The following is a 50957-nucleotide window of genomic DNA, read 5'->3' as shown; positions in this document are numbered from 1 at the left end:
AGTGTGGGAGAGTAGCACACCGCCGCATACACACGTAACGAGGCCCGGTAGAGCACACGCTCCCGGGCCTCAACCATATCTAGACACATATTCGTCCACGTGGTTCACGAACCACAAATGCACAAATACTCTTTTATATGTCAATGCGTTCTTTACACTAAGAGATTGCTATGCATTACTTCACACCTAAGCGCTGCGCGACTTCGAATAAAATCATGTACCACGACAAGGTACAGGCGCAGCGTGCCGCCGATCAAAGCTTTATTGAGCGTGGGGCAGAACTTTGGGTGTATCGCTGCGAATACTGCAATTGCTGGCATCTGACCCATCGCGATCCACAACTCAGTTATCGGCATGTGGCGCTCAATCAAGAATTAAAGCCTCACAGCCGCAAACGCGGCTATAAGCCTCGCCGTCGCTAGCCGCGCACTGATCACGGGTTTCTCGCCAAACCTGGTGCGTCACGCGCCAACCAAGCCTTACATCACCTTCGTGCTTTCCAGATTGCGAATAATCCAATCATTAAGTCGTATCACCGGCTTGCGGAGCATCAGGCCAAGAAGCAGCGAAGGAATCAGGAACAGCGCAAGCTTACCCATATCAATCCAGTATTCCCAACCATATGAGCCGGCCATAGCCGAATGCATAGCGTCCACGCCATAGGGGAAGAGCAGCCAACGCGACACCACTTGGAAGAATGGAGGCAACGTCTCAATGGGGAACGTGCCGCCGGAACCGGCCACCTGCATCACCAGCAGCACCACGGCGATGGCCTTGCCGATATCGCCGAATGAAACGGTCAGCGTATACACGATATTCGAGAACACGAGTGCTGCCAGCCATCCGACCATCAGGAACTGGATGGGATGCTCACATTGCACACCGAGATAGAACAGGTCGCCCAAGCACACCAGAGTGCCCTGCAGCAGTGCGAGGAAGCAGAAGATCATATAGCGGCCGAAATACTCATGATGCAGGTGCATGCCGAATTGCCGTGCATTACCAGGAGACTCAGCGCGAGGCTTTTTCAGCACATCCAGTGCGGCTCCCGGGCCAGCTTCACGGCCGGCGATAACCGCCTCGCGAATGCCTACAGCCGTGCCCAGCGGAAGTTCATTGCCGAGGCCGAGAATCTTGGCCTTCTCATGATCGGAAATGGAGACCTTCAGCATGGCCACCAAAATAATCGCTCCCACCCAAATGGACAGGATCGTGTAGAACGGTGCCATTGCCGAGCCGTAATTAGCCATCGGATACAACGGAATACGATCGACCGACACCGGAGCAGACAGCATCGAAGCAATAGCGTTCGGATCTGCCGAAACCAGGCTGGAGAGATCAGCGGTACCATCTTTGGCCAAGGAATTGAGCTTGTCTGTAAGCGTATCCAGCTTTGTTGCCGAATGCCTGAGTGCTGTCGAAGCGGTGCCCAAGGACGTGCGAATATCCGTGATGCTGCTGGAAATGCCGCCGGATAGACCGGAAACGCTATGCACTGTGGTGGTGAGCCCATCGATAACCGTACTGGTTTGCGAGGCTACGTCATCGATGGAAGCGGTCAGCGCGTTGAGCTGAGGCTGCAACGTGTGCTGGTAGGTTTCGGAAGCCTGGGCAATGGATTGGCGAGCCTGATTGATTTCGCTGTTCAGCTTATTCTTGGTATCTGCGACTGAAGCAGTGCCATCCGTAATGTTTTTCGCGGCGGTACCAAGGTCATTTGCCGCGGTCTGCAACTTGTCTTGTGTCTGCCGGGCTTGTGCCGCCGCCTTGGTCAGCGCATCCTTGACCGCTTGGAGATTGCTGGAATCGGCCAAAGATTGCAGTGCATCCGCGTATTTGCCGAAAGCGTCAGTTTGCTTCTGCACTTGCGATTGCATGTCGGTCAAGGTCGCCGCCACTTGCGAGGACTGCGCATTGGCATCCTGGAACGCGGCGTCGATACGTTTGCTGATGGAGCCATATGCCGCATCGGCTTGCTGCAATGCCGTGCCCACGCCGGTTGCGGCACCGGATAGGGCGTTGCCGAGATTGCTGACGCCGGACTTGGCCTGTTTCATCGCTTTCTTGGCGTCAGCGGCAGCCGAACCTGTGGAACCTAACAGTTGGTCGTTCGACGCGATGATACTGTCCGCAGCGCCCAGCAGGCCGGAATACGAGTCGATTTGCGAGGCCGCGCCATTGAGCTTGGACGACATGGCCGTCAGATGCGTGGTGGCATTGCTGACATACTGCGCCATTTCAGGACTTTGCGCATATTTGGCCATATTGGAGGCCATGTTCAACGCCACGCTCGACAGTGTCTTCACGAAGGTGCGATCGATGGTAGCTGCCACGGTGTTGGCACCCTCATCCGTGATATGTGGGGCGATTGGGTTGATTTTCTCGTTGAGATAGTATTCCAGTTTCGCGTGGGTGATCTTCGGCGAGAACAGCGTCATCATATCCGCGCTGAAGCTTTTCGGGATCACCAGTGCGGCATAATATTCGCCGGAATTCACTCCATCGATGGCTTTGCTGCGATCCACGAACTGCCAATCCAAATCATGGTTGGCACGAAGAGCATTGGTCACGGTTTCGCCCACATTGATCGGCAACGGAACAAGATCGGACTTGTATCCCTTATCCGTGTTGGCCACCGCCACCTTCAATGCTTTGGTATTGCCGTATGGATTCCAGCTGGCGGCGATGTTGTACCACGCGTAGAGCGCCGGCACAATCACCAGGCCCACGGTCACCACGACTGCGATCACATTGCGTGTGGCTTGGCGCAGGTCGCGGGTGAAAAGCTTCCAAATCAGTTTCATCGTGCGCTCCTTCCGCCATCATGGTTGGGGAACGATAGGGGCATGAGTTGTTGTGTGGTTTCAGCGATGTCCGGATCGGAATCGGTTTGCGCGTGCTTGCCGTGTTCGCCGTGTTCGCGGAAGCGCCGCCAGACATACCCGTTCAGCATGACGTCGCGGAATTCGTCGGCGTTCATCGCACTGACGCCGATCTGCATCGCATAGCTTTCGCGCGTGTATTCCACTACGATTAGATATGCGTCGATAAGAATGATCGACAGAATCCAACAGGTCAGCATCGCGATTTTCGCGCGCGTGACGAACAGCAGGATCAGGAATACGAACGGCAGCACGGTGAGCAAAACCAGACCGGCCATAATCATCAGCGGGTATCGGGCGAAGAAGCGATGCGCTCGCCGAGTGATGAACGTGCGCAGTTCCTTGCTGTCTGATGCCGTACGGAACACGGCGGTCAGGCTTACATGCTCATTGACCATGCTGTTGTGCTCGGTGATCATCAGATCCGTGTCACCCAGGCGCCGATCGAACAATGCGTTGAGATTGATGGCATACCGGCGTACGACGATGCCGATAAACAGTGCGGCCGGCACATACCAGGACAGATGCATCATATCGAGCCAGTAATGATTTGCATACGTGCCGGCAATCGGCCCGCGCATGGCATTGATGCCATAGGTAAACGGCAGCCAGGGATGCAGATCACGGAAGAATTCAGGCATCATTTCAATCGGATACAGGCCTGAAGCGCCAGGAATCTGCACGATGACCAGAATCACGGCGACTGCTTTGCCGATATGGCGGAACGCCACAGCCAGCGCATAGATGATGTTGATGTAGACGAACGAGCAGAAGACGCCTGCCAACACGAACAGCAGCGGATGCTCACACTGGATGCCCAGTACCAGATCGCCGATGGTGGCGATGATCGCCTGCAGAAAACCGACGGTGATCAGGAGCATCCAACGCCCTAGATACGCCTTCGTGGAGGTCAGATGTTTGATGGATTCCCGGTCCACCTCCAGCTTGTAGATGGCGATGAGCACGAATCCACCCACCCACAACGCCAGGTTCGTGTAGAACGGAGTCACGGCCGAACCATAATTATCTGTTGGATACACCACTTTGGTCACCAGATTGACCGGCTGTCCCATGAATTTGCCGAATTCCTTGTCGTCCAAGTGCAAGGTGTCCGCGATTTTGCGGTAGGCGGCGGAACTATCCAACGCTCCGATATCCGTGCGCACGGTGCGCACATCGTCGGCAAGCTGCGTCAACGATTGCTTGGTGCCGTCAATGGTGGTTTTGGTCTGGTCAATGGTGCTGGACAGTTGCTGGAACAATCCGTCGGCCTGATTGAGGGTGCCGGTGAGCGATACCAGCGTGCCGTCCAAAGTGCCGTTCAGTGCGGCGAAACTGTTGAGCGACGCGCTGAGATTCGGCATGATGGTCCCGGTAAGGGATTGTCTTGCTTGGCTCAATGCGGCAAGGCCTCCGGTGGCTGCGGTGCCCATTGCGCCGGAAAGCTGCCCGGCCGCATCTTTGCCGGAGCCGATGAACTTCGAAGCGTTTGTATGGAAATCCTTGATTTGCGCCTGCTGATGGCTGATGACGCCGTCCAACGTGTTGATTTGCTGCCAAATGCGCTGGCCGAGCGGATCGGTGGTGTGTTCGTCGAGGCCGGCTTGGCGCAGTGCGTCTTTGACGTTGTCCAATGAGGTCTGCGTGCGGTCGAGCGGTGCGTTCAGCGCATTGGTGATGGAATCCACGGAATTCTGCGCGGAATTGAACGACCCGATGATGGTGCCGGATGCCGTGTTCACATCGACGGCCAGACCGGATAGTTGTGCTGAACTGGTGTCCAATGCGCCCACCAGCGTGGTGGAAAAGGCCTGGGAGCCGTTTTGCGCTTCGCTCAGTAATGTGCCCGACTGCTGTGAGGCTTTGCGCGCACTGGCGATGGCGCTTTTCAGAGAGGTTGCGGTCTGCGTGGCGCTGGCGATGGTGCCATCCGCCTGGTCAAGCGTGGACGCGAGATCGGTAAGCGCCTTATTGACGCCATCGATCGTGCTGAGCACGGTGTTCAAATCACCGACGGCATCCTGTTGCGTGGATTCGGTGGCGTTGCCCAGCTCACCGCCCGCTTTGGAGATGGCGGACGCCACGGTGTTGCCTACCGTGGTTACGAATGTGGCGTTGATTTGCTCGTCGATGGTGGTGGCACCGGTATCGGTGATTTTCGGGGCGATCGCGTTCTTTTTCTCATTGACGTAATACCGGAGCTGGGGATGCTTCGCGGTTCCGGTGACGGAATCGACCAGGTTTTCGCTGAAATCCTTCGGCAATACGATGGCCGCGTAATACTGCCCGGTCTCCACGCCGTGAATGGCTTCGTCTTCGGTGCCGACGAAACGCCAGCCAAGCTGATGATTGGTTTTCAGTTTGGCCACTACCTGTTTGCCGGCGTTGAGCTTGCCGACGAGTTCGTTGGAGGTGCCGCGATCCTCATTGGCCACCGCCACCTGCAGATTGCCGGTGGCGGAATATGGATCCCAATTGGCCAGAATGTTGAACCACGCGTACAGCGAGGGGATGATGGCGACGCCCAGTGTGACCACGACAGCCACGGGATTGCGCAGAATGCGCAGTACATCGCGCTGGAATATGCGCCAAACCGTCCTCATATGCGTTGGCTTGCTTACTTATCCAGCTCGAAGCCTTGTGCCGCCGCCTTGTCGAGCAGCGTCTTGCCGCTGACATCCTGGCCGCTCACCGTGGCGATCTGGTCGCTGAACGCATCCACAGGGCGGTCGGCCTGACGCAGGTCGTAGTACTGGTGCACTTCCGCATCGAAATCGTCGAGCGCGGTGAGCGTATCGGTATCAGCGCCATCGGCGGGATACGCATTCTCGAAGAACTGCATCTCGCGCGGCATACGCGGCTTCAACGCCGGCTCCTGGTCGGGCTTGCCGATAGCCAAGCCCAGCACCGGATACGTGTACTTCGGCAGCTTCAGTGTGTCGATTACACCCGGAATATCGTTCAAAATCGAACCCAGGATCACGCAGCCGAGCCCCAGCGAATATGCGGCGGTTTCCATGGCATGCAGCGCCAGCACGGCGTCGTTCTGCGCCTGGGTGAAGCGATAGCTGTACTTCAGATGGAATGCGTCGGAGTCGGGGTCGATGCCCTTGCGCTCGGCGATGCGCGCGTTGCGATGCTCATCGATGACGAACACATACAGCAGTGGAGCGGTGGCGATATACGCCTGATGGCCGAATTCAGCCATCTTGGCCTTCACGGCCGGATCGGTGATGCGGATGGCGGACCAGTCGTTCAGGAACTGGCTGGAAGCGGCATGCTGGGCGACGGTTTCAAGAGTGGCGACGGTATCGGCGTCGATGGCCTCATCCTTGAACTTGCGGATGGAGCGGCGGTTTAACAGCGTTTCAATAGTGGAGTTTGTAGCCATACCTGTATTCTTGCATGCCATCGCCATGGGCAGAATGCCGGTGTTCTCAGGGCGAACTGGTCTACTTGCCCTTGGCTTTGCGGTGTCTGCGCTCGACGAACGCCTGGGAACCGCGGTCGGAAAGCTGGGAGACCACAGCGCCGAATGCGGCGGAAACGGCTGCGAATGCCAAGCTCAGGAGCAGCCCCTGTGGAGCATCCGCGGCCAATCCTTTACGCAGATTGCGATGTGCGACGCCGTGATTCCATACGGTTTGGAATGCCTTGCCCGCAATCAGACCGGTGAGCGCCGGTACTGCGGACTTGATAAACTTATCGCCCAAGGAATCCGGGTCGTTCAGCCTGTGCTCGCGTGCGGCGTTGACCGCATCATCAATATGATGCAGACCCTCAATCATCTGATCGGCCTCGCCGGACAATGCGGAGTTCGTTTCATCGCTCATGACTATCAGTCTAAATCACAGAATCATAAAAGGTGTGTGGCGTGGGTGGAGTCTGAGCCTTTCGCAGACTACAGTGGAGGCATGAGCGAACACAATGGAAATAGCACAGTCGCTGTTGATTCGTCTCGTGGTGGAGCAGGTTTTTTGGTGTTGCTTCGCCATGGGCAGACCGTTTGGAGTGAGTCCGGGCAGCATACCGGTCGCACGGACATCCCTTTGACCGAGACCGGCCGTCAACAGGCGGTGGATGCCGGTCGTCGTTTGCGTGAAATCTTCCCGGCTGGATTCGCGCCGGATTGTGTGTTTTCAAGCCCTCTGAAGCGTGCGCGTCAGACGGCTGAGTTGGCTGGCTTCGAGCATTGCGGTGTGCTTGATGGCATCGCCGAATGGGATTATGGCCGTGCTGAGGGCCGCACCCGACAGCAGGTGAGCAAGGCCAGTGGATTCGACTGGGACATCTGGCGTGACGGGCCGCGCTCGCTGAGCGCCGATTTGGAGGGCGACTGGGTGGAGACGCTGCCGTCCGGCGAGAAGGTCCATGTGCATAACGGCGAGGGGGAGACCTTGGAAGAGGCGGCCGCCCGCGCGAAGAGTGCCATCGATGAGGTGCTGCCGCTGTTGCGTTCGGGCAATAATGTGCTGTTGGTGGCGCACGCTCATATCCTGCGTATTCTGACGTCGCAATGGCTGGGCGTGGACCCGCACTTCGCGCGTCTGCTGCGCCTCGATACCGCGCATTATTCGATTTTGAGCGTCTACAAGGGCGATTATGTGATTGAGCGGTGGAACGCCTGAGACGTGTTGTCTGAGCCATTGGCCGTTTGGCGGCGCTCATAATGGTGTTTGGGGAAGCCCGCTGCAATGGCGGGCTTTTTTATGTTTGAGATGTTTTATATGTGATTGTTCCGCTGTGATTGCAAACGATAGCGGTAAATGCGTGGATTGGCGGTTTCGATAGTCAGTTTTTGATGATTTGTCTAAGCGCTGCCATTGTTTGCGCTCTCATTGATTGCGAACGCTTGCATTCCAAGCTGCTGTAATAAACCCTTGAAAAATTAGTATTTCTCCAGTAGTTGCATATCGGCTGAAGTTTACCGACGCGATTAAGGCGCGCCGGTAATGCCATCGTTTGCAAAAAGAAGCAAACCGTTGCACAATAGTGCATGTCGATAGTTGTGAAGGTGCTGCTAACGGCATTGCTTCTAACCGGAACCCGATTGGAAGCCTCGATGAAAGAGAAAGGTTCGAAGATGAATCGCACTATTAAGTCTGCGGTTGCAGTAGCGGCTATTGCTGCAATGTCTCTGGGTACTTTGGCCGCCTGCGGAAGCTCCACTTCCGGTGATGACGCCAAGGGTAAGGTCTACTACCTGAACTTCAAGCCGGAGGCTGCTGACCAGTGGGTCGCTCTGGCCAAGGAATACACCAAGGAAAAGGGCGTCGAAGTCAAGGTGCAGACCGCTGCATCCGGTACTTACGAGCAGACCCTGAAGTCCGAAATCGCCAAGACCGAAGCCCCCACCCTGTTCCAGGTCAACGGCCCGGTCGGCTACCAGAACTGGAAGCGCTACACCGCTGATCTTTCGAACACCGATATTTACAAGGAGCTTACCAACCAGGATGTGGCGCTGAAGGATGGCGACAAGGTCGTCGGCGTGCCGTACGTGATGGAAACCTACGGCCTGATCTACAACAAGGACATCCTCAACAAGTACTTCGCTCTGGACGGTGCCAAGGCCAAGTCCATCGACGAGATCGACAACTTCGATACGTTGAAGGCCGTGGCCGACGACATGCAGGCCCGCAAGGACGAGCTCGGCATCCAGGGTGCATTCACCTCCGCAGGCTTCGACTCCAGCTCCGACTGGCGCTTCAAGACCCACCTGGCCAACCTCCCGCTCTACTACGAGTTCCAGAAGGACAAGGTCACCGAGCAGCCGGCCACCATCAAGGGCACCTACCTGCCGAACTACAAGAAGATCTTCGACCTGTACATCACCGACTCCACCACCGACCGCACGCAGCTGAGCGCCAAGACCGGTGATGACGCCAACTCCGAGTTCGCACTCGGCGAGGCTGCCTTCTACCAGAACGGTACCTGGGCTTGGACCGACCTGCAGAAGGCCGGTATGAAGGCCGAATCCGTGGGCATGATGCCGATCTACATCGGCGTCAAGGGCGAGGAGAAGCAAGGCTTGGACACCGGTTCCGAGAACTACTGGTGCATCAACGACAAGGCGTCCGACGCCGACAAGAAGGCCACTGAGGACTTCCTCTCCTGGGTGATCACCTCCGACGCCGGCAAGAAGGCCCTCTCTCAGGACATGGGCTTCACCACCCCGTTCAAGACTTTCGATGATGTCAAGTCCGACAACCCGCTGACCGAAGCCGCTGTTGAGGATCAGAAGTCCGGCAAGACCCAGGTCTCCTGGAACTTCACCATGATGCCGTCTGAAGAGTGGAAGAACAAGGTTGGCCAGGCCCTGCTCGAGTACGCTCAGGGCACCGGCAGCTGGGACGCCGTGAAGACCGCCTTCGTGGACGGTTGGGCTTCCGAGTACGCAGCCTCTCACTGAGTCGCTGAGTGATTCCCCTCGAATCGCTCACAATCGCTCAATCCATAACTGAACAGGCGCGGCACCTTGTGCTTTTCCCTCCTTCGCATAGGGCGCCGCGCCATTCTTGTCGCTCTTACTCCACTTCATGTGTCTCCTTCTCCTTAACGTGTGGGCCCGCCGCTCTCTATGAACGGCGGGCCCACACGTATTCGTATTGTCGGGCAGAAGAGCCCGGCAGAAGACTGTAGGATTTCTAACGTTGACTGTAGGTTTTTGAACGAAAAACGTTGAAAATCCTACAGTCTTTGTTCAAAAACCTACAGTTAATGTTTGAACCCCTACAGTCAGTGTTCAAAAACCGTCAGTCGTGGAGATGATGACTCTCTTTTGTGCGTCTACTTAACGCGCGACGTTGACGCTCGGACTATAAGATGCGCCGGGCAGGTGACGAACGGCTGCTCGATGGGCTTTTCCTCGATAAGATCAAGCGTCATGTGGGCAGCCTTGCGGGCCATCGCCACCGGATCCTGGCGGATCGTGGTCAAGCCGATATCGTCGGTGTAGAAGCTGTCGTCATAGCCGATCAATGACACATCTCCAGGCACTGAGAAACCGTTGCGCTCCAGCTGGAACAGCAGCGGCAATGCAATGCCGTCCTCCTGGCAGGCGATGGCGGTGGGCATTTCGTCCAAGCTCATCAGCTGGGTGACCACATCGCTGATTTCGTAGCGGCCGTCGGCGTTGACCTTGCAGACGATGACCTGCGGCTCCACGCCTTCCTTGCGGCAGTGTTCGGTGAAGGCGTCGAATCGACTCTGCACCGAGAAACTCAGTGAGATCTCGCGATCGGTGCTGATGTACGCGATACGGCGATGTCCAAGATTGATCAGGTGACGGGCTGCCAACGTGGAGCCTTGTGCATCATCGATGTTGATGGCGGCGGTGAATCCGCGGGCCTGTGCGTCGACCGAATTGATGCCGACGATCGGCACATCCACCGAAGCAAGCTGCGCGATCTCATTGTTGTCGATGTCGAACGACACCACAATCACGGCGTCGGCATTGCGGCGCACGGGCAACATATCGAAGAATTCCTTACGCTCCTCGATACTGGAGACCTGGAAAATCGAAATATCGTAGCCCTCGGCGTGCAGCACTTCGTTGAGCCCCTCGATCACCGAAGCGGTGAACCATAGGCGGATATGCCCGCTCATCAGCACGGCGATGCGCAGCGATCGGCCGGACTTCAGCGCAGCCGCAGATCGGGACAGGGAGAAGTTGAGTTCGTCGGCGATGGCAAGCACGCGCTCGCGGGTCTTGGCCGAGACCAGATCGGGCCTGGTGAACGAGCGGGAGACGGTGGAGATGGAAACTCCGGCTTTGCGCGCGACGTCTTGAATGCTCGTGGACATATGGGCCCCTTTGCGTAATACAGCTCAATGCGAATCGATGTTTCCCAGTGTACATGCGATCCCGATGCGGAGCGGAGATGACAACGATTGTATTACAAACGTTTGCAATACTGTGTAATAGCATACAGAATGGCGGAAATAAGCCAATTTAAAGATTGAAAAGCAGGTTATTGATGATGCTTGGCAATGCAAAGAAACGCTGTAAATGACAACGTTTGACATGTAAGCGAATGGCCCTTACTATGTTCATAGGCTTGGACAAGGCGAAGGTGCGGAAGCGTCCCTCGCTTCGGTCAACGAGCTGGTATTGAGAAAGTGCCGCATCGACGCACGACGTAGTGCAGCGGGCTCAAGGAGGAGGAAAGTCATGATCAGCATGGCTGGTAAGGCGATACGCAGATGGTGGGCGCTGTTCGCGCTGCCGACGTTCGCCGCATTCATCATCGGATTTTTGGTTCCGTTTATCATGGGCGTGTACCTGAGCTTCTGCGAGTTCACCACGGTGACCGATGGAGAATTCGTGGGGCTGAAGAACTACACCAAGGCGTTGAAGGATCCGGAATTCCTGCATGCGCTCGGGTTCTCCACCGCGTTCACCATCGTGACCACCATCGTGATCAATGTGGTCGCATTCGCAATCGCCTACATGCTGACCAAAGCCATCAAAGGCTCCACGCTCTTCCGTTCAGTGTTCTTCATGCCGAACCTCATCGGTGGCATCATCCTGGGCTACATCTGGCTGCTGCTCCTGAACGGTGTGCTCGCCCACTGGGGCCGCGCCCTGACCTACAAGGCTACCTATGGCTTCTGGGGCTTGGTCATTCTGGTGTGCTGGCAGCAAATCGGCTACATGATGATCATCTACATCGCCGGTTTGCAGGCGCTGCCGACCGACGTGCTTGAGGCGGCTGCCGTGGACGGCGCGAACGGCACCCAGACCATGTTCCGCATCATCATCCCGTTGATGATGCCGTCCATTACCGTGTGCTCCTTCCTGACCGTGACCAACGGTTTCAAGCTCTACGATCAGAACCTCGCATTGACCAATGGTGCACCGAGCAACATGTCTGAAGGCCTGGCATTGAACATCACCCGTACCTTCTACGGCCGCATGGGTTGGGAAGGCGTCGGCCAGGCGAAGGCCGTGCTGTTCTTCATCCTGGTGGCGATCATCGCACTTATTCAGAACAAGCTCACCACGAGCAAGGAGGTGGCAGCCTGATGAACGAGAACAAGCCTGTGAAGCATGGTCCGGTATGGACTGCGCTATTCGCCGTTGTCTCCCTCTTCTGGATCTTCCCGATTGTTCTGGTGCTGATCAACTCCTTCAAGCAGAAGGCGTACATCTCCAAGAACGCATTCTCGCTGCCGACCGGCAAGGCGTTCGTTGGATTCGAGAACTACACACGTGGCGTTGAAACCACGCAGTTCTTCGCATCCTTCGGTTGGACCTTGCTCATCACCGTGGGCTCTGTGGTGCTGATTCTGGTGTGCACCTCGATGTGCGCGTGGTGGATCGTGCGCGTGAACAATTGGGCCGCCAAGCTGCTCTACACACTGTTCCTGTTCAACATGATCGTGCCGTTCCAGATGGTGATGTTCACCCTCTCCAAGATCGCCGACATGCTGAAGCTCAACACCCCGTGGGGCCTGTGCATCATCTACCTCGGTTTCGGTGCCGGCTTGGCCGTGTTCATCTTCACCGGTGTGATTAAGGGCATCCCGCAGGAGCTTGAGGAATCCGCCATGATCGATGGCGCATCCGTGCCGCGCATCTTCTTCCAGATCGTGGTGCCGATTATGAAGCCGTCGATTGTGTCCGTGGCTATCCTCGAAGCCATGTGGATCTGGAACGACTACCTGCTGCCGTACCTGACCCTCGACCTCGGCAAGTACAAGACCATCTCCGTGGCCGTGCAGTACCTGAAGGGCGGCTATGGTTCCGTGGATATGGGCGCCATGATGGCCTGCCTCGTCCTCGCCATCATCCCGATTATCGTCTTCTACCTCGTCTGCCAAAAGTACATCGTGAGCGGTGTTATGGCTGGAGCCGTAAAGGGTTAACGGCTGGTGCCGTTAACCCTTGGCTGGAAGCCCGGTGGGCTTCCAGCAGGCTCCAGCCTGATCTCGGCGGTAGTCGAGCGAAGGTAATATTGAGTCTCGCCGTAGGCGAGTCCGTAATTGCAGGGCCGAAGGCGGAGCTGTCAAGGGCTGAGCTAGGTCGCTAGCCGAGCGCAAGAAATTCGGGATGACAGAGACATCTTCCCGAATTTCTTGTAATGAGCGGCAGTCAGTGCAAAGAATTCGGGCGATAACCAGTAATTTCCGGAATTTCTTGCGCGTTGATGGTGTGGCGCAGGCGCATAGCGTCATAATGCAAAAGATGCATATTCCATAACGGTTACAAGGAGATCCAATGAACTGGCTTGCACCCGACTCCAAATTCATGCGGGCATGGGGCAATCTGGTCGATGGCGTGCTCATCAATCTCCTAATGCTGATTACCTCCATTCCCGTAATCACCATGGGGGCAGCGCTCGCAGCAGGGCAGGATGCAAGTCGCAAAGCCTTGGAGGGCGAAGGCAAAGGCGTAGCCGCTAATTACTTCAAGGCGTTCAAATCGAACTTCGCCAAAGCCACACTGTTGTGGCTGCCATTCTTGCTAGTGCTCATTGGTCTTGTTTATTCGTGGATTGTGCTGCAGATCACGCCGTTGCTGATTCCGAAGTTCGCGTTGAGCATCCTGTGGGTTATCGGCTTTGAATGGGTGTTCGCGTTGCAGGCTCGATTCGAGAATACTGTGATCGGCACATTGAAGAACGCCTTTATCTTCGGAATCTCCCACATTGTCGCCACGCTGATTCTGGTGGCTATCGATGCGGTATTCGTAGCGCTGCTAGCAGCCAGCTGGTTCTATATGCCCGGTGGCCTGTTTCTATTGGCAGTGCTCGGCTATGGTTCCATGCTGATGATTCATGTGCCCATCACCGAGCGCGTATTCAAACCGTATTTGGCTGCATAATCGCGCATTTTGTCTCGGTGGCTTTGCATCGGGCAATTTGCGCTACCGAGACAACAATAGGCGAGAATGAATGCCGACTACTTCTTAGCCTGCGTCAGCTGGTAAGCCACAAACAGGATGGCCAGCCAGATCACGCCGGCAATCACGGCTACGCGGTAGCTGGCGGAGAAGCACATCAGCACTACCACAAGCGCGAGGAACGCCAGCACGACCCACGGGGTCACTTTGGCGAACGGCAGCTTGAAGTGAATGGCGTCCAATGCCTCCTGGCCGGTCTTGCCGGCTAGCTCGGTATCCTCAGGAGCGCCGCCGGAGGCCACCACCTTGCGGAACTTCATCTCGGTGAACATGATCATCGTCCAGTTGATGATGCCGGCGATCGTGGCAATCGACATCAGGTAATTAAACGCGAACTCAGGCCAGACAAATACCACGACCACGGCGATTGCGGTGATCACGGCGGAAGTCAGCACGCCGGCGACCGGCACGCCTTTGGAATTCAGGCGGCCCAGGTAGGCGGGTGCGTTGCTCTGCTTGGCCAGCGAGTACAGCATGCGGGAGTTGGCATACAGGCCGGAGTTGTAAACGCTCATCACTGCGGTGAGACACACGAAGTTCAAAATGCCGGCCGCTGCGTGAATGCCCACGGAATCGAAGATCTGCACGAATGGGCTGGACTTGCCATCGATGGTGTTCCACGGTACTACGGCCATGATCACGCCGAGAGCGCCGATGTAGAAGACGAGGATTCGCCAGATGATGTCGTTAGTGGCACGCGGAATCGTAGTGCGTGGGTCTTCGGTTTCACCAGCGGTGATGCCAATCAGCTCAGTGCCGCCGAAGCTGAACATCACAACGACCAAAGCCATCAGCAGACCAGTCCAGGAGCCGTCGGAAGCACGGCCCATCAGACCGTTCGGGAAGAATCCGCCGCCCACAGTGAACCAGTTGGCGAAGCTTGCTTTGATGCCGGAAGCGGTGGGTAGCGCGAACACAATCACCGCGAGACCACCGAGAATCATCGCGATCACGGCAACGATTTTGATGATGGCGAACCAGAACTCGAATTCACCGAACTTGGAGACACCCAGCAGGTTTGCGGCGGTGATCAGCACGAGGAACACAGCAGCGGACACCCAGGTCGGGATGGCCGGGAACCAATAGTTCACGAAGCTGCCCACCACAGCGAGCTCGACCATGGACACCAGAATGTAGTTGAACCAGTAGTTCCAGCCGGAAATGAAGCCAGCGCGCTTGGACCAGTAACGGGTGGCGTAGTAGCTGAATGCGCCGGCTTTCGGATCTTCCACAGACATTTCCGAAAGCGCGCGCACAATCATGAAAATCGCCAGACCGCCGATCAGATAGGCCAGTAGAATGGACGGGCCAGCCAGCGCGATGGATTCGCTGGAGCCGTAGAACAGGCCAGTGCCGATGGCGCCACCGAGGGCGATCAGCTGGATATGGCGGTTCTTCAACGATTTACGCAGCGTGGCCGGCACTGGCACGTCGTCGGTTTCGCGCGGCTTGGTGCTGGGCGCATCATTCGTACTCATGATGATTCTCTGTTTCTCTCAGTTCTCAGTACTCGTGCAATTCGGCATTGTGATGTTGCCGAAATACGCAATGTGGGCCATTGTAGGCCGGTTTGTTACCGATTGCGGGGTTTCGCTCAAAAGTTCAATTTTGTAATTCGAAAATTGAACTTTTACGCATCGTCTACATATGTCAATATCGCTACTTGAACTCATGTATCGACCCAGTAAACAGCATGGTGGTACAGTTTGAACTTGCATTGAACAAGTGGGCGAGGCTGGAAAAGCCGGACGCCAGGAAGAGAAATGAACGGCATGGTCGAATCGAAAACAGCCGCCAGCAGCGGTACTACCAGCGCGGCAAACGCTCCGGGCAGCGGTTCTGGCGAGCTTAAATCTGTAGAAAGCTTGGATCACAACAATGAGATGGCTCGCGGCTTGAACAATCGCCACGTGCAGTTCATCGCGATCGGCGGCACCATCGGCACCGGCCTGTTCCTTGGTTCAGGCAAGTCAATCGCGTTGACCGGCCCGAGCATCGTGTTCGTGTACATCGGCGTGGGCATCATCATGTTCCTCCTGATGCGCGCGATTGGCGAGCTCATGTACCGTGACCCGAGCCAGCACACGTTCATCAACTTCATCACCCGTTACCTCGGCAATGGGTGGGGCAAATTCGCCGGATGGTCATACTGGATTGTGCTTGTGCTCATCGGCATGAGCGAGATCACAGCCGTCTCCACATATTTCATCACGTTCTTCGACACGTTCGGCATGGATCTGTCGCATTGGAAATGGCTCATTGAGCTGTGCTTCCTCGCGGCCCTCGTAACCATCAATTTGATTGCCGTCAAAGCGTTCGGCGAGGCTGAATTCTGGTTCTCGATGATCAAGATCACGCTGATTTGCGCGATGATCGCCACCGCTGTGGTGATGGTGGTGATCGGCTACCACTACGATGCCGTGCAAATCACCGGCCAGGACGGCGTCTCGCCCGCAGGCCACGCCGGCATCGACAACATCACCAATAACTTCTCGATTGCGCCGAACGGCTGGCTGAGCTTCCTGATGAGCTTCCAGATGGTGTTCTACGCCTACGAAATGATTGAATTCGTAGGCGTGACCGTCTCCGAAACGCAGAATCCGAGGAAGGTTCTGCCGAAGGCCGTGAACGAGATTATCATCCGCGTGCTCATCTTCTATGTGGGTGCGTTACTGGCCATTATGGCAATCGTGCCGTGGACCACGTTCAAGCCGAACAAGGACGGTTCCTTCGCGTCCCCGTTCATCATGGTGTTCCAGTACGCCGGCCTCAAGTGGGCTGCGGCGCTCGTGTTCTTCGTGGTAATCACCGCCGCATCCTCCGCTTTGAACTCGCTGCTCTACTCCGCCGGCCGCCACCTCTACCAGCTGGCCGCCGACTCCGAATCGCCGACATTCCAGAAGATTGGCGTGGTTTCCAAGCGCCAGGTTCCGGCACGCGCGATTTTGGTGTCCGCCGCGTTGATTCTGCTCTCGCCGATCATCAACTCGATTCCGGGCATCTCCAGCGCATTCGTGCTGTTCGCATCCGCCTCCAGCGCGGTGATCGTGTTCATCTACGTGCTCACGATGGTGGCGCATCGCAAGTACCGCCGCTCCGCCGACTTCATCGCCGACGGCTTCGTGATGCCGGCCTGGAAGGTGCTGAATACTGTGGCGATTGCGTTCTTCGTGTTCGTTTACTGCACGCTGTTCCTCGCGGATGATACGCGCGGTTCCGCCATCGCCGGCTTGGTATGGTTGGCGGTGTTCGGCGGCTACTGCCTGCTGCATGACCGCTTCCAGAACCGTGATTTGAAGGAAGCGTTGGGCAAGTAAGTCTGACTGGTCCGTTGTGCGGAAAACATAAAAAATCGGCTTCGCGCCTGTGCGCGGGCCGATTTTTTGTTGGTGATGATGCTGAACAGAACTATGTATCGCTCAATATTCAGGTGATTACTCAGCTATGTGCCGGGCGTGCGCTGATTGCTGCGTAGTTGAGCGCGCCATGCACCAGTGCGGACGTGAAGTGCATGTTGCACATGCCCGCTTCCTCTGCTTCATGGGTGCAGCCGGCTATACTGCATAACAATACCTTGTGACTAGCGTTACGTAACATCATGGTCCCCCTTCGTTGGGATGGCTGCAATGCCATCATGTAGCTTCTCAGCATAGACGTAATTCGTTACAAACGCTAGAAAATAAGGCGTTTCCGCCCTGGATGTGTGGTTGTGGGCGCTATTTAGGCATGTGGAATATCGCTGTTGAGCTTTATACAGTTTTGTTTATAGTGTGAGATATTATTGGTGGCGGTTGCGGGCAGCGTGGTGTTGAGAACGATGCCGGTTGCGCCTGCACCAGAGTCGCGTATTGCGGTCTTGCATTGCAAAGGAGATGTGCCGTGGGATATGAGGAAGAGGCGGTGGATGAGCTGTGGCGTGACGTGTGGTGCCATAGGTCGCAAGTGCAGCGCGACCTCAATCATGGTGCCGGCGAATCGTTTGTGATTCGCATGCTGGCCCATCAAGGCACGATGTCTCCCTCGCAGATCGCCGATGCCATGCATGTGACGAGCGGACGCATTTCCGCGGTTCTGTCTGCGCTGGAGAAAAAAGGTCAGATTGTGCGGTCCGTGGACCCGCAGGACCGCCGTGCGGTGCGCGTGGAGCTCACTGATGCAGGCCGTGAGCGCGGGCGCAAGGACATGCAGGAAATGCGCAGCACAATCTGTTGGATTTTCTCTCAGATGGGGGAGCGGCGCACGCGCGAATTCGTCGACCTTGCTCGTGAGTTCTCCGTTTACCTGTCGCTTTGCAAGCCGGGTGAGCCGCGACCTACGCCGGAGGAAGTGCGCAAGGCATTCGAAAAAGGGTCTCAAGATTCTAAGGATGCGTAACGCGACGTACGCGACGTGTGACGCGAAGCCGCATAACGCGGTCGAATGCCGGCTCGGCGCATGCTGATTCTGCTCATAGTGAATTCTTGGATGTCGTTGAGTCGCGCATAATATCTTACAGTGTAAGTAATAAATACTAGAAATAATTAAGTACGTTGATTGCTCTGCTGGGTAGTCGGCAATCACATCAACAACACAAGGGGAAACAATGCTTCGCATCATGAAATATCTCTCCAAAGCGGAGATAGGCCAGATGCTGCTCGCACTGGTGACCATCGTGGGGCAGGTCTTCTTCGACCTGAAGCTGCCGGATTATATGTCCGACATCACCACACTGGTCGAAACACCGGGCAGTGCCATGGCTGACATCTGGATCGCGGGCGGCAAGATGCTGCTCATCTCACTCGGCTCTGTAGCCTGTGCCATCATCACCGGCTATCTTGCCGCGCGCGTCGGCTCGTCATTCACCCAACGGCTGCGCTCGTTGGAATTCCGCCAAGTCGAATCGTTCGGTCCGGCCGAAATGAACCGATTCTCCACCGCGAGCCTCATCACCCGCTCCACCAACGACATCACGCAGATCCAGATGTTCATCACCGTCGGCCTGCAGCTCATCGTCAAATCGCCGATCATGGCGGTCTGGGCCGTGGCCAAAATCGCGGGCGAAGGCTTCGAATGGACGCTGGCCACCGGCGTCGCCGTCGTGATCCTGCTGGCCGCCATCGCAGTGATGATGGCCATGGTAATGCCCAAGTTCAAAGCCATGCAGCAGCTCACCGACAACATCAACCTGGTGGCCCGCGAGAACCTCACCGGCCTCAAGGTCGTGCGCGCCTACAATGCCGAGGATTATCAGGAATCCAAGTTCACCAAGGCGAACAAGGAGCTCACCGAAACCCAGCTGTTCACCAACCGGACCATGGCATTCATGATGCCGCTGATGAACACCATCATGAACGGCTTGATGCTCGCCGTCTACTGGATTGGCGCTTATCTTATCGATGCCGCGGCTCTTACCGACAAGCTCACCCTGTTCTCCAACATGGTGGTCTTCTCCAACTACTCCGTGCAGGTCATCATGAGCTTCCTCCTGATGAGTATGGTGTTTGTGCTCTGGCCGCGTGCCGACGTGTCCGCGCAGCGTGTGCTTGAAGTGCTTGATACCAAGCCAATGGTGGAAAACGGCATCAAAACCTCTACTGACATCGCCAAAACCGGCCAGCGCGGCACGGTGGAGTTCAAGAATGTGAGCTTCACCTACCCGGATTCGCGCGAGGCGATGCTTGAAAACATCAGCTTCAGCGCCAAGGCCGGGCAGACGGTCGCGTTCATCGGCTCCACCGGTTCGGGCAAATCCTCGCTGATCAATCTGGTGCCGCGTTTCTATGACGCCACCCAAGGCCAGGTGCTGGTCGACGGCGTGGACGTGCGTGACTACGACCTCAAGACCCTGCGCGACAAAATCGGTTACGTGCCGCAGCAGTCGGTGCTGTTCAAGGGAACGGTAGCCTCCAATGTGAGCTACGGCGACCAGCCGGGTGATTCGGCTGCCGAGCGCACCGGTGTGTCCGTGGAACAGATGAATCGCGTCAAGGCGGCGGCCGACGTGGCACAGGCCAGCGAATTCGTCAACCGTATGGACGGTGGATTCGAAGCGGCCATCGCACAAGGCGGCTCCAATGTATCCGGCGGTCAAAAGCAGCGCTTATCCATTGCGCGCGCAGTCTACCGCCATCCGGAAATCCTGATTTTCGATGATTCATTCTCCGCGCTGGACTTCAAAACCGACCGCGAAGTGCGTGAGGCTCTTGCGCGCGAAGCCAAGGATTCCACCAAACTCATTGTGGCCCAACGCATCGGCACCATCATGAACGCCGACCTCATCGTCGTACTGGACGACGGCAAAATCGTCGGCCAAGGTACCCACAAAGAACTGATGGAAACCTGCGAGGTCTACCAGCAGATCGCCGAATCCCAGCTCAGCAAAGCCGAGCTGATGGCCTGATTACAAGAGCCAACGAAAGGACTTACCAATGCCAAGAGGACCTATGGGGCACGGCCCGGGCGCAGGGCGCACGGTCGAAAAGCCCAACGATTTCGGCAAAGTCATGGGCAAGCTCGTTGCCTACTGCCGTAATTACATTCCTGTCATCATCATCGCGCTCATCCTGGGTGCGGCCGGCACCATCTTCCAAATCATCGGGCCGGACAAGCTCAAGGACATGACCAATACCATCGTGGCTGGCTTGCCGGCCGTCGTACATGGTCGCCCGGTCATGCGGTCGATCGATTTCGGCGAAGTCGGGCGCATCGCCTGGCTGCTGGTCGCCCTGTATGTGGGCTACGCCGTGCTCAGCTACATTCAAAGCTGGATGATGGCCAACGTCACCCAGCGCACAGCCCAGCGCCTGCGCGAATCCATCTCCATCAAAATCAACAAACTGCCACTCAAGTACTTCGACAAAGTCAGCTACGGCGACGTGCTGTCCCGCATCACCAACGATGTGGACGCCATCGGGCAAACCCTGGGGCAATCACTTGGCTCTCTGATTACTTCGGTGACGCTGTTCGTGGGCGCGCTGGTCATGATGTTCTACAACAACGTGATTATGACGCTATGTGCCATCGGTGCCAGCCTGCTCGGCATGGTCTTGATGATGCTGATCATGAAGGTCTCCCAGAAGTACTTCGCTCAGCAGCAGGCCGCATTGGGTGATGTGAACGGCCACGTGGAAGAAATGTATGCCGGGCATGTGATTGTGAAGGCGTACAACGGTGAGGCCGATTCCATTCGCCGCTTCGAAAAATACAACGCGGATCTGTACGAATCCGGCTGGAAGTCGCAGTTCCTTTCCGGCCTGATGATGCCGCTGATGAACTTCGTGGGCAACTTCGGCTACGTGGTAGTGTGCGTGGTGGGCGCGGCGCTCGCCATGGACGGGCAGATCGAATTCGGCGTGATTGTGGCGTTCATGATGTACATCCGTCTGTTCACCCAGCCGCTTTCCCAGTTCGCGCAGGCCTTCCAGAACCTGCAGCGTTGCGCGGCAGCCGCCGAGCGCGTGTTCGGTTTCCTTGAGGAGCCCGAGATGGCCGACGAATCCGGCAAGGCCGCGCTGCTTGGCGCCTCCGGGCATAAGGTCCGTGGCGACGTGGAATTCAGTCATGTGCAGTTCGGCTACGAGCCGGGCAAGCCGATCATCCATGACTTCTCCGCATCCGTTGCGGCTGGCCAGAAGGTGGCGATTGTTGGGCCGACCGGCGCCGGCAAGACCACGATGGTGAACCTGCTGATGCGCTTCTACGAGATCTCCGGTGGCTCGATTTCCATTGATGGCGTGGATACCAAGTCTGTGCCGCGGTGGAATGTGCATGACCAGTTCTCGATGGTGCTGCAGGACACATGGGTGTTCCGTGGAACAGTGCGTGAAAACATTGCCTATGCGAAGCCTGGTGTGACCGACGAGCAGATCGTCGCAGCCTGCAAGGCCGTCGGCTTGGATCACTTCATCCGTTCCTTGCCGCAGGGATATGACACGGTTTTGGACGACAAGTCCTCGCTTTCGGCCGGTCAGAAGCAGCTTTTGACGATTGCTCGCGCGATGGTGCAGGATGCGCCGATTCTGATTCTCGACGAGGCCACCTCTTCCGTGGATACTCGAACTGAAGAGTTGATTCAGAAGGCCATGGACGCTCTGACCGTGGGGCGCACCTCGTTCGTGATCGCGCATCGACTCTCCACCATTCGCGACGCCGACATGATTCTCGTCATGAACCACGGCGACGTGATCGAGCGTGGCACTCATGAGGAGCTGCTCGCGGCGGGTGGGTTCTATGCCGACCTCTACAACTCCCAGTTCACGCTCGCTGGATGATGGAGTGTCCTCGTCGTTGCACACATCAGCTGGTTCGCTTTGCTCGCTGAGTGAGAGTTTTGGGGGATCGATCTGCTGATTAGGCTGATTTGCAGTTGTGTCCCACTGGTCTATGGGACGCACCTGCAAATCACCTATTTCTGCATTTCCGTTCCTCGGAAATGTGCCATTTTTGATGATTCCGCAGGGCGCGCGTCAGGGAGCGAATGGGACGCAATTGCATTATCGCCGGATTTGCGATTGCGTCCCGCAGTCATGCAGTGAAAAAGCCACCGGGGAAGTCGGGGGACCGGGCGGCGGTGCGGTCGGCATTAAGGATCGCGCAATCAAAAGCGAAATAGCGCCGCAATCGCTCGGCTGGAGTAGTGAATAGGGCAGTGGCCAAGCCGTCAGCGATTGCGGTTGGATGCGATACGCCGCCGTCGAATTGCTTTACATCAACCCACGTGGCGGCCACATCCTCAACCGGCAGTCCGTCAATGGCATTGAGTAGATGATGCAGTGCGTGCCCGGCCACTTCACCCCAGTGACGGCGACTGGGAGAACTTGCGCAAAATGCGCCATCGCTCAACGCCGCTGTACCTACCGCGCGATTGGGGTCGGCTGGATCTTCAAGAGCGATGGTGACGGGCTCAGTTGTGTGAGCCAGCAGATCACCGCCCGCGTCAATCACAAAGGCATCAGTATGCGGTGCCAAAATCTCCGCAATCAAATCCACCAAATATCCCTTGCCGCATGCGCCAAAATCAAGGGCGATCGGTCGATACGTGACCAAAGTAGTTCCGTGGCGCTGCACATCATTGCGCCATGTCGGGCGGCCGTGGATTGCGCCGAGACGGCCTGGATTTGGTGCATTGCCGGTGTGCGATTCGCCGGAGTCATATCCGAATGCGTCCGGTGAAACAGCAAACGAATACTTGGCGTCATAGCCCAACCGAATTAGATCCTCACCAACGCACGGATCGATGGCTCCCTCGGTGGCCTCAAACAGCCGGTCATACAAATCGAATAAACCAGCACATTGGTCAGGGAAATCAAACGTGCCGCCGTGCTCAGCCATGCGCATCTGAGACACCGGTGAATCCGGGCGGAAGCGGGAGAGCGCGGATTCGTACTCATCGATGAGCGATCCGATGCGGGCATGTAGATCGTTGTCCACCGGATCGCTGGTGTGCAGCAACAATCCAGTGCCTAATGCGTGGGGGAAAGCGGTCAGATGGGGCAACTGTTCAGACATGCCGGTCATGAGCACTATCGTAGACGTAAGCTGCGCGTAGATTGCTTGAGGAGCAGGTGGTTTCTCGCTTGCGAGGGGTACATCGGCGTTTCGTCGGACATCTATCTGCGTTGTGAGGGGTACCTGAGACGCTGCATCGCGTGTACTGTCGGTATAAGTGTGCGGATGGTACATGGTTATTTCGTTTCTACGTACCCCTCACAAAGCAGATAGATCTCCAAGAATGCCCCAATGTACCCCTGCTAACGGCGTTACGGTGATACACTGCTCTTGACATAGTGTCAACAAGGAGGTTTGGCTATGAGCGGTTCTGATCGAATTTCCATTGATGCGCAAGCCGGCGCGGCTGCGGGCGATGCCACGGCAATCTCGGCAATCAAAGACCTGCCGCTCGCCAAAGTATGGGCATTCGCGGTCGGGCAGTTCGGCTGGGCATTGCTTTCCGGCATCATCTCCAACTGGCTCGTGTACTTCTATCAGCCCGACCAGGAAACCATCAACCAAGGCCAAACCGTATTCGTGCCACAAGGTCTGGTGGTGCTCGGCATCGTGACCGTGGTGGGCGGCATCACCGCATTCGCGCGCTTCTTCGATGCGTTCGTGGACCCGGCGGTAGCCTCGCTTTCCGATCGCTGCAATGCCAAAGCTGGCCGCCGCATGCCATTCCTGAAATACGCCGCCGCGCCGCTGGCCATCGTCACCGTGCTCGTGTTCTGGAGTCCGATCAACGGCACGAGTTGGACTAACGGAGCCTTCCTGTTCGTCACGGTAATTGGCTATTACATTGCGCTGACGTTCTACTGCACGCCATACAACGCGTTGATTGCCGAACTTGGCCATGACTCCAAGCAGCAGCTCACCATCTCCACCGCGATTTCCTTCACTTGGGTGGCCGGTACCGCCGTGGCTTATGTTGCACCAGTGATTTGGGGTGGATTGGTGCCCGGTCTCGGCCGCATCACCGCCATTCGCGTGACCTTCACCATCATGGCCGCAGTGGCATTCATCTGCATGTTGGTGCCGCCGCTTGCCATTCGTGAGAAGGATTACGTCAATTCGCAGCCCACCTCCGAATCCACTATCGAATCGCTAAAGCAAACCTTTGGCGACGGCGAATTCCGCAAGTTCGTGTGCTCCGATGTGGTCTACTGGGTGGCCATCACCACCTTCCAAACCGGTCTGCCGTTCTTTGTCACGAGCTTGCTGAAGCTTCCGGAAACCACCACGACTATCTACTTCGTACTGATGACCGGCGTTTCCGTGCTGTTCTATGTACCGGTCAACATTCTGGCCAATAAAGTCGGCAAGAAGCGTCTGCTGCTGGTTGCATTCGTAATCTTCACCTGTGCATTCGCCTTTGCCGGTGCGCTCGGATCAGGGGCGCTCGGTTTCCTGCCGGCTATGACGCAAGGTCTAATGCTCTCAGTGGCGGGTGCCATCCCTATGGCCGCGTTTGGTATTCTGCCGCAGGCCATTGTGGCCAATATCGCGGACGCCAGCTCGAAGACCACTGGCCAGGACCGCCAAGGCATGTTCTATGCTGCCCGAACCTTTGCGATGAAGATGGGCCAGTCCGTGGCCATGTTGCTGTTCACTGGAGTGTCCACCATCGGTATGGTATCCGGTGCCGGCTACCGCATCGCGGCTGTGTGCGCCGCAGTGCTTTGCGGCTTGGGCGGTATCGTGTTTGCCTTCTACAACGAGAAGAAGGTGCTGGCTGTTCTCGAACGGTAACACATGATCCCTAAGTGGCTTCCCGAGCGGTATATGGTATATACAGCCGGGAAGCCGCGCGTAGCCTTGAATTGCGTTTGACGGCACCTCGTACTATATTTATGCGAGTTGCTTTGCGAAGCAGGGCAACAATCCAAGGGGCTGTAGCTCAGTTGGTAGAGCGCTTCGTTCGCATCGAAGAGGTCGCGGTTTCGACTACCGTCAGCTCCACTTGGGTCGCTTGCATTCATTCCACCGCGAGCGGCCCTTTTCTTTTTCTTTCGATTCCTCTGATTCTCCGATGCCGTCGTCGATAATGCTGACTAACTCCGTGGGGTGGGGAATACTGGAGATATGACAAGCGCAGAGAACATGGCAGACGAGATGATTGAGCAGGCTGCTCCTGGGGAGCCAGTGGCGCCGAATGAGGGGAATGCCGCTGACGGCACCGCCTCTCAGGATAACGAAACCAGTGCGGCGGATGCCCGATCTGCAGCGGTACACATCCCTGCCGGTACCGTAGTGCTCGCCGCCACACCAATCGGCAATATCGGCGACGCCTCCGCGCGCTTGGTCGCACTGCTGGAGCGCGCGGATATCGTGGCCGCGGAAGACACCCGTCGCCTCTACGATCTGGCGCGTCGACTCGGTGTGTATGTGACTGGCCGCGTGGTGGCCTACCACGATCACAATGAACGCAGCAAGGCCGACGGACTGCTCGATCAAGTGGAGACCGGAGCGACCGTGCTTGTGGTATCCGATGCCGGTATGCCGACCATCAACGATCCCGGGCTCGCCATCGTGCGTCGCGCCATCGAACGCGGTCTGCCAGTGACTTGCGCACCCGGCCCCTCCGCGGTACTGGACGCGCTCGCCCTGTCTGGACTCCCCACCGACCGCTTCTGCTATGAAGGATTCCTGCCACGCAAGCATTCCGAACGTGTGCAGGCGCTGCGTGCGCTGCTGCCCGAACGCCGCACCATCGTGTTCTACGAGACGCCGCACCGCATCGCCGATTCGATGGATGATCTGTTGGATGCGTTCGGCCCGAATCGCGAAATGGCACTGTGCCGCGAACTCACCAAGGACTATGAGCAGGTTCGACGCGGCACTATCGGCGAGATTCACCAAAGCGTGATCAACGATCCTCCGCGTGGTGAAATGGTGTTGGTGATTAGCGGCGCCTCCAGCGAAGAGGCTGAGGCCGCGGCTCCCAATTCGCTGAGCGTTGAGGATTTGGCGGTACTCGCCATCGACCGTGCGCTTGAAGACGGATTGCGCATCAAGGACGCGATTGCTCAGGTGGTGCAGGAGCACCCTCTGCCGGACGGTTCGCTGGTCAATCGCAAGCAGGTGTATGCGGCTGTACTGGAAATCAAAGGCTAGCGCGGCGCTTCGGTTTCCAGCGATTCAAGCAGTACTTCAAGTGCCGGTTTCACGCCTGGACCTCCTGCTTGGGAGATGAATTCCAAAATCGCGGCATCGGCTTGAGGATTCGCCACAATCCACTTGCGCAGCTCGGGAAGATGAAGTGCGATATGCCAGAGCACGTCCATGTCGGTGTCCGGCGAGCACGCTACTTGAGGCGTCAGGATGATTGGCGGAGCCGGGGGAGTCGTAAGGTCCTGGATTTCCTCGGGCTCCTGATGCAGAGCCGCATCCGGCAACCTATGGGATTGCTTTAGATGATGCAATCGGCGAGCGGAAGAGTTTCGGCTTAGGCTACGTATTCGTCGTTTCCAACTAGTCATCGCCGTCGCCCCAAGTGACTTCGTTGATTTCTCGCTGCACGGCATTGAAGAAATCCTTTGCTTTTGCCGCATACTTATGATGCCGATGTTCCTTAATGATTTGCAGGCAATCGTTCGGTCTGAATTCATAGGCGGACATCAGCTGGCAAACCAGATTATTGATGGCGGATGGCTCGCTGCCCTCGTCAGGCGCCATGACTAAATCGCAGGCGGTTCTGGCGGGAGTGGTGATGGATAATGTGCCAAGCTTCATGATTTGTTCGGGCAGTGTCAGCCGTTTGAAGACGCGGATTCGCCGCCCTGCGGACGATGATCGAAAGTGAGATGTGGAAATAACGTCGATGGTGGCGGGGAAGTTGGGGCCTCCCAGCCACACCCAGGCGGCGGTCTGGGTGCAGGCCACTGTGCCGAATGGCGCTATCGCGGCCACGATTGAGGCTCGCCCATACAGTGTGGTGGCATGTTCGGACCAATAACCGGAAAACTCGTCGAGTTTGCTGACAGTGCCGAACTCGCTCAGTCTATTGAGACTTAACGGACCGGGAAGGTCGTCTGTATGCAGTAACGGGGGTACGAAGGGGCGTGATCGATCGGTGGTGTTCATCGTTGAACGTTGTGAAGTGCTCATGGTTTTACCGTGGCACAATTCGTTGGCTGCCGCCACCCGGATTGTGAAAACGGTGGATAAGTGGATAACTTTGGCCGGTAGACAGGGGGTGTGGATAAGTCGGTGGATATCGCCGAGCATACGTTGGGCGAACGCTCTCGCGTTCTCTATGCCCAACGTGTCCCCTGTTCGCCGGATAATCGGGGTTTATGAGTCATGTATTGGTGAATGTTGCTTGGCCGTATGCAAACGGCCCCCGTCATATTGGCCACGTTGCCGGCTTTGGTGTGCCGTCCGACGTTTACGCGCGCTACGAGCGCATGAAGGGCAACGACGTGCTTATGGTCTCCGGTACCGATGAGCACGGCACCCCGATTCTCGTGGAAGCCGAGAAGGAAGGCCTCTCCGCGCAGGAGCTCGCCAACCGTTACAACCGCGTCATCGCCAAGGATTTGTGCGATCTCGGCCTGAGCTACGACCTGTTCACTCGCACCACCACCGGCAACCACGAGCACGTGGTGCAGGAGATGTTCAAGCAGTGCCTGAAGAACGGTTACATCTACAAAGGCACTCAGCAGGTGGCCATCTCCCCGTCCACCGGCCGCACCCTGCCGGACCGCTACATTGAAGGCGAATGCCCGATCTGCCACGCTGAAGGCGCTCGCGGTGACCAGTGTGACGCTTGTGGCAACGAACTCGACCCGGATGAGCTGATCAACCCGGTCTCCAAGATCAACGGTGAAACCCCGCGCTTCGAGCAGACCGAGCACTTCTTCCTCGACCTGCCGGCGCTCGCCGAAGCTAACAAGGCATGGCTGGAGACCCGCAAGGGCTGGCGTACCAATGTCATCAACTTCTCCCTTGGCCTGTTCAAGGAAGTCAAGCCGCGCGCCATCACCCGCGACATCGACTGGGGCATCCCGGTACCGGTCAAGGACTGGATCGACAATCCGAACAAGAAGCTCTACGTGTGGTTCGACGCCGTGATCGGCTACCTGTCCGCATCCATTGAATGGGCCCGCCGTCAAGGCGATCCGGAGAAGTGGCGCGAATGGTGGAATGACCCGAGCTGCCCGGCCTACTACTTCATGGGCAAGGACAACATCACCTTCCACTCCCAGATCTGGCCTTCCGAGATGCTGGCCTACAACGGTCAGGGTTCCAAGGGCGGCGAAACCGGCCCGATGGGGCCGCTGAACATGCCTGAGCAGGTCGTGGCCAGCGAGTTCATGACCATGGAGGGCAAGAAGTTCAGCTCCTCCCGCGGCATCGTGATCTACGTGAAGGACATCCTCGCCCGCTATCCCGTGGACGCCGTGCGTTACTACATCTCCGTGGCCGGCCCGGAATCCTCCGACTCCGACTTCACCTGGGCTGAGTTCGTGCGCCACAACAACGAGGAGCTCGCCTCCTCCTGGGGCAACCTGGTGAACCGTGTGGCCAACCTCATCAACAAGAACTTCGGTGAAATCCCGGCTCTCGATGAGGATTCCATGACCGACGAGGACCGTGGCCTGCTCGAAGAGACCGCCGCCGCATTCGATGTAGTCGGCTCCTCCATCGAAACCCACCATCAGAAGCATGCACTGGCCGAAGCCATGCGTGTGGTCGGCGACATCAACAAGTACATCTCCGCCACCGAACCGTGGAAGATCAAGGACGACCCGGCCCGCCTCGGCACTGTGCTGCACGTGGCTGCCCAGGCCGTTTCCGATGCGAACCACCTGCTGGCTCCGTTCCTGCCGCATTCCGCGCAGAAGGTGTGGGAGGCTCTCGGCGGTACCGGCACGTTCTCCCCGCTGCCTGAGCTGCGCGAAGTCGAAGATCTCGACAAGCCCGGCTTCAAGTACCCGATCATCACCGGTGACTACAAGCTCGGTGTGAACGTGCACCCGTGGAAGAGCGAACCGATCGAAGTTGGCGCTTCAGTGCCGAAGCCGAAGCCGATTTTCGCCAAGATTCCGACCGAGGCCGTGGAAGAGGAACTGGCTCGCTTCGATGAGGCGCTGGCTGCTCGCCGTGCCGCTGAAGCCGAGCGCCTGGCTGCTGAAAAGGCCAAGCTGGCCGCTGAGCAGGCTAAGTAAGCGAAGCTCAACCAAACGAATGCCGTGGATGCTGATAAGGCTCCACGGCATTCTTATTGTGAGGGCAGCGTTACAAAGTCAACACAGTTTGTCAAGAAAACTCTCAGAAAAGCACATCGTATTGCCAAGGAATGGGCGGTTATATAGAACATGTCAACGGATGAAGTTCATACCGATGGCGAGGTTTTCCGAACCCCATAACTGAACCCTTCTTCTCTCTTCTCTCTCACCCGGCGTTTCCCGCGCCGGGTTTCTTTTTGCAAGCACCCCGATACGCAAATGAAATCTAACGCGCTACCGGCGGTATTCATTACGGCAAATAATGGCAAAGAGCGACCGGGCGATTGATGGCAAATTTTGGCAATTGCGTGCGGCAATAAGCTGAGCTTCATGTGAATAGATGGTTTGCCGCAACGAGTGCGGTGGTCGATACGCTTCATGGAAAGGAACGAATGATCATGGTGGATCAGATTGTTGTCGCAAGCGCGACTGTAGCTGCGGATTGGCAGAATGCATTGGTCTCCACCGGTAGCACGCTTGGCAAAGCCGCGATTGTGATGGTCGTGGTCGGCATCGGCGGTGCCGCAATCGATGCCGTGGCCCGCTATATCAAGAACCGCTTCATGTGACGGTCGATAAGCTCGGAACAGATGGCCCGTATCTGGCGCAAATCAATGAGATATGTGCTGGATACGGGCCATCTGATATGTGTTTGCGAACAGACTTACCGCTACTTAACTGTGAAGCCTTCCTGCTCGCCGTAGGTCTTGAGCGAATCGCCCCACTGTACTAAGGCGTTCTGCAGTGTGATTTTGCCGTGATACGCCTGACCGATTGAATCGACTGCAATCGAGTTCGCGTATGCCATGTACGGCAGGTATTCGAACTTGGTGCTCACCTCTTTCGAGGCCTCGGCAATCACCTGATGCGTGGCCTGCCCGCCGAAGAACGGGTCCTTTTCATTCAGCCAATCATTGTCGGAGAGCACGGAATTCAGCGGCGGCAATCCACCTTGCGCAAGATTGACCTTGACGCCGCCGTCGTGCGCAAACCATTCGGCGAATTCATATGCCGCCTTCGCCTTGGCGTCATCGGTGCCCTTGGGCAGGGCCAATGCGCCGCCGCCGTTCTCTCCGTTCGCGTGCTCTCCGGCCACGTACTGCGGCATTGGCGCGATGCGCCACGAGCCTTTGGTCTGCGAGAGATTCTTTTGCATGGAGGAGACCATCCATGCGCCGGTTAACAGGGTGGCGATGGAGCCGTCGTCCAGTTTGCGCCACCATTCATCGGTCCAGCCGGTGGTGGAGGTGTCGATGAGGTTGCCGTCCAGCATCGGCTGCCACATGCCGGTGAACTTTTTCACGTTTTTACCGCCGAAGTTCACGCTCACGCTCGTGCCGTCTACGGTGAACGGCTGCGCGCCGGCCTGCCAAAGCATCGAAGTGATAAAGCCGCCGTCGCCCGTATCGTTAGCAATATGCGCACTGCCGGGCAGGGCCGCAACTTTTTCGGCGGCGTCACGGTACTCATCCCACGTGGTCGGTGCGGTGGTCACACCTGCTTTGGCCAACACGTCCTGGTTGTAGAACATCGCCATCGGGCCGGAAGAGATGGGCAATCCATATGGTTCACCGCTCACGGATACGTTGTTCTGCGCGGCCTTGGTGAAATCGTTGCGGATTGAGTCGAAACCGTAGTCGTTCATTGATCTCAGCTGATCGGAAATGGCGAACTGATGCACGGCGTTGTAATCGAGATAGACCACGTCCGGAATGCCGCGGCCAGCGTTGATTGCATTGGTCAACTGCATGTATTCGTCTTCGTTTGCGCCGGCGTTGGTCACTTTGACTTTGATGTTCGGGTGAGTCTTCTCGAAGGCGGTGACGAAGTCATTGATGGTGGATTGCCAAGTCCACAGTGTGATTTCGGTGGTGCCTTGCTCGCCGCTGGTGCTGCCGCATCCGGCTGTGGCAGCGATCAAGCTGAGGGCCACTGTTGCGGCGGCGGCCATGCGAATCCTCGATTGACGCGAGGTTTGGCGAAGCAGACGAGACATGTGCAGACACTCCGATGTTGAACTGGACAATATTGCGAACTTCCGAAGGCAGAGTTTACCCATATCGGGCTTGGAAAAGTGGTCGGAACTGCCATTTATCTAGGAAATGGCAAAGGTCGGCAATTCCTAGGCGGAAAAAGGAATCCGCGCATGGCAAGCGACGGCAAAAACTGGCAAACTGGCGCAAAACTTGGATGGCAAAAAACGGCAAACAATGTAGCGCCCCTATGGTGAGCCATGTGATTCGGCACACCGCAGCGAAGAAACTGCAGCAGGCCGATGCGAAGACCAAAGAATCGATGAGGAATCGAAAGGGATTGCAATGAGGCTCAACCTCAATGGTGTGTGGGACTTCTACCCGAACGGCGGGCAGGAGCGTTTTGACATCGTCGTGCCGACTTGGTGGGACTCGTTGCCCGCCACCACCGGCTACCCGGCTGACTGGGAGAAGGGATTGCACCACGGTGTGTACGTCAAGACCGTGGATCTGCCGGAGAACATCACCGATGAAGACGTATTCCTCCACGTCGGCGCACTCGCCACGCTCGGCAAGGTGTTCGTCAACGGCCAGTCCGTCGGCCCGCTCAGCACCAAGGGCTACCTGATGACCCTGCTGCCGTACGACCTCGATATCAACAACGTGGTCAAGCCAGGCGCCAACGAAATCCGCATTGAAGTCTGGTCCGTCAAGGCTCTGCCGGAAGACGCGCTGGCCACCGAAGGCGGCCCGGACCGTCTGCTCTTCCCGTTCGGCGTGGAGAACATCGTCGGCCGCGTGGGCATTGGTGAAGATGTCGAGATCGTCACCAAGCCGAAGCTCAGGATCGACGATCTGCAGATCATGCCAGATCTCAAGAAGAACGCTGATCCGTCCGACGACGAACTCGTCGTGAACGTGACCATCGTCAACCACACTGCAGCAGACGCTGACCTGAAGCTCACCGCAGCCGTGCACCCGTTCAAGGGCGACACCACTACCGCCGCGCTCACCTTCGACCCTGCCGACGTGCACGTCGCAGCCGGTGAGAGCACGGTTGTGAAGCTCGATAAGGGATGGCCGACCGCCCACTACTGGTCTCGCACCGACCCATTCCTGTACACCGTGGACGCCGCCATCGCCGACGCCGATGCCAAGCCTGTGCACGAGTACTCCGACCGCTTCGGCTTCCGCCAGTTCTGGCGCGAAGGCGACAAGTACATCATCAACGGCGTCAAGATTCGCCTGCGCGGCGACTCTCTGTGCTTGCTCAACCAGGGCGACCGCGATCTGATTAACGAAATCGGCGACTCCTATGGCGTGATCCTCGACGACAACCATGCCATGGATGAGATGGCCAAGGCTTGGCTCGACGCCTACCGCCATGCCAACTGCAACATCATCCGTAACCACATTCGCTCCGTGCCATCCCACGTGCTGATGGACCATGCGGATGAAACCGGCATGCTGCTCGAAGAGGAAACCGCGTTCTGGAACCCGGGCTCCACCTCCAACGTGTCCCTCGACCCGCCGTATTACCTGAACTACTCGGACGAAGCCATCGGCTACTACACCGAATGGGTTGAGCGCTGGGTGCGCGAATACCGCAACCACCCGTCCATCGTGCTGTGGTCCACCACCAACGAGGCTTGGAACCCGAACGATGCCGAAATCATCATCCCGCCGCTGGAAGCCGCAGCCAACCGTGAGGACCCGACCCGCTTGGTGATGAACGACGGCTTCAACAAGCCGATCACCAACGAGGATTCCCGCCACTACTTCGGCGGCTACCCCTCCGGCATGACCTCCGCGCCCGACATCTACGATCTCTACCAGATTGACGGCGACCTGCCACTCGGCGCTGGCGAAGAGTTCTCCGTCTCCACCGCAGGCATTCCGCAGTACGCCGAAGACGGCACGATCAAGGACATCTACCACGGCCGCTTGAACGGCAACCCCGACACCATCTCCCGCGCCGACTTCGGCCGCGAAGTGGGCCGCGTGACCCGTGGCGTGCGTACCACGCGTATGGCCAACTGGAAGCCGTTCTGCCTGTCGATGTTCATCTATGACAATATCGAGAAGGTCATCGAACTCGATCAGGAGCACACCAAGCACGGCTTGAACCCGAAGGCCCTGCTGCGCCCGCAGTTCGACCCGACCGCCGAAGGCGACGCCCGCTGGATCGAAGGCGACGGCTACCGCTACTTCGCCAACTCCTACGCCGATGTGGCCGCATTCGACAAGGACTTCGACAAGGAACCCCGTCTCGGTCTGCCGCACCACATCTACCAGCTCGGCACCGCCTCCCAGCGCACGCTGCTTGTCTACAACGACGAGGAAATCGACGGCACCGAACTCGAGGTCCGCTGGACTGTTTCCGCACACAACACGCAGGATGGCACGGTTCGCGAAGTCGAATCCGGTTCCCAGACCATCACCGTGGACCACGGCGAATTCACCGAGCTGCCCATCACCATCCATGTGCCGGGCGAAGTGGAAACCTACGAATCCAAGCTCATCGAAACCCTGAGCGTGGTGAAGAACGGCAAGCTCAAGTTCACCGAAGACAACTTCCTCGGTTGGATTGGCCGCCCGGCGCCCGCCAAGATCGGTGCCAGCCGCGAAGTCATCGACCTCGGCACTGTGGACTGGGTGTCCTGCAACGTCAAGCACTGCCTGCATCTGAAGCAGGAAGGCGGCGCTCTGAGCGAAAAGTGGACCGCCCGCGTGGTGGATGACGCCAACGGTTCCATCAGCTTCGAACGTCTCGCCGGCAATCTGCGCCACGAGCAGGAGCTGTTCTACACCGTGAACGTGGCCGGCCTCGAATCCGGCAAGGATTACACAGGCCAGATTGAATACACCGGCGAGAACGGCGACACCGTAACCATCACCGTGAAGTTCACCGCCGGCAAGATGCCGTGCAAGTGCCAGGCCGCCAACAAGGCTCTGGGTGCTACTGTTCGCGTCAGCTCCTCCTCCGAGCGTTACGGCTGGACCGTGGCTTCCCTGGTCGATGGCGAATTCAACGCCGACTACAACCACTTCGGCTGGTCCAGCGAGCCGACCAAGGAGAACCACAGCGAATGGGTCTCCCTGAAGCTCGCCGAGCCGACCACCGTGGCACAGGTCGTTCTTGCCCCACGTGGCGAGAACCCTGGCGGTACCGTTGCCGAAGCCTTCCACGGCGAAGGCGAAGGTGTCGGCGGTGTGCAGGAATTCGCCGCAGGTCACCGTGCCTTCGACCCGAACCAAGGCCAAGGCTTCCCGGTCGACTTCACCATATCCGTTTCCGCGGATGGCAACGCCTGGACCAAGGTCGTTGACAAGCATGATTATGCGCTGCCTGCCAACGGCAAGCCACGTGCTTTCGACTTCGCTCCGGTGGACAACGTGCGCTTCGTCAAGCTGGAAGCCTCCAAGCTTCGCGCCAACCCGAACGAACACGACGAGTACGCCCTGCAGCTCGTGGAAATCGCCGTCTACGCCGACGCCCACATGCCGGCCATCCCGTCCGAACCCACTGATGTGAAGGCTTCCGTGCAGTCCCACGACGTGCAGGTCAGCTGGAAGTTCGCCTCCGACGGCCGCTCGCCAATCCTTGGCACCAAGCTCACCCTGACCAATACAGCCGGTGAAATCATCCCGGCCGAAGTCACCGGAACCGACACCTACGCGCTCATCAGCGACGTGCCGGCCGGCGAATGGACCGTCACCGTGCAGGGCCGCAACGAGATCGGCGAAGGCGAAAGCGCCACGTCCGAGGCCTTTAAGGTCGGCCGCGACACCGCCAACGAGGTTGACGATCAGCTGCCGCAGCCTAAGGCTCCGGTCGCCGAACTGCTGGTGGAATCCGGCGCTGTGGCAGTCTCCTGGAACGATGTGGGCACCCGCTCCGGCTTCGGCAAGGGCGGTACCAACATTCACCTGACTCCGGTTGATGAGTCCGCTGATTTGCCGAAGCGCGTCGCCTGGACCCCGACCGGCACCACCGCCTACACCTTCACCGATGTGGCACGCGGCACCTATCAGGTGACCATCGAAGCCACCAACGGTGACGACAAGGTCTCCCAGGCCAGCGAACCGAGCGAACCGATCATCGTGGCCGCCGTGCCCGCCAAGCCGAACAAGCCTGGCGTCACCTCCACCGCCGACACGATGAACGTGACTTGGAAGGCTCCGGCCGACGGCGGCACCCCGGTCACCTCCTATGTGCTGACCCTGCGCAACCTCACCGAGAACACCGTCAAGGTGGTCAAGGCCGAAGCCGGCGAGGAAGCCAAGAGCGTGTCCGGACTGAGCGCCGGCAACTACACGGCATCCGTGATCGCGGTCAACGCCATCGGCATGTCCGCCGAGTCCAGCCCATCCCTACCCTGCCTCATCAAGTAATCAAAGATTTTGCCGCAGCCTCGGCTGTGGCGAGCGGTGTGATGCAAGGGAAGGCTTGCATCACACCGTGCAATAACAAGAAAGAACTAAGGAGTTCTGCACTATGAGCACTGCAACAGCGCAGTCAGTCAAGAAGACGCCGAAGAAGCTGACTTGGCTGAACATCGTCGGTTATGGTTCCGGCGATCTTGCCAACAACATCGGCTGGCGTATGATGTCGATGTTCCTGGCCACCTACTACATCTACATGGGCATCGACCCGGTGACCACCGCTAACATCTTCCTGTTCGCCCGCTTCTTCCAGGCTGTTGTGTACCTGCTCGCCGGCAACTACGCCGACCGTGTCAAGCCGAACAAGAACGGCAAGTTCCGTCGCCTGGTCGTGATGTTCGGCGTGCCGATGATGGTGGCCATCGCCCTGATGTACACCATTCCGGCTGATGCGAACATGAGCGTCAAGGTGGCATGGGCCATCGTCACCTACCTGCTCTACCAGCTGCTCGGTGCTTTGGGTGGCGTGCCGTACGGCGCACTGCTTGGCGCCATGACCCAGGATCAGAACGAACGTCAGCGCCTTTCCTCCTCCCGTATGGTCGGTGGCGCCCTGTTCGGCCTCATCGTTACCTTCACCCTGGCCCCGGCCATCAACACCGTCAAGGATCAGGCCGCTCTCGCCAAGCTGATGCTCCCGATCGTGTGCATCTTCTGCCTCGTCGGCGCCCTGATTTACGTCTTCCTGTACAAGACCACCATCGAGCAGATTGATGTGCCGACCCAGCCGAAGGTCTCCTTCGTTGACACTCTGAAGGCCATCGTCATGAACCCGGCCCTGCTCATCCTGTGCTTCGCCACCGGCTTCTACCTGATCGCCACCTGCGTCGGTTCCATCGGACCGATTATCGCCAAGGAAGTGCTCGCCAACGGTGCTGACGCCGGCACTCTGGCCCTCATCACCACGATTGTCACCTTGATCAACGCCTCCATCGGCGTGGTCGCCTCCCCGTTCGGCCCGGTCATCGCCCGTCACCTCGGCAAGAAGGGCGGCTGGTACCTCGGCTGCGCACTCGGCATCATCGGTGGTGTGATGTTCATCTTCGTCTCCAACGTGTGGCTGTCTCTGGTGGGCATGGCTCTGAACGCCATCGGCGCCCAGTTCTGCGGCAACTACGTCTGGGGCATGGAAGGCGACACCGTTGAGTACTACGAGTGGAAGACCGGCAAGCGCACCGATGGTGCCGCCATGGCTGGCCTGAGCTTCTTCCGCCAGATGTTCGGTGCCCTGACCTCCTGGCTCGGCCCGGCCATCCTCGCCTTCACCGGTTACAAGTCCGGCATGAACGTGGCCCAGGATCCGACCGTTGCCGAGAACCTGCGTCTCGCCGCTGGCCTCGTGCCGCTGATCGGCTTCGTGATCTCCGCCGCGATCATGTTCTTCTACCCGGTCACCGAGAAGAAGTTCGCCCAGATCAAGGCCGAGCTCGCCGAGCGTCGCTCTAAGGCCGTCGAAGCCTGACCCTATCCACAGCCTCCCTCTGATGAGGGAGGTGCCAGCGGAGCTGGCGGAGGGAGAGAAGTGCGGTGAAACCCGCACGGGATGGTATCGGTAAAGCCGATTCCATGCCCTTAGCCGTGCTGTTTCTCTCCCTCACCCGCTTCGCGTGAGCTCCCTCGTCAGAGGGAGCCTTTTTCTATATATAGTGGAAGGCAATACACCAGGGGAGGGCTGAGATGGCAGAACAGCAGCGCAAAGCAACCGATCGCGTGCGCCTGGCGGACGTGGCGGACGCTGCCGGCGTGGCCATCTCGACTGTCTCCCGCGTATTCAGCAATCCCGACCGCGTCAACTTCCAAACCGTGGAGCAGGTGCGCGAAGTCGCTGAACGCCTCGGCTACCGGCCGAATCCCCGCAAACGTCACATTGCGGCTGCGCAGTCACCAATGCAGTCGCAAGTGCAATCACCAGCACCAGCACAGTTGCAAACTGCATCACAGCCTCAGCTGAATCAGCCCATTGCTTCCATGCCCTTCCACACCAGCTCTGCCGCGCAAAACCATGCGACCGCAAGCGGCGGGGTCATAGCGCTCGTAGTCAAAGACACCACCGACGGCATCTCCTCGCAAATCCTCAAAGGCGCGCAGATCACCGCCATGGAATCCGGCAGCGCAGTCGGCCTCATCGAAGCCGGCCAATCCCAGCAGCGCACCCAGCAGCTGCTCACACACTTGATCGGCAAAGTCGACGGCGTCATTCTGGCTACCGACTCACCCGGAGTCGATTTCATCCGCGACTATGCCAAACGTGTGCCGCTCGTGGTGCTCAATCGCCCTGTGGACGGTGTTCCCAGCGTGGTGCCTGACCCGCGCATCGGTGTGGTGCGTGCGCTGAGCATGCTGCGCCGCTACCATCACACGGCCATCACCTACGTATCTGGTGCGACTTCGTGGGCCAACCAATCCCGATGGTCCTGCCTGCATGACATCGGCCAGCGCATGGGCTTCCGTATGAATCACATTGGTCCGGTGCGCCCAAGCGTCGAGGGTGGCTATCAGGCTGCGCTCGCCCTCGAAAACTCCAAGCCCACCGTCGTCATCACCTATAACGATTTGATTGCGGCCGGCATCGTTTTGCGTCTGACCGCGGACGGCGTGCGAGTGCCGGAAGACATATCCGTCATTGGTTTCGACAACACGCTGATTGCTCCGGTGGTCACGCCGCCGATCACGTCCATCCGAATCCCTCGCGATTTGCTTGGCCAAGCCGCAGTGCGATTGCTGCTCGGGCGCGAATCCGGGGCAGTGCGCAACCCCGCGGATGCCCAGCTTATGGATCAGCTCAAAGAGCTTGGTGTGCGCAACGAAGAGGAGCAATCCGCGAATGTCACTTTGGTGGATACTTCTATTATTGTGCGCAGATCTGTAGGCGAAAGGCGCGCGGAATGAGCGGAAGCAAACGTGAAACATCGCGTGAAACACAGTCAGAGGCAGAAAGTCATGCGCTGAGCCATGCCTTGCAGAATCCTGGCGTGCGCAAAATCACTTTGCGCAATGCCATTGGATTCGGTGTCGGCGACTTCTACGGCGGCGGTCAGCTCACCATCATCGCCGCTTACCTTTCCTTGTTTTGGACCACGTTCTGCGGCATGTCCATCGCCACCGCACAGTCGGTGATGGGACTCAGCGCACTGATCAGCGCGGTCGCTGCCCTGCTCTTCGGCGTATTCGACGATAATCTCTACCGCTACAACATCGGTCTTCGCTTCGGTCGGCGTCGTTTCCTGCTGATGATTATCGGCCCATTGCTCTTGTTCGGCATCTTCCTATGGATTCCGGGGCTGCCGCTCGCCGCCTACGCTACCGCCTATGTGTTCTGGGTGGTGCTCGCCCAGCTGTTCCAGACTGCGTACAATCCACTGCCTGGCGAAATGACGCCGGATTTCAACAGTCGCGCCAAACTCTCGACTGTGCGCATGTTCATCTCCACCAGTGCGGCGACAGTGATTCCTCTGGCCGGCAGCGCGGTGCTCGCGATTTTCGGCGAACGCACGCCGACCGGCTACATGATTTTCACCATCGCCACCACGGTGCTGTTCGCGCTCGCCGTGTTCGCCTGCTGGCGCAGCACATGGGAAATGAGTCCGGAAGAGGCCGGATTCGGTGCCTACGCACGCGGTGAGAAGCATGAAGAATCGATTGGCTGGGCGGGCTGGCTCAAGCGTGCGGGCAAAGTGATGCGCGAATACGCCACCACATTGCGGGTCAAGGAATTCCGCAAGCACTTGTCGATTTACCTGTTGGTGCAGGTTTCGATGGATGTATTCGGTCAGACGTTCGTGTTCTTCGTGGTCTACGACTGGAATCGCACGGCCGCGTTCGCCTCGCTGCTGCTCGGCTGCACGGCTATCTCCATGCCGCTGATGCCGGTATTCGGATGGGCGATGACGCGCATCGGACCGAAGCGCCTGTATGCCATCAACTTCATCGGCTGCCTGATCGGTGTGGCATGGTTGTTCGCCGCGTGGCTGCTGGCGGATTCGACACAGCCGGTCGCCTGGACCGTGTTCGCACTTGTGGGCTCGCTTTGGTTCTTCGCCTTCAAATCGTTGTGCGGCTACCTGCCATGGGCCGTGTTCCCGTACATTGCGGATATCGACCAGATTGTCACCCGCCGGTACCGCTCGGCGACATTCGCCGGAATTCAAGCCTCCTTCCGCCAGCTCGGGTCAGGGCTCGGCACGATTTGCGTCGGGCTCGTATTGGGGGCGGTCGGATTCGACGCCACCTTGCAGCATCAAAGCTTTGCCGCCAAAGCCGGTTTGGGTGTGGTATTGCTCGGTTGGTTTGCCTTTGCGATGATCGTCTGTTGGATTATTTCCGCTCACTTGGTGATTAATAAGCACACGGATTCGGTTGTGCTGGCTGAGATTACGCGACTGCGCAACGGCGGCGCGAAAACGGATGTGGATGCGGAGACCCGCCACGTGGTCGAACGTCTGACCGGACTGCCGTACGAGCAGTGCTGGCGCTGATCGGCAAGTGCTTCCGATAAAGCGCAAACCTGCATATGCGATTTCCGAATACACTAGGAAGCCATGAGCAAGCATCATCGCGATCGTAGCTGGGCACCCGCACCCGAGCCGCTGCCCGAAGACATTCAAGTCATTGATGACCACACGCATGTGGCATCCGTTGTGCCATTCGCGCGCGCCATGGACCATGAGGCGCAAACCAAAGGCCAGGCCCCCGTACCTGTCTACGATGTGGACCAGCTGCTCGCACAAGCGCAAGCTGTCGGCGTTGGGGGTATTATCGACTGCGGTTGCGAGCTGCCGCACCTGATGACCGCTGTGCAGATGGCCCTCGATCATCCAGGTAATGTGCACGCGGCGCTCGCAATACACCCTAACGAGGCCGTGCTGCACGGGCATCGCGGAGTGCCTGGCCCGGATGGATTGCCGCTGAAATACAAGCCCTACCACGACACGAGTTTCGAGGACGCGCTCGCCGAAGTGCATCGTTTGGCCACACAATACCCCGAGCAGGTGGTTGCGATTGGCGAAACCGGCATGGACCTGTTCCGCACGGGTGAGGGCGCCAAGGAACTGCAACGTGAAGCGTTCCGCGCACATATCGCGCTCGCCAAGGAACTGAACCTGCCGATGCAGATTCACGACCGCGACTCACATCGCGAGGTCATTGAAACCCTGCTGGCAGACGGTTCCCCGGAGCGAACCGTGTTCCATTCGTATTCCGGCGACGCCGAAATGGCCCAGATTGCACGCGAACAAGGCTGGTATCTAAGCTTTTCCGGTACGGTGAGCTACAAGGGCAACGATGGCATCCGCGAATCATTGCGCATTGTGGGGCTCGACCACGCGATGGTGGAGACCGATGCGCCATACCTGACACCGATGCCGTATCGCGGGCGGACCAATGCGCCCTACATGATTCCCTATACGCTGCGGGCCATGGCCGACACGTTGGACGTGCCGATTGCCGTGGTGGCGCGCGGTACCCGTGCCACCACCCGTGAGGTGTACGGCATCTGATTCGCGCCGCTGGATTCATGCGGTAGAAATTAGACAGTGTGCCCTGTTTTTGCGAGTTGTGAAGGTTCCGTTACGGGGCTACGATGTCATTCGTTAGAGAACGGGATGAATCTGAATTCGCGGGATGTGGTTGGAACCCGCATGGAGGACTGAACGTATGGTTGAGTCAGACAGGCAATCTTCGCGCGCCCGAAAACAGAATAATCACGCTGAAGAAACAGTCAAAACTCAGGCCGGTGCTGAAAAGCCGGCCAAACAATCCAAGCAATCGAAACAGTCGAAGCAGTCGAAACAAACCAAACAAGGCAGCGCCAAACGGGCGGCTGCAATCCAAGCGGAACAAACAGCCATAGCCCTGAAGAAAGAAGAAGCCGCGCTTCTTAGGGCAGATACATACACGAACGCTCCTAAGGTTTCCCGCCGCACGCTGACCAAAGAAGAGCGTGAAGCGCTCGCCAAGCAGCGCGAAGCCGAAAACAAGGAAGCCGAGAAACTGGCTTCCACCGCGGCAAAAGGCCGTATAGGCCGCTGGTGGGCGCGCCTGCAATCCGGGCCGAACAAAATCACGTGGAGTATGGCCATTGTGGCCCTCGGCGTGGTCTATGGCGACATCGGTACCTCGCCGCTCTACACCGCGCAGACCTTCCTGTCCGGGCAAGGCGGACTCGGCAATGTGGAGCGGGACGCTGTGCTCGGCATGCTCTCGCTGGTGTTCTGGTCCATCACCCTGATCACGACCGTCAAATATGTGCTCATCGCCATGCGCATCGATAACAATGGCGAGGGCGGCATCTTCGCGCTGTATTCCTTGATTCGCCGCTATGGCGCATGGCTCGCCATCCCGGCCATGCTCGGTGGCGCGGCGTTCCTCGCCGATTCGGTGCTCACCCCGGCCGTCTCCATCAGCTCCGCAGTGGAAGGTCTGCAAACCCTGCCGCCGCTCGAGCAGCTGTTCGACGACAATCCCAGCCTGACCCTGATGATTACCGTGGTCATCATCGTGGTGCTGTTTTCCGTGCAGTCGCGCGGCACCGAGTCCATCGGCCGTGTATTCGGCTCGATTGTGCTGGTCTGGTTCAGCTTCCTCGCCATTGTGGGCCTGTTCAACCTCTCCGCCGACTGGTCCGTATTCGAGGCGCTGAATCCGGTCTATGGCATCAAATTCCTCTTCAGTCCGCATAACGAAGCCGGCATCGCGCTGATGGGCACCGTGTTCCTTTCCACCACCGGCGCCGAAGCCCTCTACTCCGATATGGGCCATGTGGGCCGCGGCAACATCTACTTCACCTGGCCGTTCATCAAAGTGGCGCTCGTGTGCAACTATTTCGGTCAAGGCGCATGGATGCTATCCAACAGCCGCAACCCCGAATACACCACACTGAAAACGCTCAACCCTTTCTTCCAGATGATGACGCCGAACGTGCGCTACATCGCCGTAGTACTTTCCGTCACCGCCGGTGTAATCGCATCCCAAGCCCTGATCACCGGCGCGTTCACGATGGTCTCCGAAGCCACGCGTCTGAACTGGATGCCTCATCTGCAGGTGCGCTACCCGGCCCGTACGCGCGGCCAGCTGTACATTCCCGTGGTTAATGCCGTGCTGTGCGCCTCCACGCTGATTGTGCTCGCCATCTTCAAGGATTCCGAACACATCTCCGCCGCTTACGGCCTGGCGCTCACCATCACGATGATCACCACCACCGTGCTGCTCGCCGTCTACATCTGGCATGACGGGCATCGATTGGGCGCCGTGGTGTTCACAGTGGTATTCCTGGCCATTCAGATTATGTTCTTCATCGCGTCGATGGCCAAATTCCTGCACGGCGGCTGGTTCACGATGCTACTCACGCTTGGCATCCTCTTTGTTATGTACACATGGAACGAAGGCACCAAGCTTGAGCGTGCGCAACGCCGGCATATGCGCCCGAACGACTTCCTGCCTGCGCTCGACAAGCTCCACGGTGACTTCCGCATCCCGTATTTCGCGGATAACATCGTCTATCTGACTTCCGATTCGGAAACCAAGCGGCTCGATACCGATATCTTCTTCTCCATCTTCGCCGACCATCCCAAGCGCGCCCGCGCCTGGTGGGCGGTAAGCGTGGAGACCACCGATGAACCGTTCACCCGCGAATACTCGGTGGAGAACTTCGGCACCAACTTCCTGTTCCGTGTGCGTTTCCGTTTGGGATTCAAGGTCTCCCAGTCCATCCCGGCGTACATTCACCAAATCATGCATGACTTGTCGAAAACCGGCGAGCTGCCCAAGCAGAAGTCGATCTACCCGAAAGTCGATGCTGACCCTGACATCGGCACGATTCGCTATGTACTGATCCACAAGGCGCTAATGCCGGAATCCAAGGTTTCCGCTCGCGGTGCGTTCTCGCTGCAAACCAAGTATGCGATCCGCCATATGGCAGGTTCGCCGGTGAAGTGGTTCGGCTTGGCACCATATAATCCGTTGGTCGAAGTGCAGCCGCTGTTCGTCTCCACGCGCCGGCCTCCACGCCTGAAGCGCATGGACGCATCCAATCGCCCGGTGCCGATGCCGTCGCGCCAGAAAGCCGACCCTGCAGCCATTCCGGACCCATTGGACACCACTGCCGGCCTCGGCGAATTGGTGAAGGCAGTGGAATCCTCCATGGATTCCCCGGAAAAACGCCCGGTTCCGAAGTCCAGAACCAAGTCCGATTTCACGCATGCCGATGCCAACACCGTGGCTCATCTTGCCCAAAAGAGTCGCAAATAAACGCTCTATAAGCAATCCCTATAACCCGGACCGCACGTCGCCGAATCGCGCCGGTAGATTGTCATACTATGTGCAGATTACTGGGATACGCGACGGCAGGTGCAGACCTGAGTCTTAATGACATTCTTGGCGTCAAGAACGTCGAGGACTTCCGCGAACTCTCGGAAATCCACAATGATGGTTGGGGCGTGGCCCAGCTCGCCACCCCTGCTGAGACTCCATATGTGCGCGACGGTGGTGCTCCCTCTCCGGAAACCGGCGTGAAGATCTACAAGTCCACCGTTGCCGCCCGTTTCGACTCCACTTTTGAAGCCCTGGCCAACGAGCCGGCTCGCGGTGCCATCTGGCACCTGCGTCTGGCCAGCTCCAATCTGCCACTCATCATGGAGAATCAGCATCCGTTCTATGCCAACGGTTTGAGCTTTGTGCACAATGGCGATATCTCCGACGCCAACGGCCGCAACATCGTGACCAACCGCTCCTATCCGGTGGACCACAGCGTACTGCTTTCCACCGGTGGCCGCTCCGATTCCGCCATTTTCTTTGCAGTGATCCTGGAATACATCGGCTTCGGCTTCCCGCTTGATGAAGCCGTTGCCCAGGCGGTGCGCGAGCTACGCCAGGCCTACCCGAAGTCCAGCTACAACTGCATCATCCAGTCCGAAGACCAGATGGTGGCACTGTGCGCCGCCGGCCGTGAGAAGACCAGCCCGCGCATCGTGGAGATCTACGATGAATACGGCCGTGGCCAGCAGGCCGCCGACTACCGTGTGATGCGCTACCGTGCACTCACCGATGCCGAGGGCAAGCAGGCCGGTGTAGTCGTGTCTTCTTCCGGTTATGACCAGGATGGTTGGAACGAGCTTGAAAATGATCAGATGATTGTGGCCTCCAACCGCAACGGCACCTTCCGCCTGCGCTCCATCTGACGTGGAACTTCAGATCATACGCATGTGATATTTCTCGGCCAGCGCCGGGATGTCCGGCACGCCATACTTGGCCACCAACTCCAGCCAACGACGCTTGTTCTCCTCGCCATAGCGGGCGGCTTTGGCGCTGTAGGCATCGACTTGCAGGAACTTCGGCGGCGTGGACTTGCTGTGGAACTTGTCGGCGTACATCACCACTTCTTGCTCCAGATTCACCGGAACATAATCATCCGGCGGCAGCGGCAGGCCTTGCGCGATCACGGCCTCGCGGTTTAAACCAACGCCGGTATGGTTGCGCGCGAACTGAGCGATTGACTCATCCACGCCCTCGCTCAGCAGGTATTCATAACCTTTGAGCCCATGCAGAATGTACTTCTTGCCGCTGAACTTCAGCGGCTCGCCGTCGGTGCCGTCATGCTTGAACACCTTATAGGTGCCGATGTCGTGCAGTAGCCCGCCGATAAGCACCAAATGCTCGTCGAGCAGACGCGGCGGGACTTGGCCGCCGGTCACGCCATCGGGGGAGGAAACCAAGGATTCGCCGCCGTCGGGCAGCGTGCAGCGACGGGTGAACAGCGCATTTTGCCGGCGTACGATCTGGCAGCCGATGGTTGCCACGATTACACAATGCGTGTGCACGAGATCATATGCCTCCTGAGAGGGGGCGATTTTCTTATGCAGCTCGTCAATCTGCTCCAGCGTAGGAATATATCCGCTCATAATGCGCAGCTCCAGTCATCGTAGTCGCATTCACACTAAGAATATCGCGGCCCGGACTTCGGCGCTGCTTGCTAATACAGCCAGAGGTACTTATCTGCTTTGCAAGGGGTACTTGAAGCCATCTGCATATATCTATCTGCTTTGCGAGGGGTATTCAGACCGTGACATTACATCTATTCATGTTGATATGTCGCCATGCATACTTCGTGTGCTTATTGTTTGATACCCCTTGTAAAGCAGATAGACATATGCAATGTGGCTAATGTACCCCTTATAAAGCAGATAGACATATGCAATGTGGCTAATGTACCCCTTATAAAGCAGATAGCGGCTGGGAAACGACGATTTTGTCGTTTCCCAGCCGCTATCTAATGCTCGTGGGTCACACCTCAAACAACGTGTCTGCCGCGTCGGCGATTTCACGCGAAGCGGTCAGCACGATAACGCAGTGCTTCGGGTCGCCGCTGTGCGCCAACTTGGCCAGCGCGGCGAACACGGTGACGGTGTCATCGTCATTCAACCCGCGCGTCGGTTCATCCAGAATCAGCACTTCGGCCTCGGTGCTGATGGCGCGGGCGATGGCCACCAATCGCTGCTGCACTTCCGGCAGCTTGCCCACGGCCACGCCGGTGGTGGCCTCCGAGAACCCGACCTTGGCCAGCAGCTCGCGTGCGATTACCGGCTTCGGCTTCAGGAAGTTGCGGTTCGAGGCCTCCATGGCGTACAGCACGTTGTGCTCGGCGTCCAAATATGGCTGCAGGGCGTGCTGCTGCGGCACGATGCCCAGACGATGTCCGCGCAGCTCCACCGGCTCAAGCTCGGCGATATTCGCGCTCTTGTTCATCACGGAGCCGGAAGTCGGCTGCACGAGACCGGTCATCACGCCCATCAGCGCACGACGCTTGACATCCGCGGTCAGCCCGGAATCGGCGTCATCGCTCAAGAGCAATGCATATGAATGGCCGGCATAGCATGCGAACTCCACGTTGTCGAGCACGTTCACTCTGCCCTTGGTGCCCGCCAAAGTGACCTTGTTCAGTGCAAACGTCGGGTAGGTCTTGAACAACACGTCATCCGCACCGCCACCGACCAGCACGCGATCGATACGCGATGCCAACGTCATGGACGGCTCGGTCTTGTGAGACTTATCCTCGTGAGCGGACAGATCATCCTGAGGCTTGGCCTTCGCCAAGCTCAAGGTCTCATTCACGCGCTCGGCATTGCGAGCGGTGACTTCGGCGGAAGTGTCGGCAGAGGCAAGTGCATCGGCTTCAGCTTCGCTCGGCTGTGCTTCGGTTTCATCGGATTCCGATGCATCCGAGTCTGTGATTGCTGATGATTCCGCATCGCTGGCATCATCGGTTGCAACGGAGGTCTCGGCAGCTGCCAGACTGCTGTAGATATTGTCTGCCGCGCCGGCTGCGGCCTCGGCATCTGCCTCGTCCGCATCGGCATCGTCATCAAACATGACGCTGAACTGGATTGAATCAGCCGGAGCCTTATCGATGGCGTCTGCGGTGGATTCTGCAGCCTTCGCGTCCGCGTTTTCCTGATCCTTGATGTTCTTCTCGCTCATGCCTGTGCCTCCGCATCATCGTGGTTGGATTCGGATTCGATCGTTTCGGTTTCGCTTACTGAGCCCCAGTCGCCGTCAGCGGCGAACAGCTTATCGGCACGGAAGAACGCCAGTCGCAGCGCAGCCAGGATGGCGAGCACCAGAATGGTGCCGAGGCCACCCCAGACCATCTGCCAGATCAGCGAGGAGGAGGCGGTGACTTCATGGCCGGAGACGATGGCGGCCGCCAATGGCTTGGTGCCAAACACGCCAGCCACGAGGCCGATTACATAGAACGGCAACGTCACGAAGAACACTTCCAGCATGAACTGCCAGCCCAGGCGGCCTCGGGAAACACCGGAAACCAACGCCATGCCGATTTCGTCATCGCGCTTCGGTCCCCACACGCCGGCGAGCACTAGTGCGAGCAGCAGCACGCCGCCTACAGCGAGCAGCACAATCGTGCCGGTCTTCACATTGCCGGCCACTGCGTCGAGCGGCTCAAGCGACTTGGTGTAGGACTCAAGCGAAGGGGAGGATACCGTGTAGCCGGACGCCGGCAGCTTGGACTTCTTGAACGTGTTGACGAGCTTCTTGTAGGAAGCGGCGTCGGTGGCGTTGAACACCACGTTCAGGTCCGGCACCTTCCAACCGGAGACCGAAGAGTCACCGGTTTGCGGATCGAGGCCGGCCTTGGCGAAAGTCTGATAATTGGTGAAGATCGCGTTCTCGCGGTTGCGGGCCGTCACCACCGGGTTGTCGGCGGTGGAGTCAGCCGTGTACTCGTAGATGCCGCGCACGGTGAGCTCGTACGTGGTGGATGCATCGGAAGCAGTGGCCACTTTGAACTTATCTCCGACCTTTAGACCGTTGGCCTTGGCGAACTCGGAGGAGACCAGTGCGCTCGTCGTGTCTGGATCAGAGGACTGGTTGTCATAGCTCAGGTTCTTGCCGCTGACGATCTTGAACGTGCCCAAATCGCTGGCGGATGCCGCATCTTTGGTCCAGAATGCGCGCCAAATCAGCTGGCCGCCGGTCTTGTCGTCGGAAGCCGAGCCGAGCTTATCTCCGCTTACGGCCTTGAGGTCCCCGGAAACACGCGCTGGCACGGTTTCAGTGACCGTGAAGTCCAGTGTCACGCCTGCCTGCTGAATGATGGTGGCGTACTCGGTGTAATCCGTCCACGTCATGTAATGCTTGGTGGACGCCGAATCGGTGGGGGAGACCTTCTTCCAGGAAGCGGTGCTCGGACGCACCGCCAGCGTGGCCTTCTGCACGTCGTAATCATCGGTGTGCGCTGTTGTGTTTTCCTGCACGACGGCCAGCCCGGCAACAGTGCCGAAGGTGACCACCAGTGTGATGAGCGCGGTCAGGGCCGTGCGCCCCTTAGAGCGCATCAAAGCCCGCCAGGCGTTGCTGAGGACGAACATGTGTGTACCTCTCCCGTTCTCCTAAGCCGAAACTCTCTGGTTCGCGGCGACCTGCACCGCGGGACCGAATCATTCGAACTTCTCGAAACTAATCAATACGGCTCCACTATTATTGCGCTTCGTGACCGTTGTCTTGCGCATTACTGTTATACCTCTCAATGAAGTCTGAAAATATTCTGGGAGTCCGATGGCGAATATGAGCGGATTTACCGCAATCAGAGGAGGAATCGGCTTGAATTCTGCGAACTTAGGTATACTGCGACATTAGCTAAGTTAATGCATTGCAATGGCAGAGGCATGCCTTCAATCTGGGAAGTAGGTGAGCATGCGACCTAATTCAGGGCGTCATGGGCGTCGTGACAGCAGTTCTTCCGTTACTGATGGTCAGCTGAGTGGCGTACCTGACAAAGCTTCTCAAGGAGCTCAGCATGTCAATCGCAAAGGTCGATTGCTGCTTACGGTGAAGCCTGTTTGGGCGCGTGTTCTCATAGTGCTGCTTCTGGTGCTGTTCGCATCGGTGACTTGCGTGACCACGCTGTATGCCGCATCCGCGGCTCGTCTGGTCAATGGTGCGCGGTTGGTGATGACTTCTACGCAAAATCTTGCCAACGCGGCCCTCGGTTGCGGCAGTGATGAGAGTCTTTCGGACGCTGCCAAAAATCTGGTGAAGGGTACCAATGATTTAAATGAGGAACTGAGTTCCCCGCACTGGGATTTCATACAGGACCACACCCGTTACGGCAGCGATATTACTGCGGCACGTGAAATGCTCGCTTCGGTGGATACGCTGGTCAACGGTCCGTTCACGGATTTGACGAACCTGGCAAACCAGCTTCAGGGCCTTTCCATGAAAGACAATACCGTGGATGTCAGCGCGCTGATGGGGATGCCGAAGATTATCAAGTCCACTCATAAGAGTCTCAAGGCGCAGATTGCCAAACTGGATAAGATTCCGCAGCCGAGCATAGACAAGGTGGCATTGGCGCTTAATGCTGAGAAGTCCGCTTTGAATACGCTCGATTCCATGCTGTCTGAATACGATGCGTTGATTCAGCTGATGCCCCGGCTGTTGGGAAAGAACGAGAAGCGTACGTATCTCGTACTGGTGCAAAACCCGGCTGAACTTCGTTCTGCTGGCGGCATGGTAGGTACAATCGCTGCTGTAACCGCCTATAAGGGCAAGGTGACGATTGGTGATTTTGAGTCCACATATGGTTGGGACACTCCCGATGCCATGGACGATACGGTGTTGGAAGAACGTGATGTGTTCGGCGCCACGTTCGATCAATACCCCGCAACGACCACCATTGATCCGGAATTCCAGCGCGTCGCTTTGATGAACAAGTATTTGTGGTCGTACCAAAAGGGCAATGGCGGCAAGAACGTCGCCGGTGTTATCGGCTTGGACCCGGTATTCCTGCAGTCGTTGCTGGGGGCGACCGGCGAGGTGAAACTTTCGGACGGCAAAGTGATGAACGGTTCGACTGTGGTGCCGTTCCTGCTGCATGATTTATATGTCGAGCACCCTAATTTCGTTGACCAGAACAATTATGTGTCTGAGGCCGCTCACGAAATCATGACCCATGTGCTCGATAACGCCAACGGATCGAATGCCGGCTCATTGCTCAAGGCAGTCCGCGAGACGTCCGCAAACGGTAATTTCAAGTTGTGGATGAAAGATAAGGCGGAGCAGGAGGCCCTTATCTCCACCGGATTGATTGACGATAAGTCCAGCGGCGAGCTTTCCGCTGACGAGACGGTACCTCAGTCCGGCATCTATCTTTCCGAATTGCAGCAGGGCAAGCAGGACTGGTATCTGAAAACGGCCACCACCGTGACCAAGACCTGTGGTGATACGTCGGCCGCAACCAAGGCCACGCTTACTGGCTCTTTGGACGACCGCATTAAATCGGCTGTGACTGGAACCAGAATCGGTTTGCTGTCCTCCGATGAGATGGGCGATGAATATACCGTAACCTTCACGATGAAAAACACGATGACCAAGGAAGAGGCCAAGTCGTTGCCGAGTTTCGTCACCGGCGAAGGTGATGCCGAAGTCCCTGGCGGGCAGCTGTATCGTATCGTGCTTACCGCGCCTTACGGTGGCGAGATCACCGCAGTGCAGGCGGATGCGACGCTCTGGAACACCCGCTCCAAGGTGCTGTATGATCGCC

35 protein-coding genes and 1 tRNA gene (1 of these 36 only partly in view) are annotated in these 50957 nt (G+C 57.8%); 23 read left to right on the top strand and 13 right to left on the bottom strand.

The window, feature by feature from the left end:
- Positions 1-170 precede the first annotated feature (170 nt).
- Positions 171-422, top strand: a complete 252-nt coding sequence (locus tag CSQ86_RS09010; RefSeq protein WP_100494793.1) for a hypothetical protein — start codon at positions 171-173, stop codon at positions 420-422.
- A gap of 57 nt (positions 423-479) precedes the next feature.
- Here CSQ86_RS09010 and CSQ86_RS09005 read toward each other — a convergent pair whose 3' ends face one another.
- From CSQ86_RS09005 to CSQ86_RS08990, 4 genes are all read right to left on the bottom strand, one after another.
- The gene (locus CSQ86_RS09005; RefSeq protein WP_100494792.1) at positions 480-2804 is read right to left on the bottom strand and encodes a YhgE/Pip domain-containing protein; all 2325 of its coding nucleotides are present in this window, start codon (positions 2802-2804) and stop codon (positions 480-482) included.
- Positions 2801-5485 carry a YhgE/Pip domain-containing protein gene (locus CSQ86_RS09000; protein ID WP_100494791.1) on the bottom strand — a complete coding sequence of 895 codons (2685 nt, stop codon included), beginning with the start codon at positions 5483-5485 and terminating at the stop codon, positions 2801-2803. The genes CSQ86_RS09005 and CSQ86_RS09000 overlap by 4 nt, the downstream gene beginning before the upstream one ends.
- Before the next feature lie 14 nt (positions 5486-5499).
- Positions 5500-6273: a nitroreductase family protein gene (locus tag CSQ86_RS08995; RefSeq protein WP_100494790.1), complete on the bottom strand. Its 774-nt coding sequence runs from the start codon at positions 6271-6273 to the stop codon at positions 5500-5502.
- 61 nt (positions 6274-6334) lie between these two features.
- Positions 6335-6715, bottom strand: coding sequence for a DUF4235 domain-containing protein (locus tag CSQ86_RS08990; RefSeq protein ID WP_100494789.1), 381 nt, complete (start codon positions 6713-6715; stop codon positions 6335-6337).
- An 81-nt stretch (positions 6716-6796) separates the two neighbouring features.
- On the opposite strand from CSQ86_RS08990, the gene CSQ86_RS08985 reads away from it, so the two are divergent.
- Together CSQ86_RS08985 and CSQ86_RS08980 are read left to right on the top strand one after the other, a co-directional pair.
- A complete protein-coding gene (locus tag CSQ86_RS08985; RefSeq protein WP_165773830.1) occupies positions 6797-7510 on the top strand; it encodes a histidine phosphatase family protein in 714 nt (237 codons plus the stop codon).
- A gap of 434 nt (positions 7511-7944) precedes the next feature.
- Positions 7945-9291 carry an ABC transporter substrate-binding protein gene (locus CSQ86_RS08980; RefSeq protein WP_100494788.1) on the top strand — a complete coding sequence of 449 codons (1347 nt, stop codon included), beginning with the start codon at positions 7945-7947 and terminating at the stop codon, positions 9289-9291.
- Between the two features lie 377 nt (positions 9292-9668).
- Here CSQ86_RS08980 and CSQ86_RS08975 read toward each other — a convergent pair whose 3' ends face one another.
- Positions 9669-10685, bottom strand: coding sequence for a LacI family DNA-binding transcriptional regulator (locus CSQ86_RS08975; protein WP_100494787.1), 1017 nt, complete (start codon positions 10683-10685; stop codon positions 9669-9671).
- Positions 10686-11052: 367 nt separating this feature from the next.
- Between CSQ86_RS08975 and CSQ86_RS08970 the strand changes: the two genes are divergently transcribed.
- From CSQ86_RS08970 to CSQ86_RS08960, 3 genes are all read left to right on the top strand, one after another.
- On the top strand, positions 11053-11907 hold the full coding sequence (locus tag CSQ86_RS08970; protein ID WP_165773829.1) for a carbohydrate ABC transporter permease: 855 nt from the start codon (positions 11053-11055) through the stop codon (positions 11905-11907).
- A complete protein-coding gene (locus CSQ86_RS08965; protein ID WP_100494785.1) occupies positions 11907-12749 on the top strand; it encodes a carbohydrate ABC transporter permease in 843 nt (280 codons plus the stop codon). Before CSQ86_RS08970 ends, CSQ86_RS08965 begins: the two co-directional genes overlap by 1 nt.
- Before the next feature lie 352 nt (positions 12750-13101).
- Positions 13102-13707, top strand: coding sequence for a DUF624 domain-containing protein (locus tag CSQ86_RS08960; RefSeq protein WP_100494784.1), 606 nt, complete (start codon positions 13102-13104; stop codon positions 13705-13707).
- 77 nt (positions 13708-13784) lie between these two features.
- Here the strand turns inward: CSQ86_RS08960 and CSQ86_RS08955 are convergent, their stop codons facing one another.
- On the bottom strand, positions 13785-15263 hold the full coding sequence (locus CSQ86_RS08955; protein WP_100494783.1) for an amino acid permease: 1479 nt from the start codon (positions 15261-15263) through the stop codon (positions 13785-13787).
- Positions 15264-15557: 294 nt separating this feature from the next.
- Here CSQ86_RS08955 and CSQ86_RS08950 point away from each other — a divergent pair, with 294 nt between their 5' ends.
- The 4 genes from CSQ86_RS08950 (at position 15558) to CSQ86_RS08930 (ending at position 22034) form a co-directional block, all read left to right on the top strand.
- Positions 15558-17102 carry an amino acid permease gene (locus CSQ86_RS08950; RefSeq protein WP_100494810.1) on the top strand — a complete coding sequence of 515 codons (1545 nt, stop codon included), beginning with the start codon at positions 15558-15560 and terminating at the stop codon, positions 17100-17102.
- Positions 17103-17664: 562 nt separating this feature from the next.
- Entirely contained in the window at positions 17665-18159 is a 495-nt protein-coding gene (locus CSQ86_RS08940) for a MarR family winged helix-turn-helix transcriptional regulator (RefSeq protein WP_100494781.1), read from the top strand.
- Between the two features lie 208 nt (positions 18160-18367).
- The gene (locus CSQ86_RS08935) at positions 18368-20164 is read left to right on the top strand and encodes an ABC transporter ATP-binding protein (RefSeq protein WP_100494780.1); all 1797 of its coding nucleotides are present in this window, start codon (positions 18368-18370) and stop codon (positions 20162-20164) included.
- Positions 20165-20192: 28 nt separating this feature from the next.
- Positions 20193-22034 carry an ABC transporter ATP-binding protein gene (locus CSQ86_RS08930; RefSeq protein WP_100494779.1) on the top strand — a complete coding sequence of 614 codons (1842 nt, stop codon included), beginning with the start codon at positions 20193-20195 and terminating at the stop codon, positions 22032-22034.
- Positions 22035-22287: 253 nt separating this feature from the next.
- Here the strand turns inward: CSQ86_RS08930 and CSQ86_RS08925 are convergent, their stop codons facing one another.
- On the bottom strand, positions 22288-23280 hold the full coding sequence (locus CSQ86_RS08925) for an FAD:protein FMN transferase (RefSeq protein ID WP_165773828.1): 993 nt from the start codon (positions 23278-23280) through the stop codon (positions 22288-22290).
- A gap of 291 nt (positions 23281-23571) precedes the next feature.
- Between CSQ86_RS08925 and CSQ86_RS08920 the strand changes: the two genes are divergently transcribed.
- The 3 genes from CSQ86_RS08920 (at position 23572) to rsmI (ending at position 26370) form a co-directional block, all read left to right on the top strand.
- Positions 23572-25005: an MFS transporter gene (locus tag CSQ86_RS08920; RefSeq protein WP_240542348.1), complete on the top strand. Its 1434-nt coding sequence runs from the start codon at positions 23572-23574 to the stop codon at positions 25003-25005.
- Between the two features lie 137 nt (positions 25006-25142).
- A tRNA-Ala gene (locus tag CSQ86_RS08915) sits at positions 25143-25215 on the top strand.
- Positions 25216-25368: 153 nt separating this feature from the next.
- Complete coding sequence (rsmI, locus tag CSQ86_RS08910; RefSeq protein ID WP_420838161.1) at positions 25369-26370, top strand: 16S rRNA (cytidine(1402)-2'-O)-methyltransferase; 1002 nt, start codon at positions 25369-25371, stop codon at positions 26368-26370.
- On the opposite strand, the gene CSQ86_RS08905 is transcribed toward rsmI, so the two are convergent.
- Both CSQ86_RS08905 and CSQ86_RS08900 read right to left on the bottom strand, forming a co-directional pair.
- Entirely contained in the window at positions 26367-26651 is a 285-nt protein-coding gene (locus CSQ86_RS08905) for a variant leucine-rich repeat-containing protein (protein ID WP_207761576.1), read from the bottom strand. The genes rsmI and CSQ86_RS08905 overlap by 4 nt on opposite strands.
- Positions 26652-26727: 76 nt before the next feature.
- Positions 26728-27363 (bottom strand): hypothetical protein, encoded by a 636-nt coding sequence (locus CSQ86_RS08900; protein ID WP_100494807.1) that lies wholly within the window; start codon positions 27361-27363, stop codon positions 26728-26730.
- Between the two features lie 188 nt (positions 27364-27551).
- Here CSQ86_RS08900 and metG point away from each other — a divergent pair, with 188 nt between their 5' ends.
- On the top strand, positions 27552-29426 hold the full coding sequence (gene metG / locus CSQ86_RS08895) for a methionine--tRNA ligase (protein ID WP_100494776.1): 1875 nt from the start codon (positions 27552-27554) through the stop codon (positions 29424-29426).
- 458 nt (positions 29427-29884) lie between these two features.
- Positions 29885-30055 carry a hypothetical protein gene (locus tag CSQ86_RS09800; RefSeq protein ID WP_165773827.1) on the top strand — a complete coding sequence of 57 codons (171 nt, stop codon included), beginning with the start codon at positions 29885-29887 and terminating at the stop codon, positions 30053-30055.
- 101 nt (positions 30056-30156) lie between these two features.
- Here the strand turns inward: CSQ86_RS09800 and CSQ86_RS08890 are convergent, their stop codons facing one another.
- Positions 30157-31482 (bottom strand): ABC transporter substrate-binding protein, encoded by a 1326-nt coding sequence (locus tag CSQ86_RS08890; protein WP_165773826.1) that lies wholly within the window; start codon positions 31480-31482, stop codon positions 30157-30159.
- Positions 31483-31804: 322 nt separating this feature from the next.
- Here CSQ86_RS08890 and CSQ86_RS08885 point away from each other — a divergent pair, with 322 nt between their 5' ends.
- The 7 genes from CSQ86_RS08885 to CSQ86_RS08850 all read left to right on the top strand — a co-directional run bounded on the left by CSQ86_RS08885 (position 31805) and on the right by CSQ86_RS08850 (position 45078).
- Entirely contained in the window at positions 31805-35854 is a 4050-nt protein-coding gene (locus tag CSQ86_RS08885; protein WP_100494774.1) for a fibronectin type III domain-containing protein, read from the top strand.
- Between the two features lie 103 nt (positions 35855-35957).
- Entirely contained in the window at positions 35958-37367 is a 1410-nt protein-coding gene (locus CSQ86_RS08880; RefSeq protein WP_100494773.1) for an MFS transporter, read from the top strand.
- Positions 37368-37582: 215 nt separating this feature from the next.
- Positions 37583-38794: a LacI family DNA-binding transcriptional regulator gene (locus tag CSQ86_RS08870; protein WP_207761575.1), complete on the top strand. Its 1212-nt coding sequence runs from the start codon at positions 37583-37585 to the stop codon at positions 38792-38794.
- Complete coding sequence (locus CSQ86_RS08865) at positions 38791-40380, top strand: MFS transporter (protein ID WP_165773825.1); 1590 nt, start codon at positions 38791-38793, stop codon at positions 40378-40380. The genes CSQ86_RS08870 and CSQ86_RS08865 overlap by 4 nt, the downstream gene beginning before the upstream one ends.
- A 63-nt stretch (positions 40381-40443) precedes the next feature.
- Positions 40444-41400, top strand: coding sequence for a TatD family hydrolase (locus tag CSQ86_RS08860; protein ID WP_100494772.1), 957 nt, complete (start codon positions 40444-40446; stop codon positions 41398-41400).
- Between the two features lie 157 nt (positions 41401-41557).
- Positions 41558-44149: a KUP/HAK/KT family potassium transporter gene (locus CSQ86_RS08855; protein WP_207761574.1), complete on the top strand. Its 2592-nt coding sequence runs from the start codon at positions 41558-41560 to the stop codon at positions 44147-44149.
- Between the two features lie 68 nt (positions 44150-44217).
- Positions 44218-45078: a class II glutamine amidotransferase gene (locus CSQ86_RS08850; RefSeq protein ID WP_100494771.1), complete on the top strand. Its 861-nt coding sequence runs from the start codon at positions 44218-44220 to the stop codon at positions 45076-45078.
- A 9-nt stretch (positions 45079-45087) separates the two neighbouring features.
- On the opposite strand, the gene CSQ86_RS08845 is transcribed toward CSQ86_RS08850, so the two are convergent.
- The 3 genes from CSQ86_RS08845 to CSQ86_RS08835 all read right to left on the bottom strand — a co-directional run bounded on the left by CSQ86_RS08845 (position 45088) and on the right by CSQ86_RS08835 (position 48783).
- A complete protein-coding gene (locus tag CSQ86_RS08845) occupies positions 45088-45798 on the bottom strand; it encodes an HD domain-containing protein (RefSeq protein WP_100494770.1) in 711 nt (236 codons plus the stop codon).
- Between the two features lie 382 nt (positions 45799-46180).
- Positions 46181-47374: an ATP-binding cassette domain-containing protein gene (locus CSQ86_RS09795; RefSeq protein ID WP_165773824.1), complete on the bottom strand. Its 1194-nt coding sequence runs from the start codon at positions 47372-47374 to the stop codon at positions 46181-46183.
- Entirely contained in the window at positions 47371-48783 is a 1413-nt protein-coding gene (locus CSQ86_RS08835; RefSeq protein ID WP_100494769.1) for an ABC transporter permease, read from the bottom strand. The genes CSQ86_RS09795 and CSQ86_RS08835 overlap by 4 nt, the downstream gene beginning before the upstream one ends.
- Before the next feature lie 325 nt (positions 48784-49108).
- Here CSQ86_RS08835 and CSQ86_RS08830 point away from each other — a divergent pair, with 325 nt between their 5' ends.
- Positions 49109-50957 carry the 5' portion of a DUF4012 domain-containing protein gene (locus tag CSQ86_RS08830; protein ID WP_100494768.1) on the top strand. 392 nt of this gene lie beyond the right edge of the window, so 1849 of the gene's 2241 nt are visible here — the first part of the coding sequence; the start codon lies at positions 49109-49111; its stop codon lies off the right edge, out of view.

This window comes from Bifidobacterium felsineum (assembly GCF_002802915.1).
In the GTDB taxonomy this organism is placed as follows: domain Bacteria; phylum Actinomycetota; class Actinomycetes; order Actinomycetales; family Bifidobacteriaceae; genus Bifidobacterium; species Bifidobacterium felsineum.
The sequence above is the reverse complement of the archived record's forward strand: the minus strand, read 5'-3'. Positions and strand labels throughout refer to the sequence as shown.

Coding starts and splice junctions, on each gene's coding strand:
- CSQ86_RS08860 (WP_100494772.1), top strand. CDS start 40,444: ATGAGCAAGCATCATCGCGATCGTAGCTGGGCACCCGCACCCGAGCCG.
- CSQ86_RS08985 (WP_165773830.1), top strand. CDS start 6,797: ATGAGCGAACACAATGGAAATAGCACAGTCGCTGTTGATTCGTCTCGT.
- CSQ86_RS08855 (WP_207761574.1), top strand. CDS start 41,558: ATGGTTGAGTCAGACAGGCAATCTTCGCGCGCCCGAAAACAGAATAAT.
- CSQ86_RS08930 (WP_100494779.1), top strand. CDS start 20,193: ATGCCAAGAGGACCTATGGGGCACGGCCCGGGCGCAGGGCGCACGGTC.
- CSQ86_RS08965 (WP_100494785.1), top strand. CDS start 11,907: ATGAACGAGAACAAGCCTGTGAAGCATGGTCCGGTATGGACTGCGCTA.
- CSQ86_RS09800 (WP_165773827.1), top strand. CDS start 29,885: ATGGTGGATCAGATTGTTGTCGCAAGCGCGACTGTAGCTGCGGATTGG.
- CSQ86_RS08845 (WP_100494770.1), bottom strand. CDS start 45,798: ATGAGCGGATATATTCCTACGCTGGAGCAGATTGACGAGCTGCATAAG.
- CSQ86_RS08990 (WP_100494789.1), bottom strand. CDS start 6,715: ATGAGCGATGAAACGAACTCCGCATTGTCCGGCGAGGCCGATCAGATG.
- CSQ86_RS08995 (WP_100494790.1), bottom strand. CDS start 6,273: ATGGCTACAAACTCCACTATTGAAACGCTGTTAAACCGCCGCTCCATC.
- CSQ86_RS08955 (WP_100494783.1), bottom strand. CDS start 15,263: ATGAGTACGAATGATGCGCCCAGCACCAAGCCGCGCGAAACCGACGAC.
- CSQ86_RS08970 (WP_165773829.1), top strand. CDS start 11,053: ATGATCAGCATGGCTGGTAAGGCGATACGCAGATGGTGGGCGCTGTTC.
- CSQ86_RS08865 (WP_165773825.1), top strand. CDS start 38,791: ATGAGCGGAAGCAAACGTGAAACATCGCGTGAAACACAGTCAGAGGCA.
- CSQ86_RS08870 (WP_207761575.1), top strand. CDS start 37,583: ATGGCAGAACAGCAGCGCAAAGCAACCGATCGCGTGCGCCTGGCGGAC.
- CSQ86_RS08960 (WP_100494784.1), top strand. CDS start 13,102: ATGAACTGGCTTGCACCCGACTCCAAATTCATGCGGGCATGGGGCAAT.
- CSQ86_RS08880 (WP_100494773.1), top strand. CDS start 35,958: ATGAGCACTGCAACAGCGCAGTCAGTCAAGAAGACGCCGAAGAAGCTG.
- CSQ86_RS08900 (WP_100494807.1), bottom strand. CDS start 27,363: ATGAGCACTTCACAACGTTCAACGATGAACACCACCGATCGATCACGC.
- CSQ86_RS08850 (WP_100494771.1), top strand. CDS start 44,218: ATGTGCAGATTACTGGGATACGCGACGGCAGGTGCAGACCTGAGTCTT.
- metG (WP_100494776.1), top strand. CDS start 27,552: ATGAGTCATGTATTGGTGAATGTTGCTTGGCCGTATGCAAACGGCCCC.
- CSQ86_RS08950 (WP_100494810.1), top strand. CDS start 15,558: ATGGTCGAATCGAAAACAGCCGCCAGCAGCGGTACTACCAGCGCGGCA.
- rsmI (WP_420838161.1), top strand. CDS start 25,369: ATGATTGAGCAGGCTGCTCCTGGGGAGCCAGTGGCGCCGAATGAGGGG.
- CSQ86_RS08980 (WP_100494788.1), top strand. CDS start 7,945: ATGAAAGAGAAAGGTTCGAAGATGAATCGCACTATTAAGTCTGCGGTT.
- CSQ86_RS09005 (WP_100494792.1), bottom strand. CDS start 2,804: ATGAAACTGATTTGGAAGCTTTTCACCCGCGACCTGCGCCAAGCCACA.
- CSQ86_RS08885 (WP_100494774.1), top strand. CDS start 31,805: ATGAGGCTCAACCTCAATGGTGTGTGGGACTTCTACCCGAACGGCGGG.
- CSQ86_RS08925 (WP_165773828.1), bottom strand. CDS start 23,280: ATGACCGGCATGTCTGAACAGTTGCCCCATCTGACCGCTTTCCCCCAC.
- CSQ86_RS08835 (WP_100494769.1), bottom strand. CDS start 48,783: ATGTTCGTCCTCAGCAACGCCTGGCGGGCTTTGATGCGCTCTAAGGGG.
- CSQ86_RS08890 (WP_165773826.1), bottom strand. CDS start 31,482: ATGTCTCGTCTGCTTCGCCAAACCTCGCGTCAATCGAGGATTCGCATG.
- CSQ86_RS09795 (WP_165773824.1), bottom strand. CDS start 47,374: ATGAGCGAGAAGAACATCAAGGATCAGGAAAACGCGGACGCGAAGGCT.
- CSQ86_RS09000 (WP_100494791.1), bottom strand. CDS start 5,485: ATGAGGACGGTTTGGCGCATATTCCAGCGCGATGTACTGCGCATTCTG.
- CSQ86_RS09010 (WP_100494793.1), top strand. CDS start 171: ATGCATTACTTCACACCTAAGCGCTGCGCGACTTCGAATAAAATCATG.
- CSQ86_RS08935 (WP_100494780.1), top strand. CDS start 18,368: ATGCTTCGCATCATGAAATATCTCTCCAAAGCGGAGATAGGCCAGATG.
- CSQ86_RS08975 (WP_100494787.1), bottom strand. CDS start 10,685: ATGTCCACGAGCATTCAAGACGTCGCGCGCAAAGCCGGAGTTTCCATC.
- CSQ86_RS08920 (WP_240542348.1), top strand. CDS start 23,572: ATGAGCGGTTCTGATCGAATTTCCATTGATGCGCAAGCCGGCGCGGCT.